Origin of the sequence: Flavobacterium xanthum, assembly GCF_900142695.1 — a bacterium.
GTDB lineage: Bacteria > Bacteroidota > Bacteroidia > Flavobacteriales > Flavobacteriaceae > Flavobacterium > Flavobacterium xanthum.
Window position 1 is genome coordinate 1 of sequence record NZ_FRBU01000014.1, and the last position, 57,671, is coordinate 57,671.

42 protein-coding genes, 1 other RNA gene and 2 pseudogenes (1 of these 45 running past the window's edge) are annotated in these 57,671 nt (G+C 34.4%); 20 read left to right on the top strand and 25 right to left on the bottom strand.

The window, feature by feature from the left end; genetic code table 11:
* Positions 1–257: pseudogene (locus BUC11_RS07600) on the bottom strand (tyrosine-type recombinase/integrase); the annotation flags it as partial.
* Positions 258–640: 383 nt separating this feature from the next.
* Here BUC11_RS07600 and BUC11_RS07605 point away from each other — a divergent pair.
* Positions 641–1,954, top strand: a complete 1,314-nt coding sequence (locus BUC11_RS07605) for an AAA family ATPase (protein ID WP_073353059.1) — start codon at positions 641–643, stop codon at positions 1,952–1,954.
* Positions 1,947–2,639 (top strand): RloB family protein, encoded by a 693-nt coding sequence (locus BUC11_RS07610; protein ID WP_073353060.1) that lies wholly within the window; start codon positions 1,947–1,949, stop codon positions 2,637–2,639. Before BUC11_RS07605 ends, BUC11_RS07610 begins: the two co-directional genes overlap by 8 nt.
* Positions 2,640–2,859: 220 nt before the next feature.
* Here the strand turns inward: BUC11_RS07610 and BUC11_RS07615 are convergent.
* Positions 2,860–3,351, bottom strand: a pseudogene (locus tag BUC11_RS07615) (IS91 family transposase); the annotation flags it as partial.
* Between the two features lie 191 nt (positions 3,352–3,542).
* On the opposite strand from BUC11_RS07615, the gene BUC11_RS07620 reads away from it, so the two are divergent.
* The 3 genes from BUC11_RS07620 (at position 3,543) to BUC11_RS07630 (ending at position 5,151) form a co-directional block, all read left to right on the top strand.
* Entirely contained in the window at positions 3,543–4,127 is a 585-nt protein-coding gene (locus BUC11_RS07620; RefSeq protein ID WP_139259440.1) for a fasciclin domain-containing protein, read from the top strand.
* Positions 4,128–4,479: 352 nt separating this feature from the next.
* Positions 4,480–4,842 carry a hypothetical protein gene (locus BUC11_RS07625; protein ID WP_073353061.1) on the top strand — a complete coding sequence of 121 codons (363 nt, stop codon included), beginning with the start codon at positions 4,480–4,482 and terminating at the stop codon, positions 4,840–4,842.
* A gap of 9 nt (positions 4,843–4,851) precedes the next feature.
* Positions 4,852–5,151, top strand: a complete 300-nt coding sequence (locus tag BUC11_RS07630) for a hypothetical protein (protein WP_139259441.1) — start codon at positions 4,852–4,854, stop codon at positions 5,149–5,151.
* A gap of 426 nt (positions 5,152–5,577) precedes the next feature.
* On the opposite strand, the gene BUC11_RS07635 is transcribed toward BUC11_RS07630, so the two are convergent.
* Genes BUC11_RS07635 through BUC11_RS07650 form a run of 4 tightly spaced genes read right to left on the bottom strand, consistent with a single transcriptional unit; the run spans position 5,578 to position 10,568 of the window.
* The gene (locus tag BUC11_RS07635) at positions 5,578–7,161 is read right to left on the bottom strand and encodes an MFS transporter (RefSeq protein WP_073353063.1); all 1,584 of its coding nucleotides are present in this window, start codon (positions 7,159–7,161) and stop codon (positions 5,578–5,580) included.
* 3 nt (positions 7,162–7,164) lie between these two features.
* Complete coding sequence (locus BUC11_RS07640) at positions 7,165–8,217, bottom strand: HlyD family secretion protein (RefSeq protein ID WP_073353064.1); 1,053 nt, start codon at positions 8,215–8,217, stop codon at positions 7,165–7,167.
* Between the two features lie 36 nt (positions 8,218–8,253).
* Positions 8,254–9,705, bottom strand: a complete 1,452-nt coding sequence (locus BUC11_RS07645; RefSeq protein ID WP_245793809.1) for a TolC family protein — start codon at positions 9,703–9,705, stop codon at positions 8,254–8,256.
* A 41-nt stretch (positions 9,706–9,746) separates the two neighbouring features.
* Positions 9,747–10,568, bottom strand: coding sequence for a helix-turn-helix domain-containing protein (locus BUC11_RS07650; protein WP_073353065.1), 822 nt, complete (start codon positions 10,566–10,568; stop codon positions 9,747–9,749).
* A 156-nt stretch (positions 10,569–10,724) separates the two neighbouring features.
* Here BUC11_RS07650 and BUC11_RS07655 point away from each other — a divergent pair, with 156 nt between their 5' ends.
* From BUC11_RS07655 to tamL, 7 genes are all read left to right on the top strand, one after another.
* Positions 10,725–12,224 (top strand): succinate CoA transferase, encoded by a 1,500-nt coding sequence (locus tag BUC11_RS07655; protein WP_073353066.1) that lies wholly within the window; start codon positions 10,725–10,727, stop codon positions 12,222–12,224.
* A gap of 349 nt (positions 12,225–12,573) precedes the next feature.
* Positions 12,574–13,011 (top strand): acyl-CoA thioesterase, encoded by a 438-nt coding sequence (locus BUC11_RS07660; RefSeq protein ID WP_073353067.1) that lies wholly within the window; start codon positions 12,574–12,576, stop codon positions 13,009–13,011.
* An 86-nt stretch (positions 13,012–13,097) separates the two neighbouring features.
* A complete protein-coding gene (locus BUC11_RS07665) occupies positions 13,098–13,676 on the top strand; it encodes a cytochrome b/b6 domain-containing protein (protein ID WP_073353068.1) in 579 nt (192 codons plus the stop codon).
* A gap of 102 nt (positions 13,677–13,778) precedes the next feature.
* Positions 13,779–14,588 carry an NIPSNAP family protein gene (locus tag BUC11_RS07670; RefSeq protein ID WP_073353069.1) on the top strand — a complete coding sequence of 270 codons (810 nt, stop codon included), beginning with the start codon at positions 13,779–13,781 and terminating at the stop codon, positions 14,586–14,588.
* Between the two features lie 450 nt (positions 14,589–15,038).
* Positions 15,039–16,721, top strand: coding sequence for a Na/Pi cotransporter family protein (locus BUC11_RS07675; RefSeq protein WP_073353070.1), 1,683 nt, complete (start codon positions 15,039–15,041; stop codon positions 16,719–16,721).
* A 166-nt stretch (positions 16,722–16,887) separates the two neighbouring features.
* The gene (locus BUC11_RS07680) at positions 16,888–21,891 is read left to right on the top strand and encodes a translocation/assembly module TamB domain-containing protein (RefSeq protein WP_073353120.1); all 5,004 of its coding nucleotides are present in this window, start codon (positions 16,888–16,890) and stop codon (positions 21,889–21,891) included.
* Positions 21,884–24,178 (top strand): translocation and assembly module lipoprotein TamL, encoded by a 2,295-nt coding sequence (gene tamL / locus BUC11_RS07685; RefSeq protein ID WP_073353071.1) that lies wholly within the window; start codon positions 21,884–21,886, stop codon positions 24,176–24,178. Before BUC11_RS07680 ends, tamL begins: the two co-directional genes overlap by 8 nt.
* Positions 24,179–24,357: 179 nt before the next feature.
* On the opposite strand, the gene BUC11_RS07690 is transcribed toward tamL, so the two are convergent.
* The 3 genes from BUC11_RS07690 to nagB form a co-directional block, all read right to left on the bottom strand.
* Positions 24,358–25,977, bottom strand: a complete 1,620-nt coding sequence (locus BUC11_RS07690; protein WP_073353072.1) for an ABC-F family ATP-binding cassette domain-containing protein — start codon at positions 25,975–25,977, stop codon at positions 24,358–24,360.
* Positions 25,978–26,154: 177 nt separating this feature from the next.
* Complete coding sequence (locus BUC11_RS07695; RefSeq protein WP_073353073.1) at positions 26,155–28,191, bottom strand: beta-N-acetylhexosaminidase; 2,037 nt, start codon at positions 28,189–28,191, stop codon at positions 26,155–26,157.
* A gap of 24 nt (positions 28,192–28,215) precedes the next feature.
* A complete protein-coding gene (nagB, locus tag BUC11_RS07700) occupies positions 28,216–30,153 on the bottom strand; it encodes a glucosamine-6-phosphate deaminase (protein ID WP_073353074.1) in 1,938 nt (645 codons plus the stop codon).
* A 353-nt stretch (positions 30,154–30,506) separates the two neighbouring features.
* Here nagB and BUC11_RS07705 point away from each other — a divergent pair, with 353 nt between their 5' ends.
* Positions 30,507–32,168, top strand: coding sequence for an MFS transporter (locus BUC11_RS07705; RefSeq protein ID WP_073353075.1), 1,662 nt, complete (start codon positions 30,507–30,509; stop codon positions 32,166–32,168).
* A 107-nt stretch (positions 32,169–32,275) separates the two neighbouring features.
* On the opposite strand, the gene fsa is transcribed toward BUC11_RS07705, so the two are convergent.
* The 3 genes from fsa to ffs form a co-directional block, all read right to left on the bottom strand.
* Positions 32,276–32,932, bottom strand: a complete 657-nt coding sequence (gene fsa / locus BUC11_RS07710; RefSeq protein WP_073353076.1) for a fructose-6-phosphate aldolase — start codon at positions 32,930–32,932, stop codon at positions 32,276–32,278.
* Positions 32,933–33,059: 127 nt separating this feature from the next.
* Positions 33,060–33,863, bottom strand: coding sequence for an SDR family oxidoreductase (locus tag BUC11_RS07715; protein WP_073353077.1), 804 nt, complete (start codon positions 33,861–33,863; stop codon positions 33,060–33,062).
* Between the two features lie 84 nt (positions 33,864–33,947).
* Positions 33,948–34,045: signal recognition particle sRNA small type (gene ffs, locus BUC11_RS07720), an RNA gene on the bottom strand.
* A gap of 87 nt (positions 34,046–34,132) precedes the next feature.
* Here ffs and BUC11_RS07725 point away from each other — a divergent pair.
* Both BUC11_RS07725 and hutI read left to right on the top strand, forming a co-directional pair.
* On the top strand, positions 34,133–35,206 hold the full coding sequence (locus tag BUC11_RS07725; RefSeq protein ID WP_073353078.1) for a glutaminyl-peptide cyclotransferase: 1,074 nt from the start codon (positions 34,133–34,135) through the stop codon (positions 35,204–35,206).
* 11 nt (positions 35,207–35,217) lie between these two features.
* A complete protein-coding gene (hutI, locus tag BUC11_RS07730; protein WP_073353079.1) occupies positions 35,218–36,456 on the top strand; it encodes an imidazolonepropionase in 1,239 nt (412 codons plus the stop codon).
* Positions 36,457–36,504: 48 nt separating this feature from the next.
* Here the strand turns inward: hutI and BUC11_RS07735 are convergent, their stop codons facing one another.
* Positions 36,505–37,389 carry a hypothetical protein gene (locus BUC11_RS07735; RefSeq protein ID WP_073353080.1) on the bottom strand — a complete coding sequence of 295 codons (885 nt, stop codon included), beginning with the start codon at positions 37,387–37,389 and terminating at the stop codon, positions 36,505–36,507.
* 104 nt (positions 37,390–37,493) lie between these two features.
* On the opposite strand from BUC11_RS07735, the gene BUC11_RS07740 reads away from it, so the two are divergent.
* From BUC11_RS07740 to BUC11_RS07750, 3 genes are all read left to right on the top strand, one after another.
* Positions 37,494–38,564: a formimidoylglutamase gene (locus BUC11_RS07740; protein WP_073353081.1), complete on the top strand. Its 1,071-nt coding sequence runs from the start codon at positions 37,494–37,496 to the stop codon at positions 38,562–38,564.
* A 99-nt stretch (positions 38,565–38,663) separates the two neighbouring features.
* The gene (locus tag BUC11_RS07745) at positions 38,664–39,917 is read left to right on the top strand and encodes a DEAD/DEAH box helicase (RefSeq protein WP_073353082.1); all 1,254 of its coding nucleotides are present in this window, start codon (positions 38,664–38,666) and stop codon (positions 39,915–39,917) included.
* A gap of 161 nt (positions 39,918–40,078) precedes the next feature.
* Positions 40,079–40,531: an Hsp20/alpha crystallin family protein gene (locus BUC11_RS07750; RefSeq protein ID WP_073353083.1), complete on the top strand. Its 453-nt coding sequence runs from the start codon at positions 40,079–40,081 to the stop codon at positions 40,529–40,531.
* 120 nt (positions 40,532–40,651) lie between these two features.
* On the opposite strand, the gene BUC11_RS07755 is transcribed toward BUC11_RS07750, so the two are convergent.
* The 3 genes from BUC11_RS07755 to aroC all read right to left on the bottom strand — a co-directional run bounded on the left by BUC11_RS07755 (position 40,652) and on the right by aroC (position 45,472).
* Positions 40,652–42,847 (bottom strand): response regulator, encoded by a 2,196-nt coding sequence (locus BUC11_RS07755; protein ID WP_073353084.1) that lies wholly within the window; start codon positions 42,845–42,847, stop codon positions 40,652–40,654.
* A 178-nt stretch (positions 42,848–43,025) separates the two neighbouring features.
* Positions 43,026–44,306 (bottom strand): dicarboxylate/amino acid:cation symporter, encoded by a 1,281-nt coding sequence (locus BUC11_RS07760; protein ID WP_073353085.1) that lies wholly within the window; start codon positions 44,304–44,306, stop codon positions 43,026–43,028.
* Positions 44,307–44,413: 107 nt separating this feature from the next.
* Positions 44,414–45,472 (bottom strand): chorismate synthase, encoded by a 1,059-nt coding sequence (gene aroC / locus BUC11_RS07765; RefSeq protein WP_073353086.1) that lies wholly within the window; start codon positions 45,470–45,472, stop codon positions 44,414–44,416.
* Between the two features lie 183 nt (positions 45,473–45,655).
* Here aroC and BUC11_RS07770 point away from each other — a divergent pair, with 183 nt between their 5' ends.
* Positions 45,656–46,462: a UDP-2,3-diacylglucosamine diphosphatase gene (locus BUC11_RS07770; protein ID WP_073353087.1), complete on the top strand. Its 807-nt coding sequence runs from the start codon at positions 45,656–45,658 to the stop codon at positions 46,460–46,462.
* A gap of 152 nt (positions 46,463–46,614) precedes the next feature.
* A complete protein-coding gene (locus BUC11_RS07775) occupies positions 46,615–47,127 on the top strand; it encodes a hypothetical protein (RefSeq protein ID WP_066078750.1) in 513 nt (170 codons plus the stop codon).
* A gap of 52 nt (positions 47,128–47,179) precedes the next feature.
* On the opposite strand, the gene BUC11_RS07780 is transcribed toward BUC11_RS07775, so the two are convergent.
* The 9 genes from BUC11_RS07780 to BUC11_RS07825 all read right to left on the bottom strand — a co-directional run.
* Complete coding sequence (locus BUC11_RS07780; RefSeq protein WP_073353121.1) at positions 47,180–47,608, bottom strand: protease complex subunit PrcB family protein; 429 nt, start codon at positions 47,606–47,608, stop codon at positions 47,180–47,182.
* Between the two features lie 78 nt (positions 47,609–47,686).
* Positions 47,687–48,820, bottom strand: coding sequence for an N-acetyl-alpha-D-glucosaminyl L-malate synthase BshA (bshA, locus tag BUC11_RS07785; protein WP_073353088.1), 1,134 nt, complete (start codon positions 48,818–48,820; stop codon positions 47,687–47,689).
* A gap of 77 nt (positions 48,821–48,897) precedes the next feature.
* Positions 48,898–50,961 (bottom strand): heavy metal translocating P-type ATPase, encoded by a 2,064-nt coding sequence (locus BUC11_RS07790; protein ID WP_073353089.1) that lies wholly within the window; start codon positions 50,959–50,961, stop codon positions 48,898–48,900.
* Positions 50,948–52,144: an MFS transporter gene (locus BUC11_RS07795; RefSeq protein WP_245793811.1), complete on the bottom strand. Its 1,197-nt coding sequence runs from the start codon at positions 52,142–52,144 to the stop codon at positions 50,948–50,950. Before BUC11_RS07795 ends, BUC11_RS07790 begins: the two co-directional genes overlap by 14 nt.
* A gap of 207 nt (positions 52,145–52,351) precedes the next feature.
* Complete coding sequence (locus BUC11_RS07805) at positions 52,352–55,348, bottom strand: serine hydrolase domain-containing protein (protein WP_073353091.1); 2,997 nt, start codon at positions 55,346–55,348, stop codon at positions 52,352–52,354.
* A gap of 13 nt (positions 55,349–55,361) precedes the next feature.
* On the bottom strand, positions 55,362–55,844 hold the full coding sequence (locus BUC11_RS07810) for an ABC transporter ATPase (protein WP_073353092.1): 483 nt from the start codon (positions 55,842–55,844) through the stop codon (positions 55,362–55,364).
* Between the two features lie 38 nt (positions 55,845–55,882).
* Positions 55,883–56,491 (bottom strand): hypothetical protein, encoded by a 609-nt coding sequence (locus tag BUC11_RS07815; RefSeq protein ID WP_139259442.1) that lies wholly within the window; start codon positions 56,489–56,491, stop codon positions 55,883–55,885.
* A gap of 2 nt (positions 56,492–56,493) precedes the next feature.
* On the bottom strand, positions 56,494–57,285 hold the full coding sequence (locus BUC11_RS07820) for a (Fe-S)-binding protein (protein WP_073353094.1): 792 nt from the start codon (positions 57,283–57,285) through the stop codon (positions 56,494–56,496).
* Between the two features lie 73 nt (positions 57,286–57,358).
* Positions 57,359–57,671, bottom strand: partial view of a 4Fe-4S dicluster domain-containing protein gene (locus BUC11_RS07825; RefSeq protein ID WP_073353095.1) — the 3' end only. 1,022 nt of this gene lie beyond the right edge of the window; 313 of the gene's 1,335 nt are visible here — the last part of the coding sequence; its start codon lies off the right edge, out of view; its stop codon occupies positions 57,359–57,361.

A 57,671-nucleotide genomic window follows, 5' to 3' on the forward strand; every position in this document is an offset into this window, starting at 1 on the left:
TTATCGTGTTTAATCGACGGTAAATGCAGAAATTCATAAGGCAAGCCCTCGGATTTAAGCAAAAACCGAAGCCCGTAAACACAATGTTTAAAATAGGTTTGTGAAGGTGTTTTAGAGCGTTTTTGAAGCATAAACAAGTATTCTTGTACTTGCTCAATGTCTAACTCCGTTGGGATTTTTCCAAAATGCAATGCCATAGCCGCAACATGCTGACCGTAGTTTCTACAGGTACTTTCACTTCTGCCCAGAACGGACATCGTTCGCTTAAAGCGATGAAATAAAACTGCAAAATCAGGAACCTCTGCAACTGCACGACTGATGATGGTAGTCGGTACAACTACTTCATCTTCTTTTTTTTGTCATCTTAATTTGTTTTATATATATTTACAAAGGACTAACATTTTCAGGCAAAACACTACCGTAGGTTTAGTTCAACAGCGGTTTCAAGAAATGGCGAGAAAAGTGCTAAATTGATGTATTTCTTTCGCAAGATATTATCTTAATGGAAAATATGCGGTTACGAAGTTCGCCACTTCTTGAAGCCGCGGAACGTTAGCAGTAATACTAAAAAAACGTTAATTCGCGGAAAAATCAATTCTTATTTATATATTTACATAATAATTACAAATTATCAAATAAGATGAAAATTCAAGAATTTAGTTTTGGTAACTTTAAGTCATTTAAAGAAATTCAGACTTTAAATTTATCAGCTGCAAAAATCAAATCTCACAATAAAGAAATTGATGTCAATAATGTTATTGATGAAAACTCTAATTTATTTTTAAAGACTAAAGCTATTTACGGCGCAAATGCTAGTGGTAAAAGCAATATTATTAAGGCATTAGCTACATTTATTAGAATTATTAAAACTTCAATTAAAGATGAAGATATTTTATATTTGGTTGATTCTTTCCGACTATCAACCAAAACAGAAAATGAACCAAGTTTTTTTCAATTAATTTTTTGGCATAATAATATTAAATATAGATATGGATTTGAAGTAGATGATGAAAAAATTTATTCTGAATGGCTTTATTCTACCCCAAAAAAAAGAGAACTTCCATTATTCATTAGAGAAGGAAAAAAAATCATTGAATTAGATAAAAAAAATTACAACGAAGGATATAAATTAGTCAGTCTATTTGAAGAAGAAACAGAGGAAAATGAGATTTTTAGGAATAATTCATTGTTTTTATCAACACTCGCTACTTTCGGCTTTGGAAAATTATCTAAAGATTTGATTAATGCAATCGGCTCAACAATTATAATCAGTGGATTAGGACATCAAGGAATGTTTAGATTTGCTGGGGACGCTATTACAAACAGTGAAAAGAAAAAATACATTGTAGATTTTTTGAAATATGGAGATGTAGGTATTGAAGACATTGATGCTTTGGATGTGCCTGAAATTGATTCGGAAGAAAGTGAAAATGAAGATGAAACTAAAAAGGAATTAACAAAACAGAAAAAGAGAAAACTATTAATCTCATTTAGAAAAAAATATGATGAAAATCTAAAGGCAGTCGAGAACGAGTCTTTCCCATTCAGTAGTAATGAATCAGAAGGGACTCAAAAATTATTTGAATTAAGTCCTTTTATTTATGAAGCACTGAAGAATAATAGACCAATAATTATTGACGAATTTGATGCTAGATTTCATCCATTATTAACAAAAAAAATTGTTGAATTATTCAATTCAACTTCCAATATTGGCTCACAACTAATTTTTACTACTCACGACACAAACTTATTGTCCAACGACTTATTAAGAAGAGATCAAATTGAGTTTGTGGAAAAAGACCAGTTTGGTGCGAGTCATTTATATTCTCTTGTTGAGTTTAAAGGAATTAGAAATAATGCCTCTTTTGAAAAGGATTATATTCAAGGTAAATATGGAGCAATTCCTTTTTTAGGGGATTTTGACAAATTAATTAATTCTGTTTCAAATGCCTAAAAAAACTAAAGCAATAAAAATAACTGACATTAAGTCTGAAAAACCTTGGCTTAAAAAAGCCAAAGCTTCTGTATATGAAATAGAAACTAGAGAAGTTAAAAAAACAATTTTAATTATCTGTGAAGGTCAAACAGAAAAATTATACTTCGAATCATTTCCTGTTTTAACACTTACAGTTGAAGCAATTGATTTGAAAGGAGAAAGTAAATTAAAGTTAATTGAATCAACTATAGAAATTGTAAAAAATAGTATTAAAATATACGATGAAGTTTGGTGCGTTTTCGACATGGATTTTAAAAGAGGTGAAAAAGAGTTTGCAGATTTTGATAATGCGATTACCAAAGGGAAAAATTGTGGTTATAAAATAGCTTATTCAAATGATGCTTTTGAATTGTGGTTCTATCTTCACTATCAATACAATGATAATAAAAATCATAGGAGCTTCTACTATTCATTCTTAAGTAAAGAATGGAATATCAACTATGAAAAAGATGGAAAAAAGTACAACTTTTGTAAATCAGTCTATGACAAATTAAACAACGATGATAAGGCATCACAAGAAAAAGCAATAGAAAGAGCTGAAACAATTTATCAAGCACAAGTTGACAAAAAATATCACGAGCAAAACCCAATAACTTTAGTCAGTGAATTGGTTAAGTTTCTAAATCAGAATAAAAGAAAGTAAGTACTACTGCTAACAGCTAGGGTTTCGTTGCGTTCGAAGAACGAACAATGAAGCCGCGGTTGAACTGAACCGATTACATGCCGTCAACTATGGGGTTATCGTAAAATTATTTGGAGGATTTCAAGAGGATTTGGAGTCCTCTTTTTTTTTGCCGTATTGTAAGAGCAATTTTTATAGTGATTTCATTCACATTTATCCATAAAATCCCTTACCCACAAAATTAGCTTTCATAGGAATTAGAACTGTGGCTACCGCCAAGATACCAAGCAGGCGGACCACGCTGGTCGAAAACCGCTATTCGGTGTAAATTACCCGTTTTGCAACACGGACATTTGGGCAAAAAAGGTTTCTTCTCTACTTTTTCTAGCACTTTTACTTTTAATTTCTCCTGCAAAAGCTTGAGCTTTTGACGTTTCCAAGCACTGCTCAAAAAACCGTAATGCCGTATTTTTACACCCGAGCCCAAAGGGCGAACTGACGAAGTAAAACGTTTGGGCAAAATATGCAATGCAAACCGTCGGATAAATTCGGAGTGCGTCAGTGTCATTTGTTTTTTGAACCCGTTTTGCCTGTAATCCTTGTACGCAAAAGTCACGTTTTGATGGTCAATACTTTGGATGCGGTTGTTGCTAATGGCTATTTTATGAGTATATCTTCCCAGATATTCCACCACTTATTTTGGACTTCCAAAAGGCTTTTTGGAAAAAACCACCTAAAAATAGGGAACTGGCAAGAACTCGCTCTGTCTGGCTATTGTCCACTTATATAAGCACAGCGGAAAAGCTAGGGCCGCAAAAAATTATTTTTTATAATTTGTTTAAAATGTTGTTAAAAAGAGTAAACAAACCATATTATTGTTTACCTTTGAGTATCTTAATTTAATTTAAACTTAAAATATTGACTATGAAATTAGTAAAAACAATTAGTGTATTTGTATTATTAGGAGTAATCACTACTTCTTGTGGAGAAAAAAAACAAGCAGAATCAACAGACATGACTGATTCAACAGCAGTAGCAATGGACACTACAGTTGTAGTGGAAACACCAAACATTGTAGGAGTAGCCTCTGGAAATGCAGATTTCTCAACACTTGTAGCAGCTGTAAAAGCAGCAGGTTTAGTTGAAACGTTAAGTAGTGAAGGTCCTTTCACTGTTTTTGCACCAAACAACGCTGCATTTGATAAACTTCCTGCAGGAACTGTAGATGGTTTATTGAAACCAGAAAGTCTTGATAAACTGAAAGCAGTTTTGACGTACCACGTAGTATCAGGTAAATTTGACGCTGCAACAGTAATTGACGCCATTAACAAAAACAACGGAAAATACACTGTTACCACCGTTCAAGGAGGTACAATCGTTTTAAGTTTGAAAGACGGTAAAGTAATGTTAACAGATGCCAATGGCGGAATGGCAACAGTTGTTCTTGCTGATGTAGCTGCTTCAAATGGAGTAATTCATGCAATCGATACTGTAGTGATGCCTAAATAAGGTTTAAAACTTTTATTTTATAAACCGTTGTACCAATACAGCGGTTTTTTTTTGCAAAATTACTACCAATTCCCTTTGCTATTTCTATAATAAACGACTTCTTAGGCTATCTTTGGACTTCCATATCCCAACATTTGAAAAAAAATATACTTAACTGTGCGGGTAATAATTGGCAAACCGCTGGCTTTCCCGTTATTACTTGCATCTACCCTATTTTAAAAACATTTCTTTTTTGAATAAAGAAAAATGCTACCTTCTATTTCAAACTAACAAATTGAAAAAAATAATGTAGATACCCATCATCAAAAATAGTATTTTAAGGAATGACACTATTTAATTTAAAACACTTACTATGAAATTATCTTCTTTTCTAATTCTTATTTCAGTATTGCTTTTGAATTGTCAAAACAAAGACAACCAAGCGCCAAAAGCACCAATTAAAAAAAAGGCAGACACTTTGCACATTGTTGAAGAAAGCAACCAAAAGACAACCGATAGTGTGACCGCTATACAAACGCAAAAGACTCACCAACTCATTCTAACGTCAAATGCATTACAAGCAATAAATAAAACGACGGGTTCCACATCGGAAATTCCTTTTGGCAAACCCTTTGATGAAATGAAAGAAATCGTGTCTAGAATTTTACAATCAAAACCAATATCCGAAGGAATTAATGCGGAATGTGGCGCTGGACCGCTAAAAATGGCATCTTGAAATAATGGATTGACGCTAGTGTTTCAGAAAAAAGGGGCACAATCAGTAGAATCAGAAAGCCGCTGGGAATTTGCGGGTTGGTATGTAAGCCTCAACCCACGAAATACAACAAAGAGTACTACCATGGCAGGAATCGGTATTGGATCTACGAGAGGCGAAATGGAAAGCGCTTATGTGATTATCGTGAAGAAATCCAGTTTGGGATATGAATTCTCAACGACTTCTGGCCTATATGGAATTTTTGACGGCATGGGAAAACAAGCAAAAATCACAACTATGTGGAGCGGCGTTAGTTGTAATTTTAGATAAGGTAAAAAAAAGTCGTCAAACTATTTCAGCTACAAAAATAAAATTCAGAAAAATCAGCTAAAGCACTAGGTTTAAATTGAAACTTTTCTTTTTTTGTTGATTTTCAGTGCTGTCGTTTAAAACAATCACATGGATTGATGCCCCAAATAAAATTTTTTTGACCAAACCATTCGCAGGCAAAGCCAGAGCTGCGGTAGAATTTAGATAAAAATTATAAGCTCCACATTAAAATCACCTCTTAAAATCAATACCTAAAATTGAGAATTAAATATAGAAAAGGGTACCAAAATTAATCCAGATAAATCGAAAGTTCCTGTTTTAGATTTGTAGTATAAAATATAACTATTGTATATAGCTTCCGTTTTGATTTTGTGCGATTAGCTATTTTTTTCTCTTCTAAAGTAAAAAAAGTGTAAAAATTCCATTTTAATTTCCCCATATCCTATTTTTGAAAATATCAACGGTTTGTTTTATATGTTGGTTTATAACCAAAAGGATGACGATAACTAACATGGCATACCCTACGACGGTAAAGATTTCCATATTAGACAATAAAACCGATTGTTTGGCCACGGAACTTGCGATTTTTTTTAACGCTAATTGACCCGCATTATCCTCCGTATGCCCTTTAGAAATAAAACTTTCAGTTGCTTGTGCAATACGCATTTGAGTTTCCGCACTTTCAGGTGTTACAGATTGTATTAACTTTGAATAATGAGTGTGTTGCAGATAAACACCTGCATTTTGAATAAATGCAAACCCCATCATACTTCCCCAAAAACGTCCCGCTACGCCTACAATTCCAGCAAACGGAGCAAAAGGAGTGGGTACCGCAGAGACAGTAAATAAGACTAACGGCACAAAAATAACTCCAACAGCCACTCCTTGTAAAACATAAGGAATTGCGATATCAGACAAGGTAGCATCGGGGACAAAAAGAAAAGTAAACCACAAATGAAAAACAGCAAAAAGTGAAAATCCTATTATAAATATAAAACGTATGCTCAGTGCCTTTGCTAAAAACAGTCCCGCTAAAAACATTCCTATTACATTCCCAAATACATTTAAATATTGCACATGCGCCACTCTTGAAGGTTCCCAATTCCAAATTACAAACATGGTACTGTGACAAATATTCAAAGTCGATCGGGCGATATAAAAAAATACCGAAAGGACTAATCCGGTTCGTAAATTAGCATAGCGAAATACATTGAGATCAAAGGTAGGTCGCTTGAGCATCATTTGTCGAAAAATAAATAAACCTCCCGTGATTAATGAAAGAACTAATGCTGAAATTATTTGGTGGGAATCGAACCAATATTTCTTTTCTCCATAAACAAAGAAAAATGCTCCTGATAAAATGGCCGTGAGTAAAAGAATAGAACTTGCCCAATCTACTTGATATAAAGGAATTTTTCTATGAAAACGATGTCCTTCAAAAGTTATCATAATTAAAGCCACACACATCACTTGAAATAATGCCGAACCATACGCCATATATTTCCAATCATAATTTTCCAGCAGCCACACCGCAATATTCATGATGAAAGGTGAGGCTAGCATCAACGCACCATAATTAACAGTAAAGCCAATAATCACTGCATTTTTAGATTTGAACCTTGAAATTAAGAAATGTCGCAGCGGCACCACAGGCAGGCCCATCAAAATACCTTCGGCTACTCTTAAGATGATAAACAGTGCGTAATTTTCAATGTAAGCCGTTAAAATAAAGGTTAATGCTGCCAAACTGTAAATGACTATAAAATACTTTTTAGTTGGAAAAAATTGAAATAGACGGGTTTCAATTAGAATCGTAGTCAAAAAAGTTCCATAAGTCACACACATCGAAAACTGTAAATCTTCAATTTCTACATCTAGAAAACTGGCTGAATACGTCAAATTAGAAGTGTAAACGCCTAGCAAAACCATCGAGTGTGTCAAACAGATAAACAAAATCGCGATGCTGGCCCAGTTGGGTACCCAGGATTTAAAAATGCTTTTATTTGACATTGGTTATTGGTGTTCTGCTACAACTATAACATTCATTCCTGCTCGAAGGAAAGCCGTTTGAGCGGCTGGTTCTTGTAGTCTGATTCTAACAGGAATACGTTGCTCGATTTTAATAAAATTTCCGGTGGCATTATCGGGCGGTAAAAGCGAGAAACGCGCGCCACTAGCGGGCGATATTGATTCAATAATTCCGATGAATTTTCGTCCGCTGATCGCATCAGCTTGTAGCGTTACCTCTTGACCCATAGACAAGTATTGTATTTGGGTTTCCTTAAAATTAGCCGTAATCCATTTTTCCTTACTCACAATAGAGACTAAAACTTGTCCTTCTTTTAGTAGTTGTCCGGGCTGAATCATTTTTTTTCCCACCAAGCCATCATAAGGAGCCGTAATCACTGTATAAGAGAGAAACAATGCAGCGTTATCCGCAACGGCCTGTTTAGCTGCAATTACGGTCTGAGCCGTTGGGATTTTAGCAGATGCTTCGGAAGTATTTAACGCTGCTGATTGAATGGTATTGACAATTTCTTGATACTGGGCTTGAGCCGATTGATAATCGGCTTTAACTTTTTCGACTTGTTGATTTGTGGTTGCTTCCTGTTTTAATAAAGATTGATAGCGGTTGTATTCCAGTTTTGTTTGCCAAACTTTACTTTTTGCAGCCTCGAGTTGCGATCGTCTTACCAGAATAGCATTAGAAGTGGTCGCAACATTTTTTTCTATCACATTGACATTGGCTTTAGCATTTTCGACCTCTGCCAAAGCACTATTTAAATGCGATTTATATTCCCTATTGTCTAGTATAATTATCGTGTCTCCCTGGTGTACAAACTGATTTTCATTGTATCGAACTTCCTGAACATAACCCGTTATTCGAGTCAAAATAGGTGTTACATATTGTTCTACCTGAGCATCATTTGTTTCTTCGTGATTTCTATTAAAAAAATAAAACCAAATCCCTAGAACAATTCCCATGACCACTAAAACAGTTGCAATCACTGTAATCAGTTTACTAAATGATTTGTGGGCTCTTGATGAATTTTCTATTTTTATCATATTCGCTGAGAACTAAAAATTATATAAAAACTTGAATTATTTTTTGGAAAGAATTCCCGCTGTATGAAGCAATTCGTATTGTTTCATCAACGCATCGATTCTGGTAGCTATTCTATTAAACTTGGCCTGAAGCAAGGCATTATCTGCATCCACCATTTCAGTAATTAAAACAAGTTGGTTGAGGTATTTTACTTTAACAATGCGATAATTCTCTTGGGCTAAATCCAATGCTTTCTTGGTAACCACCAATTGATCGCTTATTTCCTGATATTGGGTGTGCTGCCTAAATACTTTATCAGTCATCTCATTTTTAACTATTTCGGATTCATTTTGCTGCAATTCTAATTGTAAGTTAGCCACTTGAACCTGCACCTTATTTTTGTACAAAGCTGACAAATCATACGTAGCTTCCACACCAATTTGACCAATGGTATATAAAAAAGGCATGTCCAATCGAAACGCCATGTAATTAGGATACCGTAAATTGTAATTTCCAAAAAATCCAATTTTAGGCAGATACTTTGCTTTGACCATTTTTAGCTCTGTCTTTTTGACCGCTACTTCCCCACTCGCCATTTTCATTTCCTCATTTTGCATAGTCTTCTTAAAATAGAAATCATAATCCTCCATCGTGTCCCTATCAAATAGGCCTGTTGTATCTATTTCTATATTGGATTCCTCCGGCAATTGCAATACTGTTTTCAACTCTTGAAGTGCAATCGTGCAATTTTTATTGTTCGTCAAAGCAGTCAATTCCCGATCTGAAAGTTGCAATTCGGCACGCAAGACTTCATTTTTTGTCACTGTTCCAAACGCTTTAAATACTTTTACCTCTTTTAATCGCTCTTGTTCTTCTTTAATGCTTTCATCAATAATTTTTTGAAGTTCCATCATTTTGTAAATACCCAAAAAAGTAGCCACAACCTCTAAACGCACATCATTCTCTGCCTTCTCTACGTTGATTTCTGCAATTTCACTTTGTAGTTTTGATTTTTTTATCGCATTGTTGATGCCATTTGCCTCATAAATAGGCATTCGGAAGTTTGAAACGGCATCGTAAATCAAATTACCTGGCAGTGGCGCAATCGTCTCTTTTTGGCTAAAAAAACCACCACGATACTGCGTTAAATCTGACAATCGCGAATACATGGCATTAAAATGAACTTCAGGTAAACGAAGATTTTTAGCAGTTCTAATTTCTGTCTCCGTAATCTTTCTTTGGATTTGGGCTTTTCGAATGGTCCTGTTATTTTCGTTGGCAATTCGCATCGCTTCAGGTAAAGTGAGTGCAACGGATTGTTGGGCTTGTACTGCCATTGCGTATGGAAACAAGAGTAATGTTAACAATACACTTTTTAAAAAATTAATCTTAGGTTGCTCTGGTGTAACCTGCTTTTTAAGAAACATAATAAAGATAAAAGAATAGTACACAAAGGTCTTTAATTTTATTGATGCTGTAAAAACATCAAAAGTCAAATATGTATTCATATCGGACAAAATTAAAAACGAAGGTGATTCTGAACATGAGCTTATCCTTTTTTCAGTATTTCGACACCATTTAAATAATCAGAAGGGCGCTGTCCCAATATTTTGAAAAAAGTATTGCTGAACGTGGGAACACTGTTGTATCCAACAGTCCGCGCCACTTCGCTTATGGAAAGTTTTTTTTCAAGTAATAATTCTATTGCTTTCAAAATTCGTCGGATCGTAAAATATTGAATAAAAGACATACCCAAATCTTTCTGAAACAAACGGTATAACGATCGCTCGCTAAAACCAAAGCGACTGGCCAGGTCCGAAAACAAAATCGTATCTCCCCAGTTTTTTTCTAAATAGTCAATAATCTTTAGCAACCGCATGTCTTTTGGAGAGGGTAAGGACAAAGGCAATTTAGTCCGGCAAATTTCTGGTAAAATAGCTTTTATAGCATTGGCAATGATAAAATTTCGACTTCCTTTTTTCAGGTTTCCGTTCCATCGATTCGTGAAAAGCATCATTTGCAACAAAAGATCATTAACAGGATAAATTCCTTCTGTTTCATAAAAAGATTCTTCATCTTTTTCAATAGGAAAATACAAATTTCGCATCATCACTTTTTCAGAGCTGGGATGAATGCTGTGTGCTACACCACCTGGAATCCATATAAAATGGCGAGCTGGGAGGAAATAAGTTCTCGTTTCGGTGGTGACGTAGACAATACCACCTTCGGAATAGAGCATTTGAGCTTTATCATGCTTGTGAGTTGGAATCAATAATTCCCCCATTAAATCATGATGGCAATAAATACTTTTTTTATCGGTATCTACTTCTTTAATGTAATATTTCTCTGCGGAAACTGCTATTAAATTCATTGTGGCTTATCTGAATATGTTTTTGGCGTATTAGGATACAAAACCAATGCGTAATTGTATTAAAATTGTATGGCAAATAAATCAAATTAAAAATAATTGATTTAATCTTTATTAAAACATCAATTTTCCGTTAATTTTATTAGTAAAAAACCAATTATGCAATCGGATAGAATCAAATTTCAAAGTTACAAAGACAAAGTTATTACAGCGCAGGAAGCAGCTCTTTTTTTCAAGGACAAAATGACCGTTGGAACTAGTGGTTTTACCAAAGCTGGCGATAGTAAAGCTGTATTACCTGCTTTTGCAGAAAGAGCAAAATTTGAAAATATTGCAATCACTTTGATTACCGGTGCCTCTTTAGGACAAACTACCGACACTGATTTAGCCAATAATAATGCTTTGTATAAAAGAATGCCTTTCCAGTCCGATGCTGCTTTGCGAAAAAAAATAAACGATGGCGAAATACTTTATATTGACCAACATTTAAGTGAAACGGCTGAAATGTTAGAAAATAAACACCTGCCAAAAATTGATATTGCGGTAATTGAAGCCACTTATATTGATGAAAATGGAAATATTATTCCCACGACTTCTGTTGGTAACTCGCCTACATTTGCTCATTTAGCAGATAAAATTATAATTGAAATAAACACTTCTATTCCACTGGGATTCAAAGGAATTCATGATGTTTACATTTCTGAAAATTATCCAAACAGACAAATTCTTAATGTGACGGCTTCAAACGATAGAATTGGTCAGGAATATATTACCATTGATTCTAAAAAAGTAGTGGGAATTGTTTTTACAGAAATTCTAGACAGTCCGGCTCAGCCTACGGAAATAGATGTAAAAACTGCCGCTATTGCGGGGCATCTTTTAGGTTTTTTAGAAAATGAAATTACAGCAGGGCGCTTAACCAATTCGTTGATGCCACTTCAGGCTGGAATTGGAAAAGTAGCCAATGCTGTTATGTCTGGATTTGCGAAAAGTAGTTTTGAGAATTTAGTGATGTATTCCGAAGTTTTGCAAGACAGCACCTTTGAACTTATAGATAGCGGAAAAATGAATTTCGCTTCGGCTTCTTCTATTACTGTTTCAGAAAATTGTTATAAAAAAATACTGGCTAATTTTGATTTTTATAAAGATAAGATGCTACTTCGTCCGCAAACCATAAGCAATTCGGCTGAGGTCATCAGAAGATTAGGCGTTATTGCAATCAACACAGCGATAGAATTTGATATTTACGGCAATGTAAATTCAACGCACATTGCTGGAACCAAGATGATGAACGGCATTGGCGGGTCAGGTGATTTTGCTCGAAATGCCTATCTGAGTATTTTTGTAACCCAATCCTCCTCTAAAGAAGGAAATGCTGTTTCTCATGTTTTACCAATGGTTTCCCATGTAGATCATACGGAACATGATGTCGATGTTTTGATCACGGAGCAAGGAGTCGCTGATTTGAGAGGTCTGGCGCCAAGAGAACGCGCCAAAGTAATTATCGAAAATTGTGTTCATCCCGAGTACAAAGAAGAATTATCGGATTATTTTAATCGTTCCAAACTTCGCGGTGGTCACACACCACATCTTCTGGAAGAAGCTTTTAAATTTCATTTGCGATTCTTAGAAACTGGTTCCATGAAAAAAATGCTATAATCATTTATCATTAACCCAATTGAACCTTTCATGCTAATAGAAGATGCAGTGCCGAAAATTGCCTGTCGTTTTCCCTTAACAAAAATTCTTAAAGAAGACAAAGTATACTATTCGCTATTTAACCTTGCTGATTGCAATCCAAAAGACCGTTTATAATTATATTTTTTTAGAAGAAACAACAGTTTTACAGACTCCGTTTGATTTTAACGTTCTAATAAAGGGTAAAAGAATTGATTTAGTTGGTTTTCGTTCCACATATATTGCGTAGTTTTGACCATAGCACTTTGTCTTTCTGCTGCTCTATTTAAATGCAAAAGAGACCTAATAAAAAAACTTAAAAAAAACAATAATGACATCTTTTAGCAAAGAATTATCCTTTCGTTGGTCTGACTTAGACCCTAATTTTCATGTACGCCACAGTGCTTATTATGACTTTGGTGCACAACATCGTATTGAAATTCTAGAAGGTTTAGGCCTAACGATGAAAGTTTTACAAGCGCAGCATTTTGGTCCAATTCTATTTAGAGAAGAATGTATTTTTAGAAAAGAAATAAAACTTTCTGATAAAATCATAATGCGTACCAAAATTTCTAAAATGAAACCCGATGCTTCACGCTGGTCTATTGTGCATGAGTTCTTGAATGAAGAGGATAAACTTTGCGCCATAATAACTGTTGATGGGGCTTGGATGGATACAAAATTGCGAAAAATTGCTCAACCTACACCTGAAATTGCTATTGAAGCCATCAGTCTTTTTCCTAAAAGTGAAGATTTTATCAGTCTTTAATAAATTGAAGAATCCAATCCTATTTGTTTTATCATTTCTACTTAATTAAGGTTTAAAAAAGAGTAATCAACTAATTCTAAAAAATCATGAGAACAAGAAGCTACTCCGTCACTTATAGAATTATGCATTGGTCCATTGCAATTTGTTTCATGGCAATGCTTTTTACTATATTTTTAAGACTTACGTGGATGAACAAAAACAATGTCGCACTAATCATTCAAGATTATTTAGCGACTACAAATCAATCTTTATCACAAGACCAGCTCCTTACACTTGCCAAAAAAATAAGAAAACCTATGTGGGATTGGCATATTTATATTGGATACGCTTTGGTAGGTTTGTACAGCATCCGAATTTTGCTTCCGTTTTTTGGACAGATGAAGTTCTCTAATCCTTTTAGTCGTGGCCTTACGGTACAGGAAAAATTCCAATATTACATTTATGCCATTTTTTATGTCTGTGTAGCCATTTCTCTAACGACAGGTTTAATTATCGTTTTAGGTCCAAAAAATTTAAAAGAGCCAATGGAACAAATACACGTACTTTCGATTTACTATTTGTTGACCTTTATCGTTCTTCACTTAGGAGGTGTTTTCTTATCAGAGTTTACGACACAGAATGGATTAATTTCGAGAATGATCAGTGGGTCAAAAAAGGAAAAGTAAACTAGGATGGAGTAAAAATATTTGTTTCCCCATGCATCCGTTTCTTTTTATACTTTTATAATTATGTTATACATTAGCTACTAATCCATAAAAAAACCAATAATGAAATTATCAAAACTATTCCCAGCATTGCTATTGATTTTGATCTTTAGCAGTTTTAATTCATTATTTACGGATACAAAAAGCGCACTATCAAAAGCGTCAGCTGAGGAATATTACCAAATTAAAACGTATATTTTTAAAAACGAACAACAAGAACAAACTACTGACCTGTACTTAAAGGAGGCATATTTACCCGGTTTAAAAAAACTAGGAATTAAAGATATAGGTGTTTTTAAACCTATATCTAACCGCACGGATACGCTAAAAAAAATTATCGTGATAATCCCTTTTTCTACTTTAGAAGGATTTCTAACGCTAGACAAAAAACTAGCAAAAGACAAAAGGTACTTGCTTGCAGGTGCTCCCTATTTGAATGCAACGCACAAGCAGCCGCCTTACCTGAGAATAGAATCCGTTTTACTAAAAGCTTTTTCAGATCATCCGTTACTAAAAAAACCAATATTGAATAGCATAAGAAACAATCGTGTTTATGAATTAAGAAGTTACGAATCAGCAACTGAAACCATTTACGCCAACAAAGTAGACATGTTTAATGGTGGTGGAGAAATAAAACTGTTTGATAAACTCGGATTTAATGCTGTCTTTTATGGCGAAGTCATCTCCGGTGCCAAAATGCCTAACCTAATGTACCTGACTACTTTTGCCGATAAGGCGAGTCGCGAAGCACATTGGAACTTTTTTTCAGAAGCACCAGAATGGAAAGAAATGTCCTCCCTCCCAAAATATCAAAATAATGTATCGCACATGGATATCACGTTTATGTATCCTACTGACTATTCTGATTATTAATTCTAAAATACAAGTACTATCTGTGTTACTATGTTCATCATAATCTACCCAACACTTCTAGGAGACTGTGCCGTTTTTAAGGCACCATATTTTAAAATCACGGAAAACTAGCGCATAAATTCGATTGGTTCCACTAAACAACGATTGAATACAACCATCGTACTTTTTTTAAGAAGACCATCATAACAGCTCTCTTAAGTACCCCTTCAGCAAGAATAGCCGTAATTTGCTGGAACACTATTTAAGTAGGTGTTTACCTTAAACGTTATCTGTTGAAAAATAGCCTTTTTGAAACTCATTAGTAAAAATTAAAACTATTGTTTACATTCCTTTTATCACCAATTCAAAGTTAAATCGGCTCCATTATCCTTTTTAATCGCTATAAATAAGGATTAGATTGGTTCGTGTACCATCTTATAAATTTCAGTATCTTTAGTACCAATTTAAGCTATGGAAACTTTCAATACAATACTAAAACTGGGAGCTGGCGTGGGTTTATTCCTATTCGCTATTTACCTTGTTGAGGAATCCCTTAAGAAACTCTCTGGAAGAAGTTTCAAACTATTTTTGCAACGGATTACAAAAAACAATATTGGCGCTGTAGTGGGTGGTACCATTGTAACTGGTATTCTCCAGAGCAGTTCTATGGTTTCTTTAATGGTTTTAGCTTTTGTTGGCGCTGGTGTTTTTACAATGAAAAATGCGATGTCCATTATCTTGGGCGCAAATTTAGGAACAACAATTGCCAGTTGGTTAGTGGCCACACTCGGCTTTAAAACGAATATTGAAGTCATTGCTTATCCAGCCGTTTGCTTAGGCGGTTTTCTACTAATCCTATTAGGAAACCGAAAAAAAATAAAATACGTTTCTTATTTTCTTTTGGGATTTGGATTGATGTTCATCGGACTTTCCTTTATGAAATCAGCGATGGAATCACAAGTTCAGCACTTTGACTTTTCGCATTATGCTTCCATGCCATTACTTTTTTTTCTGATTATTGGTTTTTTAATTACACTGATTGTACAATCAAGCTCCGTGACCATGGCACTGACATTAAGTGCATTAAACGCTGGAGCAATTGGATTTCCTATGGCAGCTGCTATAGTTTTAGGCGGAGAAACTGGGACAATTATTAAAATATTAGTAAGTGCCATTGGTGGCAATGCTTCCAAAAAAAGGGTAGCTCTGGGCAATTTATTTTTCAATATTTTCATTACTGCCATTGCATTTATCTTATTAAAACCCATTTTATTACTAATTACTGATATCATAAAAATTAAAGATCCGTTGATTGGTTTGGTTACCTTTTCTAGTCTGATCAATTTATTAGCCATCGTGCTGTTTCTTCCAGTATTAGATTCATTTACTAAATTTTTAGAGCGTTTTTTCAAAAATACGGATGGCAATACTGCGGCTTTTATAGGCCATGCTTCCATTGAGGAACCGGAATCGGCACTGGATTTATTTCGTCTAGAAGCCAACTACTTTATACACAACTCAATACTTTTCAATCTGGAATTATTTAAAATCAACAACTTCGATTTTCACAAACAAAGTGATTTTACAGCAATTAATGAAAAACGGAACTATAATTCGAAAACAAGTGAAGAAAAATATGAGTTTCTGAAACAGCTCCAAGGTGAGTTACAGGCGTTCCATCTAAAATTAAGAGCAAAGTTGAACAGTGAACAAAGTTCAGAACTCAACCAATTAATATCAGCCGTACGAAGTGCTATGCATGCCGTCAAAAGTGTAAAAGATATTGATAGTAATATTACAAATCTGAGCCACTCTTCAAAAGATATCAAATACCAGTTTTTTATGCACAACAAAAAAGAAACTGAAAGCCTCTATTTAAAATTAAATGGACTCTTATTCAAAGAAAAACAGTCTAGTTTTGACGAACTTGTATCTTTATTTAATAGCATTCAAAAAAACTACACCTCGGCGCTTAATACCTTTTACACAGATGTGCAACTTACTACAATTGAAAGTATCGATATAACGACAGTCATTAATTTTAATAGGGAACTTTTTACCGCCAACAAAGCGATTTTAATGGCTGTGAAAGACCTTTTATTGGAGGAGAAAGTAGCGGAACATTTTAATGAAATTCCCATTTATAAGACCTAAAGAACATTTATTTCAATGTAAATAGACTCGATAATTTTACAACTTTATTCGTAAACTATATAAGCTTTTTAACAATCAATTTTTGACCTTTATAGGCTATTGCGTTTGGGATTGAAATTGCAATTCTGATTTAAATTTGCTATTTTTAGCCAAAAATTTACCTCGTTTGAAAAAATATTTAAAGAAAAGTTTAAAAATTTTCCTTTGGATAATAGGATCTGTAATTCTATTATTCTTAGCAGTGGTTATTGTCATTCAAATCCCCTCTGTTCAAAATTATGCTAAAAGCAAAGCGGTAGCCTACCTGGAAGGAAAAATAAAAACCAAAGTGACCATTGACCGATTAGAAATTGGTCTGCCTAAAAAAGTGATTTTGGAAGGCGTTTATTTTCAAGATCAAAAAAAAGACACTCTTTTTGCTGGAGAAAAGTTGGCTGTTGACATTAGTTTATTTCAATTAATGAACAATAAAGTCGAAATTAATTCTGTTCACTTAATAGGTATTTCTGCTAATTTAAGCAGAGATTCTAAGGCTATTTTTAATTTTGATTACATTATCAAAGCATTTGCTTCACCAGAAAAGCAAAAAAGTGATTCGCCACCCATGCAATTTTCTGTCGAAGAAATCAAGCTGGATCGCGTTCAATTTAAATACAAGGATGTCACCACAAACACAACGATTTATGCTAATCTAAATCATTTTGAAACAAGAATCAAAACCTTCGATCTGGACAAAATGAGCTTTGAAATTCCAAAAGCTAAAATCAATGGTTTGAAATTCAAACTAAAACAAGGCATAGCGCAACCCTCCATTTCCACAGCAGAAGCTATGATAAGAAATGAACCAGAATCCATTTTAAATTTAAAACTTGGAGAAATTGATTTAGCCAAAATAGATTTTGATTATAAAAATGAAGTCACAAAATTAGCTACTACTTTTTATTTGAAAAAGCTTCTTGCTAAAATTGACAAAATGGATCTCAATAATAAATTTTCTATTATTGAAAGTCTCAATCTTACCGGCGTAGAAGGTGCACTAACTCTTGGTAAATCAGATAAAGTAAATACTACTCAAGAATCTAATGATACACCATCTACGAATTGGCAAGTCAAAGTAAATGCAACAGAGTTCAAACGAATTAATTTTCGCTACGATAACAACAATGTTGCAGCAGTACAAAAAGGAATCGATTACAACCATTTAAATCTTACCAATTTAAACTTGCAAGTGGATGCGTTGAATTACAATCCGGAAAACATTTCTGGAACGGCTAATTCCCTTTCCATTAAGGACAAAAGTGGCTTAAACATTCAATCTTTTACTGCTGACTTTTTCTACGGAAAAAAGAATGCTTTCTTTAAAAAATTATATTTAAAAACACCGCAAACAGAATTAAAAGATGAAATCCGAATTGGCTATCCATCCCTTGCATCTTTAGCCAAAAATCCTGGGGAATTAGGATTAATAGCTAATTTTAAGAAAAGTAAAGTTGGAGTCAAAGACATTTTACTTTTTGCCCCTACTTTAAACAATACAAATCCATTTAGCAGTAATCCCAATGCTATTTTGCTAATCAATGGAACCGTAAAAGGGAAAATAAAAAACATGCAATTCCCATCCATTGCTATTAGCGGCATTGGAAATACAAAAGTAGCAGCCAGCGGAAGCATTGTTGGTTTGCCAGATATCAACAAAACGTATTTTGACCTGAACGTAAAAGATTTACAATCGGGTGCCACAGATTTTGTTGGCTTTTTACCTAAAGGAACAATTACAAATTCTATTCAGCTCCCATCACAATTCAGCGCTAAAGGAACTTTTAAAGGAACGATTGCCGATTTTAATACCAACATGAATTTGATTAGTAGCTTTGGTAATGCAAAAATCAAAGGAACATTCGATCAAACTAGGAAAAATTATGAGAAATATAATGTCCAAGCTGAACTGACTAATTTTGATTTAGGTAAGTTTATCAAAAATGATTCCATTGGAAAAGTAACTTTAAAGACCAACATTAAGGGAACCGGTTTTGATCCAAAAACAGCAGTAGCCTCCTTAAACGGAAGTATTCAAAAAGCATACTACAATAAATATACTTACAAAAATATAAATGTAAAAGGAGCTATTGCCAAAGGAAACTTTAATGCAATTGCTTCCGCTAAAGATCCTAATCTGACTTTTGATGTCGTGAGTAGCGGTAGTCTTAGAGACAAATATCCTTCTGGAAAATTAAAATTAAATGTGGATATTGCAGATTTGGAAAAGTTAAATTTACATGCAGGACCATTAAAAATAAGAGGTATTGTTGATGCTGACATTCAATCGGCAAATTTAGATTACCTAAATGGAACAATCAATGCACACAGCATTTCGGTTATCAATGCCAAAGATCAATTTGTTATCGATTCTATTACAGTGGTAGCCACATCAACAACTGAGAAAAACACATTATCCATAAAAGCTCCTTTTTTAGATGCTGAGGTTAATGGAAAATATAAGGGTTCGAAAATTGTTGATGCCGTATCCAATTCTGTTGCAAAATATTATGATAGCAGCCCGAATTCAAGAAAAATAGCAGTTGAAAACCAACAATTTGCTTTTGCAATTAATATAAAAGATAGCCCGATTATAATAAAAATGATTCCTGATTTGAAAAGTCTAGAACCCATTACTGTAACCGGAAAATACAATTCTGTAAATGATTCTATTGTTTTGAATGGTAGTATTCCAAAGCTAATTTACGCAGAAAACACGATTACAAATGCCGTTTTAAAAATCGATACACAAGACAAAGCGCTGGTGTACAACTTTGTTATAGACGACATCCAAAACAAACAAATTCAGTTGCCACACACCAGTATTAACGGTAAAGTGGAAAACAATCGCGTGGATTACACCTTGCAATTAAAAGATGCTAAGGACGTGGAACGGTATTTAATTTCGGGAACATTAAAGAGCATAAACGGAAATAACGAGATAAATCTGGAACCAACTAATTTGTTACTGAACTACGAATCATGGAATATAGCAGAAGACAATTTGGTGCGTTTTGGCAAAAAAGGAATTTATGTAGGTGAATTTGAGTTGAGTAAAGAGGAAAGTAAGCTTCGGATTGAATCCGAATCGACTACCCAAAATGCTCCAATAGCAATTGCTTTTAACGATTTTGACATTAAAACTATCACGAGTTTTGTTGAGAAAAAAGATTTACAACTTAGCGGTAAGATCAATGGAAATGCATTGGTAAAAAATATAAATACCACCCCTCTTTTTACCTCAGACTTAAACATTGAAAATTTTACTTTCAAAAAAGATACTGTTGGCAACATAAGCATCAAAGTCAATAATAGCATTGCAAACCAATATGATGCCCTAATTGCAATCACAGGGCAAGGAAATCAAGTTGCTCTAGAAGGATTTTACAAAACGGATCAGAGTAGTTTTGATATGAATCTGGCTATCGAAAAACTAAATTTGAAAAGTATTCAAGGCTTCACTTTGGATAACATAACCGAAAGCACTGGTTTTTTGAACGGGAATTTCAAAATTACAGGAAATACCTCCCAACCAAAAGTTGTTGGGGAATTACAATTTAATGCTATCGGTTTCAAAGCGACACAACTTAATGCACAATTCAAATCTATAAATGATAAAATAATCTTTACCAACGATGCTATTATTTTTAATAATTTTATTATCAAGGATGAGCTGGAAAATGACTTAGCCATCAACGGTAAAATTAATAGTACCAATTTTAGGAATTTTGGTTTTGATTTAACCGTTGATGCCGAAAATTTTAAAGCCGTTAATTCCAAAGCTAAGGACAATGATCTGTATTATGGTGAATTGTATTTAGACAACCATTTAGAAGTATCTGGGAATTTTGAAAATCCTATTGTAGAGGGCAATATCAAAATAAATAAAGACACTAAATTTACTGTTGTATTGCCACAATCAGATCCATCAATAGCCGATAGAGAAGGTATTGTAGAATTTATAGACCAAGATAAACCTCAACTAGTTGAAACCATTGCTTTAGATGAACTGAACAGTGAAATGGATATAAAGGGAATCAACGCCTCAGTGAATATTGAAATAGATAAAGATGCTGAATTATCGCTGGTTATCGATAAAGCCAATGGGGATTTCCTTAAATTAAAAGGAGAAGCACAGTTGAACGGTGGAATTGATCCCTCAGGAAAAACAACACTAACCGGCAGATACGAGCTATCTGAAGGAAGTTACGAAATGAATTTTAACGCAATCAAAAGAAAATTCGACATAAAAAAAGGAAGTTATATTCTCTGGACTGGAGAACCTACAATGGCCGATATAAATATCACGGCAATTTATAAAACAGAAGCTGCTCCAATCGATTTAATCAACGATCAACTAGGATCGGTTACTGCCGAGATAAGAAATACGTATAAGCAAAAAATTCCTTTTGAAACCAATCTTAAAATGACAGGGGAATTAATGAAACCAACTATTTCCTTTGACATTATTCTGCCGGAAGGGAATAACAGTGTTTCAACAGAAATTATTAATTCGACACAGGCTAAATTGACGCAATTACGTCAGCAACCTGATGAAATGAACAAACAGGTTTTTGCCTTACTCCTGCTGAATCGCTTTATAGGTGAAAATCCATTTGCAAGTGAAACTGGAGGAACCAATGTTTCAACCATAGCCAGAGAAAGTGCTAGTAAAATTTTGTCACAGCAACTCAATAACTTGGCGAGTAATCTAATTGAAGGCGTCGAACTTAATTTTGATCTAAATACTTCGAATGATTATACCACTGGGCAGCAGCAAAACAAGACTGATTTGAATGTTGGAATATCTAAGAAATTATTAAATGACCGTTTAAAAGTAACTGTTGGAAGCAGTTTTGGCATTGAAGGACCGCAACAAGTCAACCAGAATGCAAATAATATTGCAGGAGATGTTTCGCTAGATTATCAACTCTCAAAAGATGGAAGGTATAAAATAAGAGTGTACCGTGTGAACAAGTATCAAGTAGCACTTCAAGGTGAAGTAGTTGAAACTGGCATCGCCTTTGTTATCACTTTGGACTATAATAAATTTAAAGAGTTATTTGCAAAAAATGAAGCAAAAAAAGCGACTATAAAAGCAAAACAAGAATCAAAAAATAAGTCAGATGAATAAGAGCTCTTTACTATATTTTCTATTATTAGCCGTGCTCGCTTCATCGTGCAGCAACACTCGGTTTTTACCTGAAGGAGAATTGTTGTACACTGGCGCAAAAGTAAAAGTGGAAGGAAAGCAAACTACTAAAAAGGAAAACAAAGTATTAAAAAGCCAGTTAAAGGCTATTGTTAGGCCCAAACCCAACAGTGTTTTTTTAGGATTGCGACCTAAATTGTACCTGTACAATTTGGCTGGAAAGCCAAAGAAAGAAAAAGGATGGCGCTATTGGTTGAGGAACAAAGTGGGCGAAGCTCCTGTTTTATACAGCCAAGTAGATTTAGAATACAACAAAAGTGTTTTGCAAAATTTCTCTGAAAACAGTGGGTATTTCAATGCTAAAACAGCGGCAGATTCCACACGAAAAGGCAAAAAAGTAAGTGCAGAATATCTTGTAAACCCTGCAAAACAATACAAAATCAAAGAAGTAAAATTTCCGCTAGATTCTTCAGTAATCGCAAAAGAAATAAGAAATACCAGACGCCGAAGTCTATTAAAAAAAGAGGAAGGATACAGCCTTGAGCGGATAAAAGAGGAAAGGGTTCGTATTGATGCCAGACTAAAAGAAAAAGGTTATTTTTACTTCAACCCCGATTATCTGAAAGTTCAAGTTGATAGTACTGTCGCTGATCATCAGGTTGATCTTATCGTAAAAATTAAGGACGAAGCACCTAAACTAGCAGAAACTCCCTATAGAATTAATAAAATTATCGTCTATCCTAATTACACAATTGGCAATGATAGTTTAAAAATTGATAGGGACTCTACCCAAAAATACAACGATCTCACCATCATAGATCCTGAAAATTTATTCAAACCCCGAATTTTTGATCGGGCTTTGTATTTCAAAAAAAATGATTTGTACAACCGAACTGATCATAATTTATCGTTGAATCGCTTAGTGAATTTAGGAACATTCAAATTTGTAAAAAACCAGTTCAGAGTTTCAGATACTATTGGCAATTACTTAGATGTCTACTACTATCTAACTCCCTTACCCAAGAAATCCCTGCGACTAGAACTATTAGCTAAAACCAATTCAGCAAATTACACGGGAACGGAACTGAGTTTAAACTGGAGCAACCGAAATACCTTCAGAGGTGCAGAATTATTGACCATTTCTGCTTTTGGCGGGGTTGAAGTACAAGTTTCTGGACAAAATAATGGCTTTAATGTATACCGTTTTGGAACGGAGGCGAATTTGGTTTGGCCAAGATTAGTAGCTCCTTTTAAGCTTAATTCTCCCAGTGGTTTTGTACCAAAAACGAAAGCAACATTAGGGTATGAATTCCAAAACAGAACCAAATTGTATTCTTTACAAACCTTCAAAGGATCTTTCGGCTATTTGTGGAAAGAAAATGAACGAAAAGAACATTTGTTTAATATTACGGAGATTACCTACGCCAGTCCGCAAAACGTTACTCCCTTGTACCAAGAGCAAATTTTGGCAAATGAATCGTTAGGAAAAGTGATTGAAAAACAATTAATCTTTGGGCCAACCTACTCTTATACGTACACCAACACCTTGCAAAAAAGGAAGAAAAACACCTTCTATTACAAAGGCACAATCGATTTAGCTGGAAATGTAGCTGGATTAGTTACAGGAGCAAATAGTAAAAAAGGGGATACAATTAAAATTTTTGATGTTCCTTTTAGCCAGTTTGTAAAAATAGAAAATGATTTTAGACATTATTATAAACTAGGACCTGATTCCCAACTGGCCAGCCGAATCATTTTAGGCGCAGGGTTTGCCTATGGAAATTCAGGAGAAATGCCTTTTATAAAACAATTTTTTATAGGCGGAACGAATAGTTTACGAGCTTTTAGAGCCCGTTCCATTGGACCTGGAAGCTTTGATGGCGCCTCGGCAAATACCAGTACTTTTTTACCCGATCAATCTGGTGATTTAAAATTGGAATTTAATACGGAGTACCGAGCCAAAATTTACGGATTAGTAAAAGGTGCTTTATTTTTAGATGCGGGAAACATTTGGTTATTGAATGAAAATTCAGAGAAACCAGGAGCCAAATTTTCGAAAAAATTTATGAATGAAATAGCCGTTGGAGCTGGAGCTGGGTTGCGTTTTGATTTTTCATTTCTAATTCTTCGAACAGATCTTGCCTTCCCACTGCGAAAACCCTATTTAGCTGACGGCGACCGTTGGGTTTTGGATAAAATTGATTTTGGAAGTGGTCCATGGCGCAGAGAAAATTTAGTATTTAATTTGGCTATTGGATATCCATTTTAGTATTAATACAAAGGAAATAGTTGAAACTATATACCACTATCAATAGATTTTGTTTAGCTTTTTTAAAACATAGCAACTGCAACAGTAAACACAAATGACTAGGAATACATGACTTTAGTATTAAAAAAAAATCTCCCACAGTTGTGGGAGATTTTCATTTTATAACGATGTAACTGCTTTTAAACGGTGTACATTTTAGCTCTTAATTCCTGTACTTTTTCATCATCTAAGTAATCGTCAAAAGTCATGTAACGATCAATTGCTCCATTAGGCGTTAATTCAATCACACGATTTGCAACCGTTTGAGAAAATTCATGATCATGTGTGGTGAAGATAACGGATCCTTTAAAGTTTTTTAATGAATTATTAAAAGCCGTAATCGATTCTAGATCCAGGTGATTCGTAGGCTCATCCAGCATCAAAACATTAGCTCGCTCCATCATCATTCGAGACAACATGCAACGTACTTTTTCTCCTCCAGATAATACTCTACATGTTTTCAAAGCTTCTTCTCCTGAGAAAATCATTTTTCCAAGAAAACTACGAATGTTTACCTCATCCCGTTCCTCTTCAGTTTTTACCCACTGACGCAACCAGTCTACAAGTGTGTAATCACTCTCAAAAAACGAATGGTTTTCTACCGGCAAATACGCTTGGTTTGTTGTAACTCCCCAATCATACGTTCCTGAATCTGCCTTTTTATTTCCGTTTAATATTTCATAAAATGCTGTTGTTGCACGTGAATCTTTAGAGAAAAGAACGATTTTATCGCCTTTGGCCATATTTAAATCTACTCCTTTAAACAAAATTTCTCCTTCAATAGTAGCGCTTAAATTTTGCACATTCAAAATTTGATCTCCTGCTTCACGCTCTTGATCAAAAATAATTGCTGGATAACGGCGACTTGATGGCTTTATCTCCGAAATATTCAACTTACTAATCATTTTTTTACGAGAGGTAGCTTGTTTGGATTTGGCTACATTCGCACTAAAACGACGAATAAATTCTTCTAACTCTTGTTTCTTTTCTTCAGCTTTCTTATTTTGCTGTGCACGCTGTTTAGCAGCTAATTGACTGGATTCATACCAGAATGTATAGTTTCCTGAATAATGATTTATTTTGCTGAAATCTATATCCGAAATATGCGTACAAACAGAATCTAAAAAGTGTCTGTCGTGAGAAACTACGATAACTGTATTTTCATAGTTGGCCAAGAAATTTTCTAACCAAGCAATAGTTTCAAAATCCAAATCATTGGTCGGCTCATCCATAATAAGCAAATCTGGATTTCCAAATAAGGCTTGTGCCAAAAGGACACGAACCTTTATTTTTCCTTCCAAATCTCCCATTAAAGTGTAATGATGCTCTTCAGTGATTCCAAGATTGGACAACATGGAAGCCGCATCAGAATCCGCATTCCAACCATTCATTTCTTCAAATTGTACTTGTAACTCCCCTATTCTGTCTGCATTTGAATCGTTGTAATCTAAATACAAAGCATCCATTTCTTTTTTGATCGCATAAAGGGTTTTATTCCCCATCATAACGGTCTCCAATACGGTGCTTTCGTCAAACATATTGTGGTTTTGGTTTAAAACCGACATACGTTTACCTGGTTCCAAATGAATATTTCCCGAAGTTGGGTCCATTTCACCTGCAATTATTTTAAGAAAAGTAGATTTTCCAGCGCCATTGGCTCCGATAACTCCATAAATATTGCCGTGTGTGAAGGTCGTATTTACTTCGTCAAACAAAATTCGTTTGCCAAACTGAACTGATAAATTATTTACTGTTAACATGAATGTTTATTTTATAAAATTTTTGCAAAAATACGAAAAAAATACCGATTTACTGAATTCCAAAAATACATTTTGAGCAGTAAAATTTACGCTCGTTTGTAGTAATTTAAAAAAAATTCCTGTTCGTCGCGACGAACAGGAATTCAAATATCTTATTTCAGAAAGCCTGCGTTAACTTTATTTTATTTCTACTAATTTTTTCAGACTCGTGTAAACAGCTAATTCGACATCGGCGGGACTTCTGATATTGCATTTTTCTAATAAATCCTTCATTAAAGTTGGATTTACTTTCTGTTTTTTATCCATTTCAAGTAAAAGCTGCTCTGCTAAATCACTCAAAATTTGAGACAAAGGCAAAAGGGGCTGTACAAGAGGAGCATTGGTACTTAAAGCAATTAAATCATTATTCATCACAACCCATTTCTTAAAAAAGTTAGTCACAGCTCTACTATTAGCAACGGTTTTATTGTCTAGATAGGTATTGACTGTTTCGTTAAAATCCAAAGCCTGAGCCGCATCGGCATTACAAGCATCCGCAAATAAGGTTAATGGAGAATGCATTCGGTATTTCTTTCCGCCACCGTTGCGTTTGTAATTTTTCAGTGGTTCACATAGGTTCGAAAAATCATTCAATGCTCGTGTATCTTGATTGTTGCTGATGTTTCTCAAAATTACTTCTTTGTTTCTAATATGCGTAATTCCGAGTTCTTCTAATCGAAAAGAGATAGTTTTCAACCTTTTGCGCAAGCTTTTCATATCAGTCACTTCTGCATTTGACCATAATCGCTCAGCTATTGCGGCGGTTCTTGGCCAAATTCTCGAATCTATATTTAAAGGTGTTACGAGTTCGCTCCACATCGCTGCTTCGCCTCCTAAAACTCTAGCTTTTTCTTCTGGACTAAGAATGATTTTTTTAGGTAAGGGATCATTCAAATAATGACTTTCTAAACCCAGCATCAAATCAATGTAATACCCATTAGACAAAACGGTATTGTAACCACTCTTTGCGGCTTTGATCAAAGCTCCACCAGCTTCTTGACCTTCATTTGTCCCTCTCCAAGCATGTATTATCGCATCTTTAGACATGTTTTCAGTCATTATTTCTTCCCAACCCATTAATTTCTTGTTGTGTTTCTTCAACATTGGAATCAGCTTCATGTTGAAATACGTTTGCAAATCGTGGTTGTTCATTAAATTATTATCACGCTTGAATTTTTGAATAGCGGGGTTGGCATTCCATTCTTTCCCATTGTTTTCGTCACCACCAATATGAAAATAACTACCCGGAAACAGTGGACATACTTCATCAAAAATCGAGCTTAAAATTTCATACGTTTTTGGATTTGTTGGGTCTAAAGTTGCATTGAAAATTCCTGAATTTCTTTGTACTTCGTACCTAATTTTGCCTTCGCCTACTTTACTTCCTATTTCTGGATACGCAGTCAACAATGCCGAAGCATGTCCAGGAACATCAATTTCGGGAATAACCAAAATCCCTCTTTCACCAGCATATTGTACAATGTTTTTGATTTCTTCCTGAGTATAAAAATTACCATCTGAGGCCAATTCTGTTAATTTTGGATGATTTTTCAATTGAATTCTCCAACCTTGATCATCGGCTAAATGCCAATGAAAAACATTCATTTTCATCGAAGCCATAGCGTCAAGATTTCTTTTAATAACATCAACCGGCTGGAAATGTCGTGCCGCATCAATCATCAAGCCTCTCCAAGTAAAACGTGGTGAATCTGATATTTCAACAACTGGAAAATAATACGAAGTACTGTTATTTTGAAGCAATTGCAATAAAGTTTCCAAGCCATGCAAAGCCCCTAAATCATTACTAGCATTAATAATTATTTTATTGGAAGTAACGGTCAACTGATAACTTTCATCTTCGTTAATTTCAATTCTTCCCTTGCGAAGACAATTAATTTGTAATTCGGCTTCTAGTTTTTCGTTGATCTTCGTTAAAAAGGCTTGCTCCAGAAACAATCCCGTTCTGCCATCTAATCTTCGCAGGAAATTAGTAGCGCCAATGAAAATCCGTGGATTAGGGTTTCTCGTGATATTTATCTTAAAATTTTTGCTTAAAGCAAAAGTACCAGTGCCCAAATTTATGTTTTGAGGCCAAGGCATGAGGTTTAATTGTTCTTCCTTTATCTGAGCATTCGAGATAAAATGTGCCATTAACAAAATTAAAAAGTACTTCATAACTAATAGGTATTCAAAAAAAATTTAATAATCAAAACGTTTAAAAGCCTCGATAGCCTCATATTCAGCTAAGCCTAAATCATCATACAATTTTGCTGTATGCTTATTGCGTTCTTCGGCGCGCACCCAAAATTCTCTAGAATCATTGCCTTGAAACATCACCCGATCTTTTTGGGATTGATGGTACAAAATAGCGTGTCTTTTCAGCATAACTTCCTCAGGACTTAGCGGAACAGCCATATCTATTTCATGAATTTCCCACTCATGCCAAGCGCCCCGATACAGCCATAACCAACAATCGTTCATAAAAGGTTGAACTTTCAAAGCGGCCATTGCAGCAAAAATTGCGTTAAGGCAAACTTCATGTGTTCCGTGCGGATCGGCAAGGTCACCCGCAGCAAAAACCTGATGCGGTTTTATTTTTTCGATAATTGCTTTCACAATTGCGATATCCTCAATACTTATTGGATTCTTTTTTATTAGTCCTGTCTCGTAAAAAGGCATATCTAGAAAATGAATATTCGACTCTTTCAAGCCTATGTATCGCACTGCAGCATGGGATTCACGCCGTCTTATAAGTCCTTTTAGTCTGCGAACTTCTAAACAATCCATTTGGTTTTCTGACTTGTTATTCAAGAAATCAATTACGGATTCAAAATTAATTTTAGACTCATCACTACCCACAAAGTCTTTGCCTACTTCCGCATATTTTAAAGCCTCTTCGTCAGTAACTGCTATGTTTCCTGAAGTTTGATATACTACATGAATATCATGTCCTTGCTTTATGAGTTTTGAAAAAGTACCTCCCATGGAAATCACATCATCATCAGGATGCGGACTGAATAGAATGATTCGCTTTATAGCTGGATTTGCTCTCTCGGGTCTTTTTGAATCGTCTTTATTAGGCTTTCCTCCAGGCCATCCGGTTATGGTATGTTGCAAAACGTTGAACATAGTAATATTTAAATCGTATGCGGATCCTTCTAAAGCAAGCAAATCAGACATGCCGTTATTGTTGTAGTCTCTATCAGTCAGTTTTAATATGGATCGATTGGTTTTTAAACACAACCAAACAATCGCTTTACATTTAAGTTCTACGGTCCAATTGCAGTCTTGAACGAGCCACGGCGTTTTAAAACGGGTTAGCTCTGAAGCCGCTGATTGATCCAAAACAAAAGTAGTATTAGTATGGTTTTGTAAAAAAGTCGCTGGAATTTCTGAGCTTATCTCGCCTTGCGTTGTTCTATTAATAATATCGGCTTTATTTTGGCCCCAAGCCATCAAAACAATTCTTTTAGATTTAAGAATAGTTGAAACACCCATGGTAATGGCTCTTTTTGGGACGTTTTCGATTCCATTAAAATCAGATGAAGCATCCACTTTTGTTATATGATCTAAAGTTATTATTCGGGTACCCGAATTTATATGAGAACCAGGTTCGTTAAAGCCCACATGACCCGTGCGACCAATTCCTAACAACTGAAAATCAAGTCCACCAGCATTTTTTATTTCATTTTCATAGGCGATACAATAGTCTTTCAGTGCATCGATTGGCACTATACCGTCTGGAATATTAATATTTTCAGGTTTAATATCGATATGAATGAACAAATGCTCGTGCATAAAATAATGATAACTATGATGATTCTCCTTCTTCAAAGCATAGTATTCATCCAAATTAAAAGTAACGACATTGCTAAAACTAAGGTTCTCTTCGCGATGCATACGAACCAATTCTTCATAAACCTTAATGGGAGATGAACCTGTAGCCAAGCCAAGCACACAAATTTTATTTTGAGACCGTTTAGAAGCAATCAATTGAGCGATTTCCTGCGCAACTAGTATTGATGCTTCTGAAGCAGTATTGAAAATTTCAATATGAATTTTTTCAAATCGTGTTTCTTCAAATTTTCCGGCACTTTCATAACTAATATCTCTTTTTATTTCTGGAGCAATTTTCATATCCTGTTTTTAAAACTGATTTATAAAGATAGCTTATTTTAAAATAGCTAGTAAAAATCAATCCAAAACAAATGAATAACCAACTTGTCGGCCTAAAATTTTATTAAATAACAAAAATAAGACTCTTTTTTCACCAATTAAAAATAGATCGAACCTCTTATCCAAATCCTCTCTGTTTCAGAATGAGCAAAAAGTTTGAAAAAAAAGCAGGTATTTTAAACAAAAATTGGTTATTCAATAATTCTAACAATATTTAGTCTAAATTATTTTTTTTTAATTTACTTAACAAATATATTTACGGTCTTACAGCGATAAAAAGTATTTTTTCAATAATCATTAACCACTTTATACTTATGAATTCAGAACAAACAAAGTCCAATAATTCCGCGCTTTATACGCTTATAACCGTATTTTTCTTTTGGGGTTTTATTGGAGCTTCAAACGGAATATTTATTCCATTTTGCAAAGCTAAATTTGGATTAGATCAATTTCAAAGTCAACTGATTGATTTTGCTTTTTATGGCGCTTATTACATTGGTGCTTTATTGCTTTTTATTTTTAGTAGTATTGCTAAAAAAGACATTCTAAACGGTTGGGGATTCAAAAAAGGAATTATTTATGGCTTGTTGGTCAGCACATTTGGGGCTGTACTTATGATAATTGCAGTTACACAAGGAAGTTATTTGTTCATACTTGGCGCTTTATTTATTGTTGCACTTGGTTTTTCATTACAACAAACATCGGCACAACCTTTTGCAGCATCTCTGGGTGAGCCACATTCTGCTTCAAGCCGACTAAATCTTGCTGGAGGTATCAACTCGTTAGGAACCACAATAGGCCCGATCGTAGTTTCTATTGCTCTATTTGGTGTTATTGCAGGTGTAAATATTGAAGAATATGCTCAAAAACCAGATTCATTGGATTCCATGAGAATTCTTTATGTTTTTGTAGGAGGACTATTTTTATTGGCAGCTGCCTTATTTCAATTTTCTAAAAAATTGCCATCTGGAAAAAGTGATCCTACTTTTGAAACGGCGAATAAAGCAATGAAAACCTTAATTGCCATCACTGTAATATTGGTTGCCATTTTTGCTTACATCTTTTCTCGTTATGAAGAGCCTGAATTTATCACTCGTTTTATAGAGAACAAAGAAAAAGATTACTTAGGATTAGCGTTAACGGTTTCAACACTTTTAGTAGTAGTAATTGGTTTATTGTTTGCCAATACAACCGCTCAAAAAAATCCTGAAGGATGGGGAGCTATGAAATACCCCCAATTAGTATTGGGAATGCTAGCCCTTTTTGCTTACGTTGGTGTCGAAGTTACGATAGGGAGTAATCTAGGTGAATTGCTAGTTACTGCTGATTTTGGTTCAATTTCAGGTCCAGCTTTAGCACCCTACATGTCTATGTATTGGGGAAGTTTAATGATTGGGCGTTGGGCAGGAGCCATTACGGTTTTTAACCCATCATCACAATTAAAGAAAATTTTACTTATCGTAGTTCCTTATGTTGCATTTGGAGTAGTTTTAGCGGCAAACGCTATTTCTGGACAAGATGTAACCCCTTTATACGCGTATGCTTTTGTAATTTTGTTCCAAATCGCTGGTTTCTTTTTAGGAAAAGACCAACCGTCAAGAACCTTAATGATTTTTGGTATAATGGGAATGACAGCCATGCTTATTGGATTATTTACTACCGGAACAATTGCAATTTTTGCTTTTATGAGCGGTGGTTTATTCTTAAGTATCATGTGGCCGTCTATCTTCTCTTTAGCCATTGCAGGTTTAGGAAAATACACATCACAAGGTTCTGCCTTTTTGGTGATGATGATTTTAGGTGGTGGAATTATCCCGCCATTACAAGGAAAATTAGCGGATATCATCGGAATTCATACGTCTTACTTTATTCCTGTTTTATGTTTCGCTTTCATCGCATTCTACGGATGGAAAGTAATTGGAATTTTAGAAAAACAAGGAATCGGAAAAGAAATAGAAGTGGGTGGAGCACACTAATTTCAACACAAACTAACCAAAACCAAACCAACAAAAAATCCCATTCGCCGCGGCGAATGGGATTTTTTTATTTAACTGAGACTAAAAACTGCTCACTGAAAACTTTTTTATTTATTTCCTTTTTCGAAATCAGCTACAAACTGCGCCAATCCAATATCAGTCAAAGGGTGTTTCAACAATCCGTAAATAGCTGAAAGTGGTCCAGTCATCACATCAGCACCAATTTTTGCACAGTTTACAATATGCATGGTGTGACGTACTGAAGCCGCAAGAATTTGAGTTTCATAACCGTAATTATCATAAATTAATCTGATTTCTTCAATCAAAGCCAAACCATCTGTAGATACATCATCCAAACGACCGATGAACGGAGAAACGTAAGTAGCTCCCGCTTTTGCAGCTAATAAAGCCTGTCCAGCAGAGAATACTAACGTTACATTCGTTTTAATTCCTTTGTCCGAAAAGTATTTAGCCGCCATCACTCCTTCTTTAGTCATAGGCAATTTCACAACGATTTGCTCGTGTAAATCCGCTAATTCTTCGCCTTCTTTAATCATTCCGTCGTAATCCAAAGCATTAACTTCGGCACTTACATCACCATCAACTAGGTTACAAATGTCAACATAATGCTTCAAAATGCTGTTTTTACCTGTAATTCCCTCTTTAGCCATCAACGAAGGATTGGTTGTAACGCCATCCAAAACGCCTAATGCCTGTGCTTCCTTAATCTGAGCTAAATTAGCCGTGTCAATAAAAAATTTCATAGTATTTATATATTTAATTGTGTGTGTTTTTTATTTGTGCGTGACCACAAGGGTCAGGCTTTTCGCTGTATCCTCGCTAAAAAGCGAGGGATGCCGCTACAATCCTTCACGCAAATACGGTGCAAAATTACAATTTATAATGGTTCATCAGCATTTTTTCATATACTTTATCAGGCAAAATTCTCTTCAAAACAATGGAGATTTTTTGCATAAAAGCACCCACTTTGTAGTGAATTTTAGGTTCCGGAGTTTGGATAATCTGATAGACCGCTTCGGCCATTTCATTTGGATTACTGCCACTATCCACATGTTCATCCATTGTTTTCAACGTATTTCCGTACGGAGTTTCGTAAGCTGAACCTTTTATAACCGGAGCATGAAAACGTCCCGCAGCAATATTTGTTGCAAAATCACCTGGCGCTACATTTGTTATATGGATTCCAAGAGATTTAACTTCCATTCGCAAGGCTTCAGTTATGAGTTCAAGTGCGCCTTTTGAAGCGGAATAAATACTTCGATAGGGCAAACCCATATAACCTGCAATGGACGTCACGTTAATAATTAATCCTGATTTTTGAGTACGCATTTGTGGCAATACGGATTTCATTACTTCGATTGGACCAAAAAGATTAGTCTCAAAATTATTTTTAATCTCTTGCATTGGAATTTCTTCCAATGGCCCTGTTATCCCTACACCCGCATTATTGATCACTACATCTAATCTTCCAGCAGTCGCAATCACTTTGGCAACAGCCGCATGAATCGAGTCTGCATCCCTAACATCCAAAGCCACTAAAGGAAAAACCGAATTCAAGATTCGCTCCGGATTCCTGCTGGTTCCATACACAACAAAACCTTTATGATGTAAAAACTCCCCAATAGATTTCCCTATTCCCGAAGAACCTCCTGTAATTAGAACTACTTTATTCATGTTTCTTGCTGTTTGTGATACGAAAGGTCCAAAAATAAAAAAATCCTCCCGAAGGAAGACTACTTATTATTTTGAATTTAAAAAAAATGGCAAGCGACCTACATCGCATCGCTCAACCGCTTACCCTTGCTATGTTCCCATCCTGGGGGAGTCTGCAGGAGCTGATCGTGTAGGACTTGCCGGTGCAAATATACAATCTTTTTATATTTTTGCAAGAGCTTTATTCATTAAAAATATCGTTGTATATTGGGGTATTCAAAATCCAAACTATGAGAAATTATAACTTCCTATCTATCATTTTATTAGGAATCACTTTAGCCAATTGTAACCAGATAAAAAAAGGCGAAAATACTTCATTCACCTTTGATAATTCAAAATTTAAGGAACAATACAAGCCACAAGAAGCGCTTTCTTTGGAAATTTTGAACCTAAAAGAACAAACAGTAGACAGCATTATTTATTTTGTAAATGATAAAAAAATAGCTTCTAAAAAGGGCTTGGACAAAGTAACTTTTGAATTAAAAGACCAAAAACTAGGTTATCAAAACCTAAAAGCATTGGTGTATTTTGGAGGACAAAATTCAGAAGCTACCGCTAGAGTAGAATTAGTTTCTGACATCCAACCCAAATTATTAAATTATACAATTGTAAATACTTATCCCCACGACATTGAAGCCTACACACAAGGTTTAGAATTTTATCGAGATACCCTTTATGAAGGAACAGGAAACGGCTCAGGTCCATCTGGAAAAAGAGGGGTCTCTAGCTTACGAAAAACCAATTATAAAACGGGCGAAGTTTATAAAAAAGTAACATTAGCAGATCAATATTTTGGCGAGGGAATTACAATTCTGAAAAATAAAATATACCAATTGACATGGCAAAATAATGAAGGGTACGTGTACAACGCAGATACTTTCAAAAAAGAAAAGACTTTTACCTATTTTAAGCCAATGGAAGGTTGGGGATTAACAAACGATGGAGAAAACTTGTATCAATCTGATGGTTCTGAAAAAATTTGGATTATCGATCCAACTACTTTTAAAGAAAGAGACTTTATCAATATTTACTCCTTTGAATCAAAAATAAAATCTATAAACGAACTCGAATGGATTGACGGCAAAATTTATGGGAATGTGTACCAAAAAGATGCGATTGCTGTTATCAATCCAAAAAATGGTGCTGTAGAAGCAATTATCAATCTTGCGGATTTAAAGAAAAAAATAACTCAGTTACCGGATACGGATGTCCTAAACGGAATTGCCTATAATCCAAAGACAAAAACTATTTTTGTAACAGGAAAGAACTGGGATAAAATGTTTGAAATTAAAGTTTCAGAGTAATTTTTCTTCAAATGACTACATTAATTACCAATATCAGAGAATTACTTCAAGTACGAGAAACTTCGATCGCTAAAGTTTCCGGTGCAGAAATGGCGATTCTGCCCACGATCAAAAATGCCTTTTTAGTAATTAAGGACGACTTAATTGCTGATTTTGGTTCGATGGATCAAGTACCGAAAATTCACCCGGACAAAACAATTGATGCCACCGGAAAGATAGTTTTACCATCTTGGTGCGACAGTCATACACATATTGTGTATGCCGGCAACCGAGAGCAGGAATTTGTAGACCGAATCAATGGGTTGACGTACGAGGAAATCGCTAATCGTGGCGGTGGAATATTAAATTCCGCTAGAAAACTCAATGAAACTTCAGAAAGCGAACTGTACGACCAGTCCAAATTTCGACTGGAAGAAGTGATGCGTTTAGGAACCGGAGCAGTAGAAATCAAATCGGGATATGGCTTAACTGTTGAAGGAGAGTTGAAAATGCTGCGCGTCATTCAACGCTTGGCTCAAAATTATCCTATTACGATAAAAGCAACTTTTCTTGGTGCTCATGCTTTCCCCTCAGAATTTAAAGAAAACCATCAAGGTTATATCGATCTTATCATCAACGAAATGCTGCCTGCAATAGCCAAAGAAAAGTTAGCGGATTTCATCGATGTTTTTTGTGAAACTGGTTACTTTACTGTTGCCGAAACGCAAGAAATCATAAAAGCTGGAATTTCATTTGGCTTAAAGCCAAAGATTCATGTCAATCAGTTCAACTCTATTGGCGGAATTCAAGTTGGAGTGCGAGAGGAAGCACTTTCTGTAGATCATCTAGAAGTAATGACTGTCAATGATATTGAATCTTTAAAAAATACAACTACAATGCCAGTGGCGCTGCCTTCATGTTCCTATTTTTTGAGTATTCCGTATGCTCCAGCACGAGAAATGATTGCAGCTGGACTTCCTTTAGCGCTAGCAACGGATTATAATCCGGGTTCTACTCCATCGGGAAATATGAATTTTGTAGTGGCTACGGCCTGTATAAAAATGAAAATGACGCCTGAAGAAGCCATTAATGCCGCCACAATAAATGGAGCTTATGCCATGGGAATTTCTGAAACCCATGGAAGTATCACTATTGGCAAAAAAGCAAATCTAATTATCACGAAACCCATTCCCTCCTATTATCAACTGCCTTATGCTTTTGGCAGTAATTTAATTGACACCGTATTCATAGAAGGAAAAATAGTTGCATAAAAAAAGAGGAACATTACGTTCCTCTTTTAAATAATTTTCTATAAATGATTATCTTAAGATAAAACTTGTTTTAGAAACTAATACATCTCTATCAAAAATATTGATAAAATACGTTCCTTTAGCAAAATCTTTTCCTCTTAAATCTTCAGAAACTTGAATTGTTTTATTTTCATATTTCACATTAGTTAAAAAACTATAGGTTAATGTGTTTTCTCCAAAGTTCTCTGTTTTCTTGTCCCCTAAAACATTGTTTTTACTATCAATTACTTGAACGTAATATGTTTTTTCACCAGATTTAGCAATAGCATTTTCAGCAATTGTAAAATTAACTCTCAAAACATCAGCTCTACTTGCTTTGTCCGTTTCAATTTGTTTACCAGAACTACGTAATTTAAAAGCCGATCCTCTTGTGTTCAAAACTGTTAGTTTCGAACCTATTTCTACCGCTTTAGCTAATTCTTCGTTTTGCCCAACCAACGCTTCATTGTATTTTTTAGACTCTCCTAGTACAACAACAGTACTATCACGTTGCACTGTAAGTGTCGTGTTAGCCTTTTTTAGGTTGTCGTTCTCCGCCATTAGAACTTTCATATTCCCTTGCAAAGCATTGAATTGACTTCTATATTTTGACAAAGAAGCCACATCCCCTTTTGATTTACTTAGGTCTGACATTAAGTTAACCACTTTATCTCTTTCTAAAATTAACTCATCAGACATTGAAGTGTTTTCTGAAATAGCAGCATCGTAAGTCGATTTTAGTTCCTGTAGATCTTTCATTACCGTTTCTTTTTCGGTCAATGTAGCTTTCAATTCTGTTTTAACTGTATCTGCATCAGAGGTCATTTTGAATATGTAGATTAAACTACCTACTAATAAAATAGCCAATACTGCTACTACCGCTTTAAGACTTGAACTGCTTTTTTGATTTTCCATCTCGCTTTAATTTTTTAATTTATTTACAAATTTAACATTATATAACCACCTGATAACGTAAGTTAACACAATTATATTATTTTTGAATAAAAATTATTTTTTTAATGGACAAAATTATCCCGTTTACCATCAAAGATCTTGCAAAAATAACCAACCACAGAAGTGGCGAAATAAAATTTGGAGAGAAAATGTTAACCATTCCAAAAGATGCAGATCCCACTGATTTTTTAAAAAAATGTGAGGCTAAATATGTGCTCTTTGGAATTCCCGAAGATATAGGCATAAGAGCTAATTATGGCAGACCTGGAGCAGCTTCCGCATGGGATAGTGCGATAAAAAGCATTGCAAACATTCAGCACAATCGTTTTTGTAAAGGCAGTCAACTTGTGGTTCTAGGTCAGCTAGATGTGAGTGAACTCATGAAAAATGTAGAATCACTAGACTTTAATGATATTGATGACCGTTCTAAATTGAGTCAGCTCGTTGATAAAATTGACAAAGATGTTTCGCACATTATTTTTAATTTGGTAAAATTAGGCAAAACACCAATTGTTATAGGCGGCGGACACAATAATTCTTATGGAAATATAAAGGGAACGGCACTCGCCAAAGGCAAACCTATAAATGCAATTAATTTTGATGCCCATTCTGATTTTAGAATTCTAGAAGGACGGCACAGCGGTAATGGATTTTCGTATGCGTATGAAGAAGGTTTTTTAAAAAAATATTTTATTTTTGGGTTGCATGAAAACTACACTTCCAAAAGTGTTTTGGATATTATCAAAAAAATCGAAGATCGGGTGCGCTATGCCACGTATGACAGTATCAGCATTAGAAGAGAAAAGGAATTTGATAAAGAAATGGCACACGCGCTAGAGTTCGTAAATGACGATTTCTTTGGAATTGAAATAGATCTCGATGCCATTCCAAATATTGCTTGTAGTGCAATGACCATGAGCGGTTTTTCAGTAGAACAACTTCGACAGTTTATTTCGTTTTTTGGCAAAAATAAAAATGCATCCTATTTGCATATTTGCGAAGGCGCTCCAGATTTAGGAGAAGAAAAAAACAATCACCTTATTGGCAAATTGATAGGATATCTAATTACTGATTTCATTAAATCCAACACAATCTCTCCGGTTCAAATTCCAACTTCATTAACTAAAATACTCTAAAGTAGTGCCTGACGGACCTACAAGCACCCATCAAAAATATTAATACTATCTTTGCAAGACTATCTATGTACCTAATACAAGATAATTAATATCAAAAATATGTTATTCGAAGATTTACCACTCTCAAAAAGTATACAAAGAGCCGTATTTGAACAAGGCTATTTAGAGGCAACTCCAATACAAGAACAAGCAATTCCAATCGTTTTATCTGGAAGAGACATGATTGGTTGTGCTCAAACTGGAACTGGAAAAACTGCTGCTTTTGCTATTCCAATTATTCATCAACTTCATAGAATCGTAGGTTCGTCTAAAAAAGCAAGCCCAATCCGTGCCTTAGTTATCACCCCAACTAGAGAATTAGCCGTTCAAATTGGACAAAATTTTGACCAATATGGCAAATACACCAACTTAGTCCAACTTACCATTTTTGGAGGAGTTTCCCAAGTACCACAAGTAGAAATGCTTAAAAAAGGAATAGACATCCTGATTGCTACGCCAGGACGTTTACTAGATTTGGTAAAGCAAGGGTTCATAGATTTAGACCATTTACATACACTAGTTCTTGATGAAGCTGATCAAATGCTGGATATGGGATTTGTAAATGATGTCAAAAAAATTGTAAAGTTGACGCCTAACAACAGACAAACACTTTTATTCTCTGCAACAATGCCAATTGCAATAAGAGAGTTGGCGGAGATGTTTTTAAAAGACCCAGCAACAGTTACCGTTTCGCCTGTTTCATCAACTGCGGAAAATGTAGAACAACGCGTCTATTTTGTTGAAAAAGGAGAAAAGAGAAATTTATTATATCATTTAATAAAAAACGAAAATTTATCTAATGTTTTAGTTTTTTCAAGAACAAAACATGGAGCTGACAATGTTGTCAAAGCCTTGCGAAAACATGATATTGCTGCCGAAGCTATTCATGGAGATAAGTCTCAAAATGCAAGACAACGTGTTCTTGATGGTTTCAAAAATAAAGAAATCAAAGTTTTAGTTGCTACTGACATTGCCGCCAGAGGAATTGATATTGACCAATTACCATTTGTCATCAATTTTGATTTACCAAATATTCCTGAAACGTATGTACATAGAATTGGTAGAACTGGCCGCGCTGGAAATGAAGGTGTTGCCATTTCTTTTTGTGGTAAAGATGAGCATCAATATTGGAAAGACATTCAAAAATTAATTAAAGTAGATGTAAAAATAGTAAGTGACCATCCTTATGGTTGGCATTCTGGAAGTCCAGAGACTGCCCCTGCATCAAAACAAGGCAACTCTAATCGAAGCGGTGGAGCCCATAAATCAAGAAAATCAGACGCTAGCAAGCAAAACAAAAAAAGGTGGTATTAACACCGTTTTCAACTGTCAGAAATACCTTTTTAACTTTAGTTAAAATACGTAAATAAACGTCAACTATTTGTTTTTCAACGTTTTGTATTTATTATTTTGGATTAGAATAAATTATATCAGTACATTTGATTTAAGATATTAAAACAATTAAATACAAAATTATGGAAACTTTAGTTAAAAGAAACGGCTTTTTCCCATCAGTAAATACTTTATTTGATGACATCTTTTCAAAAGATGTATTCGATTGGACTGATAAAAATTTCTCCTCCAATGGATCAAATTTACCCTCGGTAAATTTGAAAGAAACAGAAAATAAATTAGAAGTGGAATTAGCAGCTCCCGGATTAAAAAAAGAAGATTTTAAAATTGAAATTGACAACAACATGCTAATGATTTCTTCTGAAAAGAAAGTAGAAAAAGAAGAAACTCGAAAAAAAGATAATTATGTTAGAAAAGAGTTTAATTATCAGTCGTTCTATAGATCGTTCTCTTTGCCCGAATATGTAGACGAAAGTAAAGTCGAAGCCACTTATAAAGATGGGATTCTACATGTTGAGATTGCCAAAAAACCGGGGATCACGAAAAAAAAGCATCAAACAATTACAATAAAATAAAGAGGATTTTCACTTCGAGCCTCTATAACTTTATAATCGTTAAACCTTAAAGCTGTTAAAATAGTTTAGGGTTTAGCGATTTTATGTTAGATGTAAATTGACAAAGTGATTTCTTAAGTTTTAATTAGTGGCTATCAAAATAGCTATAATTTTAAACAATTTGGCAGAATCAAATGGTTTAATAATGATGTCATTAATTCCCGCAGAAAGCGCCTCTTCTGTAATTTCAGATTTATCAAATGCGGTTAGTGCAACAATTGGAGTTACTATTCCTTTTAAACGAATTTTTCTAGTAGTTTCAAAACCATTTATCAATGGCATATTGATATCCATTAGTATAATATCAAAAAATTCTTTGTCCAAAATTTCTAGTGCTGCATAGCCATTATCAACAACACTGCACTTGTAGTTATTCTTTTCGATGGTCTTTTTAGTGACCAATTGATTAATGTGATTGTCCTCAACTACTAGGACATTTATCGTTTGTGGTGCCGTGATATCGACTTGAATATTATTGATGAGTTCAATTGTCTTCGCTGGATTATATTCAAAAGGAATCACAAATTTAAAAACTGTTCCCTGATCTAGGGCACTTTGAAGTGAAATTGTACTATTAAATAGACCCAATAATTGTTTTACTATAGAAAGACCAAGACCAGTTCCTTGATAATCAGTTTCTTTTCTTCCCACTTGAACAAATTTTTCAAAAATCTTTTCCTGATCCTCAGCCGCTATTCCTATGCCGTTATCTTCAATCTTAAACGCTATAAAATAAGATTTACCTTCTATTTTTTCTAATTTAACATGAATGGTTACTTTACCATTTCTAGTGAATTTCAATGCATTACTGACTAAATTCATAATGATTTGAGAAAGCCTTAATTTATCACCAATTAGATATTCCGGAATTGCAGCATCAATTTTAACTGCTATACTATTGTTGTTATTTTTAGCCAAAAATGAAAGTGAATTTTTGACCATATTAATTTCATCAGATATATTAAAAGTCAAATTTTCCAAAACAATTCTATTATCTTCAATCTTGTTAATTTGTAGAATATCGTTCACTAATGATAGTAAATATCTGGCGGAAAATTTAAGCGAACTCAAATGTGGACTGTTGGCTAATTCTTTGTGTTCGTCTAGCAACATATTTGTAATTCCTACTACTCCATATAAAGGGGTTCGCAATTCATGACTGATCGTTGAAACAAATTGTGACTTTAAAACAGAGGCTTCCTCTGCTTTTTCTTTCGCAATAATTAATGCTTCATTGGTCTTAGAAAGTGCCGCATTGGATTTTTTTCTGAAATTATTATTTTTGAATAAAGTATAAAGCAGCAATAGTAGCACCAAGGAAATTACCATAAATAGCACTACAATAGTTTTAGATTTTTCCATTATTTGAAGTTGAGCCTCCTTTTCAATTTCAAATTTATCAATTTCTCTTTTATACTCTTCTAATTGGATGTTTATTCCCGCTACATTAGCTTTATCCAGTTTTTCTGTGTTGTAGAGTTCTTCTGTAATTTCATTGTATTTCGAAAGGTTAACATAAGCCGCCTTGTAATCCCCTTTCTTCCATAAAAACTTCGAAAATTCTAAATGTGCAAAGGATAAATCTGACTTTTGACTCGATTGATTTCCATCCTTAATGGCATTTAAAAAAAAAGAAGTCGCTTTTTCATTGTTGCCCTGATGCGCATAGTACATTCCATTGAGCATATTTACGGCTGCAACATTTGATTTATTACCAAATTTTTCATTATGCGTATTGATAAATTCTAAATTTGGATATCCCTTTTCGAAATGGCCAACGTCAAAATAAGCCCAAGCAATATTAAGTTTAGTCATAAATATTTGACTACTGTCTGCTATTTTTTGACTGTATTTAAGCGTCTTTTCGTAGTAATTAATCCCTTTCAGATATTGCTTTTTTTCAAAACAATAGATGTTACCTAAGTTATTATTAATTTTATTTTTTAAAGTATCATTTGTGGATTTAGTAGCATAAAGCATGGCCTTGTTATAGAAAAAGATAGCTTTGTCAAATTCAGCGATTTCGGCATAATTTGCAGCAATCGTACTGTAAGAAATAGTTGTAGCGAAAAAATCATTAGCTTTAATTGATTTGTGCAGTGCTATTTTAGAAATCTCTAAGGATTTTTCGAAATTGGCCTCTTTTAAATAACGGGAAGCTTGATTCGTTAATTTTGTAATTTCATTATTGGAAAATGTCTTTGTCTGCGCTACTACACTATCGTTAAAAAAATTTATAATAAAGAGTGCGAACAAAACAATACGTATCTGATACATAACCAATTGAGTTTTATCAAATATACATTTTATTAATAAAAATAAATATAAAAACACTTCTTTTTACTTAAAATGAATAGTATAATTTTGAAATACGGAATTACTTTAGAATTTTTTAAATAAAAAAAACCTATTCTCCTCAGGGAATAGGTTTAGTATGTATTACTTCGTCAAGTTATTACTCAATAACAGCCGTTTCTGTTTCAGTATCACCTTCCCATTTTCCTACAACTGATGTTGCTAATGCGTTTCCTAAAACATTGGTTGCACTACGAAACATATCGCAAAAATGATCAATAGGTAGAATCAAAGCAATTCCTTCGATAGGTATGTCGAACATGCCACAGGTTGCGGCAACGACTACTAAGCTGGCTCTTGGAACTCCTGCAATCCCTTTACTGGTTAGCATCAAAACTAAAAGCATTGTCATTTGTGTTCCCAAATCTAAATCAATACCGTACGCTTGAGCAATAAATATACTGGCAAAAGTCATGTACATCATACTTCCGTCCAAGTTAAAAGAATAACCCAGGGGCAACATAAAAGAAACAATTCTGTCTTTGACGCCAAAGCGTTCTAACTCTTCCGTTAATTTTGGAAAAACAGCTTCGCTGCTAGTAGTTCCAAAAGCAATGATTAATGGACTAACTATTCTTTTCAGTAAAACGGTCATTCTACTTTTTAGAAAAATATAACCGACAATTATTAATACCACCCAAAGGGAGGAAATTCCAATTAAAAAGGAACCGAAAAACTTGAAATAAGTAATTGCTAATTCCTGAAAATCACGTACAGCAAAAACTCCTGCTATAGCTCCAAATACTCCAATTGGTGCAAACTTCATTACATAGTTAACCATTTTAAGGACAATATGAGATGTTTTCTCTAAAGCATTTGTAACTGGCTTTACATAATCTCCTAATGAAGCAGCTGCTAGACCAAAGAAAATGGAGAAAATTACAATTTGTAAAATTTCATTAGTAGCCAAGGCCTCAAAGATACTTTTGGGTACAATATGTTCAATAAAATTTTCAAAAGATATATTTTGTGTTTTAGCAGTTACTTCTGAAGCAGAGGCTAAATCGATACTTGGTAAATTAAGTCCAACTCCTGGTTTAAGGGTATTGACAAAAAACATACCTAACAACAAGGAAACAAACGAGGCGGTAAAAAACCAACCCATCGCCTTACCACCAATCCTTCCTACTGCTTTAATGTCTCCAAGCTTAGCAATTCCCACAACCAAAGTCGTAAAAACTAAAGGAGAAATAATCATTTGAACTAAACGAATAAAGATGGTTGCTAAGATGTTTATTTTTTTACTAAAGGCTTTTGCATCTTCTGGTGAAATCCAATTGTGTATGACAATACCCAAAATAGCACCTAAGACCATAGCTATTAATATTTGTCCTGTTAATCCTGCAAAAAAAGAAGGCTTCTTCGTTGTAATTGTATTCATTAAAAGTAGGTGTTAGTTTTAAATTAGCCCTTGTTGTAGTATTCTTTCTTACTTAAATCTTAGTAATAAAGGTTATTTCAAAATAGGGAAAAAGCTAAAAATTAGTATTAATATGTTTTGTTTATCAAATAAAAATCAGCTAGAACAATGGCAGCCATTGCCTCAACAATAGGAACAGCTCTTGGAACAACACAAGGATCATGACGTCCCTTTCCTGTCATCTCAGTAATATTCCCTTTATTGTCTAGCGATTCCTGTTTTTGCATGATTGTTGCCACAGGCTTAAAAGCTACACGAAAGTAGATATCCATCCCATTGCTGATACCACCTTGAATCCCCCCGGAAAGATTAGTCTTAGTGGATCCATCAGGATTATATAAATCGTTGTGTTCACTGCCCTTCATTTTAGCACCACAGAAGCCGCTTCCAAACTCGAATCCTTTTACTGCATTTATAGAGAGCATGGCTTTACCGAGTTCAGCATGGAGTTTGTCAAAAACTGGTTCTCCGAGTCCGATGGGTACATTTTGAATTACACACGTTACGGTTCCGCCTACTGTATCTCCTTGTTTCCTAATATCGCGAATATACTCTTCCATCACTACTGCCATTTCTGGATCAGGACACCGAACAGGATTATTCTCTGTCATTGAAAAGTCTAAATCTTGGTAAGGTTTTTCTAAAAAAATAGGACCTACAGAAGAAACGTAAGCATTAATTTTAATTTGCGGTAACATTTGTTTGGCAATTGCACCAGCAACTACTCTACTAGCAGTTTCACGCGCTGAACTACGTCCTCCACCACGGTAATCACGAACTCCATACTTTTGATCGTATACATAGTCAGCATGACTAGGCCTGTAATTGTCTTTGATGTGGGAATAATCATCAGATTTCTGATTGGTGTTGGGAATGATAAAACCTATTGGAGTTCCAGTAGATTTACCTTCAAAAATTCCAGAGAGGAATTGAACATCGTCTGGCTCTTTACGTTGCGTAACTATTGCCGATTGACCGGGCTTTCTTCTAGACATTTCGAATTGAATGGCTTCCAAATCTATTGTTATTCCCGGAGGACAACCGTCAATTATTCCGCCTAAAGCTTCACCATGAGATTCTCCAAAAGTTGTTATTCTAAATAGTGTTCCGTAGCTATTTCCTGCCATTATAATTAGTTTTGAACAAAAGTACCATTTTAGATTAAGGTTCAAAAGTTTAAAGTTTAAAGTTTTAAGAAACAATTCACATTTATTATTATAAAATTAATATTGTATTAGATTTCTTAACCTTTATTTCTATTTCATTTGCTAATAATTCGATTATTTTGGTAAACCTAAAATCCAAATGCCTTGAAAAAAAGAAAAGTAGAACTAGTGGTCCTTTCCGATGTACATTTGGGAACTTTTGGCAGCCATGCCGATGCACTTTACAATTATTTAGCAACCATTAAACCTAAAATTTTAGTACTAAATGGTGATATTATTGATATTTGGCAATTTAGAAAATCTTATTTTCCTCAGGCACATCTAAAAGTCATACAAAAAATAATCAGTTTTGCTTCAAAAGGAACTAAAGTCTATTATATAACTGGTAATCATGACGAAATGCTTCGAAAATTTAGTGACATGAGTATGGGTAATTTTGAATTACGTGACAAATTAGTATTGGATCTAGATGGCAAAAAAGCCTGGATCTTTCACGGTGATGTTTTTGATGCCTCGGTACAACATTCCAAATGGATTGCTAAATTGGGTGGCTTGGGCTACGACTATCTCATTCTTTTAAATCGTTTTGTTAATTGGTGTTTATTGAAAATAGGAAAAGAGCCCTACTCTTTTTCAAAGAAAATAAAGGCTAGTGTAAAGAAAGCGGTCAAACACATCTCTGATTTTGAGGAAACAGCTACCGATTTAGCAATCGAAAACAAATATGACTACGTAGTTTGCGGTCACATTCACGAACCTAAAATAATCAAAAAGGAAAATAAAAACGGCACTACACTTTACTTAAATTCAGGGGATTGGGTTGAAAACTTAACGGCATTAGAATACAATAAAAAACGCTGGAAATTATTTCATTATTCAGAAATGAATTATGTAGCAGAAGAAAATCTTTTTGAAATGGAAGACATATTAAGTTATCAAACATTTGTATAAGCCCAATTTCCAAAACAGAACATCAAACTGTATTGCTCTTTTTAAGCCAATTCCATTTATCAATAATGTGGTAATTATATAACTTTTCTATATAATTTTATAATCAATATCGTGAACTTAAGAGCTACATTTGTACCTATAAAAATTTACTTATGAAAAAAATTATTTTATCAGCAATAATGTTAATGGGATTAGCATTTACCGCACAAGCGCAGGATATTTCAAAAAATGCTATAGGTTTACGTTTTGGAAGCAACGGTGGATTTGGAACTGAAATTTCATACCAAAGAGGTTTATCTGATAACAACAGACTTGAATTAGATTTAGGTTGGAGAAGCAGAAAAGATTACAACAATGATAACTATGATGACAATGCTATCAAACTTACAGGTTTATACCAATGGGTATGGAATATTGAAGGTGGTTTCAACTGGTACGCAGGTATTGGTGGAGGTGTAGGAAGCTACAACAGAGACTATTATGATAACAGAGACTATAACAATGACGTTTTCGCATTTGCTGCTGGAGATATCGGTCTTGAATACAACTTTGATTTCCCATTATTAGTGTCTATCGATTTCAGACCTGAATTTGGTGGAAATGGAGGATACTACAAAAATAATTATGGTTCTGATGTAGCTTTAGCGCTTAGATATCAGTTCTAATATTAGTAGTTTTTTTATAAAAGGGGCTGTTCAAATTGAACAGCCCCTTTTTTTATTTAAATATAATTTCTTTTTTAGAATTTATTTTAACCACACAAAAAGGAGTAGTTACTGATTGTGTAACCATACTGCCTGTTTTAGGATTTGTTTCTTTAACAGTTACCACAATATTTTTATCGGTTTCCGTTACAGTCTCAATTCCTATAGCATATCCGCCCGTAGCCTTCTCGCCCATATTCAAAATAATAAAATTAGAGTTCTGAACCTCATTCGCACTAATCTTATGTTTTAAACTTTCATCATTTTGCAGCATTTTAATTTCATTTGGCTCAGAAAGTATCTCAAAAAAACGAATGCTTGCTCCACCATTTGTTTGCTGAGTCAAGACTTCGTATAATTTAGTTGCATCAGCACTTTTAACAGCTGTTGTACCGCAAGCAGCGAGCGTTAGGACAAACAGTGACAAAATTGTTTTTTTCATTATTCTTTTTTTACGGTTGAATCCAATATGTTTCTTAAAGCCCATGAACTATTACAGTCCCAACTAAATCAGTATATTTTATAAATATTTATTGATTGCTTTTTGATATAGGGCTTCGTACAGTGGTAAAATATTTTTAATATCAAATTGTTTTGCAACAGACAATGCATTTTCTTTAAAGGTTTGAAGAGTAGCATCCTCTTTTAAAATTTTTAAGGCATTTTGAGCCATCTCTTCTATATTTCCTACGTCACTTAAATAACCAGAAACACCTTCAAAATTAACTTCTGGCAAACCACCCGAATTACTTGAAATAACTGGAACCCTGCACGCCATAGCTTCAAGAGCGGCCAAACCAAAACTTTCTGTTTCTGAAGGAAGTAAAAACAAATCCGTCAGGCATAAAATTTTATCAATTTCATTGCTGTTTCCAAAGAAAATAACCTTGTCCAATATCCCTAATTCCTGGCATAAATATTCTGCCTTTTCCTTTTCAGGACCATCCCCTACCATCATTAACTTAGCTGGAATCTCTTTTTGAATATTATAAAAAATCTTAATCACATCAGGAATTCGTTTAACTTTTCTGAAATTACTGATATGAGTTATAATGCGCTCATCTTTCTTTGCCATAACGGAACGTTGACACGGAATACTGGGATCGTTTGTATTTTTGTCTAATTCTATAAAATTTGGAATAACCTCAATTTCATTTTTAATATTGAATAACTTAAGGGTATCATCTTTTAAACTTTGGGACACCGAAGTAACAAAATCTGATTTATTAATACTGAAAGTAACCGCTGGTTTATAAAACGGATGATTCCCTACTAAAGTAATATCAGTTCCATGCAAAGTCGTCACCATTGGGATATTTATTCCCTCATCTTTCAACATTTGTTTAGCCATATAACCGGCATAAGCATGCGGAATGGCATAATGTACATGAAGTAATTCGATTTTATAGAGTTTAACCATGTCCACTAATTTGCTTGAAAGAGCCAATTCATAGGGTTGATAATGGAATAAAGGATATTCAGGAACATTTACTTCATGGTAATAAACATTTGGGCTCAAAAGGGCTAAGCGTACAGGTTGACTGTACGTTATAAAATGAATTTCGTGGCCACGACGAGCCAATTCTAGTCCTAATTCTGTGGCGACAACACCACTACCTCCAAAGGTCGGATAACAAACTATTGCAATTTTCATGTATGTAATTTAATGAAACGAATTTAATAAAAATAGCAATGTGTTTTATGGAAATTTAAGTTAAATACTATCGGTAATTAAAACTTCATGCGCTGAATGCGTATGGCATTCAAAATTGCCAACAGGGCCACACCTACATCTGCAAAAACAGCCTCCCACATGGAGGCTAATCCACCTGCACCCAGAATCAACACGATTAATTTGACAGAAAAAGCCAACGTAATATTTTGCCAAACGATTTGCTTGGTTTTTCTTCCAATGTTGATTGCTGTGACAATTTTTGTCGGTTGGTCATTTTGAATCACTATATCAGCCGTTTCAATAGTAGCATCACTTCCCAGGCCGCCCATTGCGATTCCTACATCTGCAAGGGCAATAACTGGAGCATCATTTACTCCATCACCAACAAAAGCGACTTTAACCTGCTGCTGCAATAGTGCTTCTACTTTTTTCACTTTATCTTCTGGCAATAAACCTCCAAAAGCATCTTCAATATTCAATTCTTTGGCCACAGCAGTGACTACAACTTGATTATCGCCAGAGAGCACCATCGTTTTAATCTTAATTTTGTGTAAACCTTCGATAGCTGTTTTAGCATCCTCTTTAATCTCATCGGCTATAAGGAAATAACCGGCATATTTTTGGTTGATGGCTACAGCAATTGTCGTAAAAGGAATTCGATCCAATTCGGTATCATAATCAATTTTTAAATTTTTCAACAGCTTAGGACTGCCAATAGCTATTTCATTTCCATCAACAATACCTTTTAATCCAAGACCTGGAATTTCAGTTACTTCACTTACATTAGTATGAATGCTGTTTTCATTATTATTATTATTATTATTATTATTATTATTATTATTATTATGGGCAAATTCAATTATTGCGGAACCTACGGGGTGTGTACTTTTACCTTCAATAGCTGCAGTATAACGAACTAAATCAGTTTCATAAATTCCAACGGCAACTACTTTTTGAACTTTAAAAACACCTTTGGTCAAAGTCCCTGTTTTATCCATAACTACCACTTGAATGCCAGCCATCGTATCCAGAAAGGTAGCTCCTTTAAATAAAATTCCATTTTTACTTGCGGCCCCAATTCCGCCGAAATAACCTAAAGGAATAGAGATAACAAGTGCACACGGACAAGAAATAACCAAGAAAATCAAGGCTCGATACAACCAATCTGCAAAAATATAATCCGCTACAAATAGGATGGGCGTCAAACAAATGGCTATAGCAAGATAGACGACAATTGGCGTATATATTTTGGCAAACTTCCTGATAAATAATTCGGTTGATGCTTTTCTGGCAGTAGCCTCTTGAACCATTTCTAAAATTTTAGATAATTTACTATCCTTAAAATTGGTTGTTACCAATACAAGAGCAATGGAATTGAGATTAATCATTCCCGCAAGAATGACATCCCCTTTCAACTTAAAATCGGGTTTGCTTTCTCCAGTTAATGCGGCAGTATTAAAAGTAGCATTTGGGGAAAGTAATTTCCCATCTAGGGCCAATTTCTCTCCCGCTTTTAATTCTACTATTTCGCCAATAGCCACTTCAGATGCTTTTTTTAAAATCACTTTCTGTCCTTCTATAACACTAGCAAAATCGGGCCTTTGATCCAATAATGATTTGATATTAGATTTAGCTTTTTTTACCGCCAGCATTTGAAACAGTTCCCCTATTGCATAGAACAACATTACGGTAACTCCTTCTGCATATTGGCCAATTCCAAAAGCACCAACTGTAGCAATGCTCATTAGAAAAAATTCGGAAAAAACAGCTCCTTTTCTAATACTATCAAAAGCCTCTTTTAAAACAGGAAAACCTACAGGAAGGTAGGCAACGACATACCAAACAATCCGAATCCATCCCAAAAACCACGATTGAGAAAAAAAGTGATCTAGCGACAAAGCCAACAGTAAAAGCACAAAACTGATGATTGCAGGCAAAAAAAGCGTAAATAAACTTCCTGTTGAACTACCATGATCATGATCTTGCTCCGAATGATGCTCAGCATCACTATCTAACGTGCAACATCCGACACCTTCAATTGTGTTTTTAGAACTTGCTTTTTGTTTGGAGACAGCGCAAACCTCTTTATTGTGCACTACCTCTTTTTTAGATTTTTTCATTTTTAATAATTTTGTCTTTCAGAAAAAAAGAAAAGTAAATAACAACTAAAACGGTAGCAATCCCTGTAGTTAAAAATGTAGCTTGGGCTCCAAACCGGTACCAAATTAATCCAGCAAGCGAACTTGCTATCAAAGCACCTATACTTTGAAATCCAGAGTATGTTCCAATGGCCGTAGCAGTATCTTTAGTATCACAAATGGTGCTAATCCATGCTTTTGATATTCCCTCAGTTGCTGCAGCATAAATACCATATAAAAAAAAGAACAACGCAATCAAATAAATGTTTGCACTAAAAGCCATTCCAAAATAAACGATGGCAAATAAAGAAAGTCCAACTATAAACATCTTCTTTAAACCTATTTTGTCCGCTAAAATTCCAATAGGTAATGCTACAGTCGCATAAACTAAATTATAAAAGATATAAATTCCAATTACGTAGGAATCATTTAATCCTGCTTGTTTTGCCTTTAATAATAAAAAGATATCAGAACTATTAAAAACCGCAAATGCCAATAAGCCTACTACTACTTTTCTATATTCGCGTGGACTTGAATGCCAATAACTCAGAAAGGAGAAAAACGAGAATCCTTTTTTTTCAGTGGGGAGATTCTTTGATTTATCTTTTAGCAACAAAGAAACCAAAACCGCAATGACACCAGGAAGAAATGCAAAATAAAAAAGTGTTTGATACTGTTGCGGATAATAATAAAGATAGGTTAAGGCAATCAACGGTCCTAAAACAGCACCAAAGGTATCCATTGCCCTATGAAAACCAAAAACTTTTCCTTTGGTCTCCGGTGTAGCCTCCTCCGATAAAATAGCATCTCTTGCTCCTGTGCGAATTCCTTTTCCAAAACGATCAATCGATCTTGCAAAAAAGATCCAAAGTGGAAAAACAAATACTGCCATCATTGGTTTTGAAATGGCACTCAAAGCATAACCAACTTGCACAAAGGGAACTCTTTTGCCTGAACGATCCGATAACTTGCCAAAATACCCTTTGCTTAATCCTGCCAATGCCTCGGCAAATCCCTCCAAAACCCCTATTAATACGATGGAGAAACCTATTGTTTTAAGATAAATGGGCATTATAGGATAGAGCATTTCACTAGCAGCGTCTGTAAACAAACTGACTAAAGAAAGTATCCAAACAGATTTTGAAATGTTTTTTACTATTTTCACTTGGAACTATTTTGCTTTTGATAATGTAGTCACCAATACAATTAGAAAGGCTCTTTGGGAGTACTATCAAATATACAATAAATCAGTGTTTCATTCTAAAATAGAATTTTTAATACAACGAGCAGTATCAATTTTTATAATGGTATCGCAACTAAAACTATTTTAAGAAATCCTATTTAGACAAGAAATTTTTACTAAAACAATAATTTAATTCTTGATAGCTTCATAAATTATTTTTTGGATATCTTCTCTTATGTTTGCTTTAGATAATCTATTCTCATTAGCAATTGGATACGTTCTATTCGATAAAAACACATAAACAATTTGCGTTTCAGGATCTGCCCAAGCCATCGTTCCAGTATAACCAGTATGTCCAAAACTAGTCATCGAAGCGCACCCACAAGTTGGACCTTCAATTCCCAGCTGAGGCTTATCAAAACCTACCCCTCTTCTATTCCCCACAGCACAAAAATAACAAGTATTGAAATCTTCAAATGTCTTTTCGGAAAAATAGCGTTGATTGCCATAACTTCCTTTTTGCAGGTACAGTTCCATTATTTTAGCCACATCCATAGCATTCGAAAAAATCCCAGCATGCCCTGAAACTCCTCCTTCTAGTGCAGCGGACAAATCATTTACATAACCTTGCAACAGTTGACGACGAAAATAAGTATCTGTTTCTGTTGGAGGAATTCTGTTTTTATCAAATTTAGTTAAAGGATTAAAACTAGAATTGTTCATCCCTAGGGAGCGATAGAAATTCTCTTGAATCAAAACATCTAATGTTTTACCGGTAGTTTTCTCTAAATAATCTTTTAAAATCATAAAAGTCAGATCACTGTATTTGTATTCTTTTTTTGATAAAATTTTACTTTTAACGATCATTTCCATTATTGTATCGCTAAAATCATTTCTTATAAAAAGACTGTCCCCCAATTGCTTCGAAAACTGATCTTCAGACTTTTTCCTAAAATAGATCTCCGAAGGCAATTTTGATTTATCCATTGTAGCCTTGTAAAATGGAATTCCAGCGGGTAAACCTGCATAGTGAGATAATAAATCCTTGAAATTAATATTTTGTTTGTTGGAGTCTTTAAAAATAGGAGACATAGCTCCTAATGTTGTTTCTAAATTTATTTTTTGCTGATCGTATTGTAGCATCACATTAGGCAATGTAGCTAAAATTTTTGTCAAAGAAGCGACATCATAAATATCAGAATTTTGAACCTTAATTGTTTTATCATACGTATGATACCCAAATGATTTTTGGTAAATAACCTTCCCATTTCTGGCCACTAGCACCTGAATTCCAGGAGTCATTTTAGCATTAATTGCTTTAGCAGCAATACCATCAATTTTTGTTAAAATTTCAGAATCCATACCCACATTTTCAGCCGAAGTAAATCCCAATCGATTTAATTTATCAGTAGATAGGCCATCATTTACTTTAAAACTAGTGTTTATAGAAACAGGTAATTTCCCTTTTGCTTCAATCGCACCAAAAATTAGTTCGGCCGAAACTACCTGAGCAATAGCACTATTTTGATACGAAACCACCAACCCTTCTATATTTTGATAATTGGTAATGGGCAAGAGCGCGTAGGGTTTACCAAAAATATCAAGAATCACATTATTGTTCTGGGCTAAAAATGCAATCTTTGCTATCTCATCTGCTCTCATATCATCATTTCTAAAAGCTACATCTGATTTATGATAACCAATGATGACGGTGGTAAAGGAAGCTAATTTAGCTTGTAAACTATCTAGATTAGCATCTGCTATTACAGTAACTTCTGCATATTTTTTAAGGGTAGCAACAAACGCATCATTATTGTCATCTCCAATTTTTACGTAAGCAATTTTTTGTAGGTCCAAATTCTTAATGGGTAAAACGGCTGCTGTATTTTTTAGTACCGTAATAGCATTCTCATATAATTGATAGTGCAAGGCCTCATTTTCAACTGAATTTAACTCCTTGTACAAATTATCCGTTTCAATCGCTTTGTACGAGTTGAGTTCTGCTTTATATTTGAATTTTAATATTTTCTTTACAGAAAAAGCCAATCGTTCCGCAGTAAATAAATTAAGTGAATAAGCAAGTGTAAATTTTTCGATTGCAGCAGGAACATTCTCTGGAAATAGCAACACGTCATTCCCGGCCATAAAAGCTTCGAAATTGATTTCACTGGGTAACTTAAAATCACTCACACTTTTCATATTTAAAGCATCAGTAAAAATAAGTCCTTTGAAACCCAATTCATTTTGCAGAATATTAGTAACTACATTGTAAGAAATAGAAGAGGGATAATTAGTTCTACTCTCTAAACTAGGAACGTTTAAATGCGCCACCATAACCGAAGAAAGTCCTTCATGAAACATTTTTTTATAAGGATAAAACTCTACATCTTGTAACCTTTCTTTTGAGGAATTTATAGTGGGCAATCCCTTGTGAGAATCCATTGCAGTATCGCCATGTCCTGGAAAATGTTTTCCCGTTGAATAAACGCCCTGACTTTGGACCCCTTTCATTAAGGCAATCGCATGTTCCGTCACTTTGAACTTATCTTCCCCAAACGAACGAAAACCAATAATAGGATTTTTTGGATTTGAATTAATATCTAAAACAGGAGCAAAATTAAAATGCAGTCCCATCCGTTTACTTTGCTGTCCTAATTGGACGCCCAGCTTTTCTATTAATTTCATGTCTTGAATGGCTCCAAGTGTCATGTTCCAAGGATAAGTATAAGTTGAATCCAGTCGCATTCCCAAACCCCATTCGGCATCGCTACCAATAAATAAAGGGACCTTTGATTTTGATTGAAACCGATTGGACAATTTTGCTTGGCGAACTGGCCCTCCTTGAAAGAATATTAAACCTCCTATTTTGTAATCTATAATTAGTTGGTCAATACTTTTAATGTGGGCTGAATCTTTATTAGAATAAGCAGCAACCATAAATAGTTGACCAAATTTTTCCTCTAAAGTCATGGAATTGTAGACACTATCTACCCATTTATTTCCTTCTGGTTGTAAATCGAATAGTATTGGAGTATTCGTTATAGCCAAACTATCAAGATTTTGAACTTTGACAGGAACGTTGGTTAAAATTACTTTATTTTTATTAATTTTTGTACCAACACAACTTGCAGCAACAAAAAGAAATAAGACATAAGTAAAAAGAATTTTGATGCTTATTTTTTTCATTGGAATGTTTTGTTTAAAAAAAGCGACTGTGCCAGCTATCAATGGCAGCAACTTCCCACGATTCATTAAATTCTTCTATATTGTTAACCAAATTATTGAAAACGATAGTATTCTCTGTAACGGCTTTATCTTTGACCATTTTCTTGAAGTCGATTAGAGGCTTATGGGCAATATGTTCTCCTAATTTAAAAGTGACATTCATTTTATCTAATAAATCCACTGAATATTTTTGTTCTAAACTTTGGATAAATTCTACAGAGGAATCGATAGAACATCCTGTTGCAGCTTGAACGTCCTGATTTACGGCTATAATAATAAATCGATTGTATTTTAATTGGTAAGAAGACTCTAAACTAGTGCCATGCGCAGCCCAACCTTCAAGAAAGGATTGTAAAGCTGTTTCTATTTCAGAAAATTCAGCATCTGAAAATTTTCTATTCGATTGGTAGATCCAGATTTTAGACTCTTCGGGTAAATTTTCAAATGGAATGTACATAATGGTATTTATTTGCTAGATTTTTAAAAATCAAAACGTTATATTTTTTCTAGATTAGTTATAATTTTAAAATATCTAAATTCTTTGTTTTGTGGATCAAAGAGTTCAATTTCAGTATAACTCACCTTTATTTTATCTTTTTTATTGATCTCCTTATTCGTTAATAAAGAGGCTGTTTCAAAGTAATCTAATAAAAGAAAACTAAAATTTCTTCCATTTTTATCTTTTACCTGAATAGACATGAACTGTTCCGATTTTATTTCGATCACTTCCCCTTCAACAAAATAGCTTTCTTTTTCTGCGTCATTGGAATCATCATCTTCAATAGATCTTCTGCCCATTTCCATTATAATTTCTGGACAACTCACCATCATTTTCATTGCTACTTTCTCTCCTAAGCCACGCATTCCCTCTTCATCATCAAAACTGATTTTATCTTTCGGATCAAATTCTGACGCATGAACAGAATAACTTTGAATCATGCATAGTCCAACTTGGGTTTGCATCTCTTTTTTATTCATCTCTGAATAATTTATTTTTTTAGCTTCTAAACAAGCGCAAGTTTCTTTTCCAATCACATCATAGACGTCTTGAGCATATGAAAAAGAAGAACAAAGAACCAACATTATAAAATATAATTTCCTCATTGTTACAAATCCTGCGCATTAGCAATCAGTTCTGCAATATCCATAACTTTTACTTCGCCTTCCTTTTCTTTATTTTTAATTCCATCAGTCATCATGGTATTACAAAAAGGACAACCAGCAGCAATAATTTCTGGTTTTGTTTCTAAAGCATCTTCTGTTCTTTCAATGTTAACCTCTTTATTTCCGGGTTCAGCATCTTTAAACATTTGAGCACCACCTGCGCCACAACACAGTCCGTTAGCTTTAGAGCGCTTCATTTCCACTAATTCAGCATCCAATTTAAGGACCAATTCCCTTGGAGCTTCATAAACATTATTGGCTCTCCCTAAATAGCAAGGATCATGAAATGTAATACGTTTCCCTTTGAATTGTCCTCCCTCAATTGTTAGTCTTCCATCATCTAACAATGATTTTAAAAACTCAGTGTGATGCACTACTTCATATTTTCCACCTAATTCAGGGTATTCGTTTTTAAGAGTATTAAAACAATGAGGACAAGCGGTAACAATTTTTTTTGCTTCATAAGCATTTAAAACCTCGATATTCATCATGGCTTGCATTTGGAATAAAAATTCATTCCCAGCTCGTTTAGCAGGATCTCCAGTACAGCTTTCTTCAGTACCTAAGACTGCAAAAGGAACATTGGCCCGATTCAAAATACGAACAAATGCCTTTGTTATTTTTTTTGCTCTATCATCAAAACTTCCTGCACATCCTACCCAAAACAAAACTTCTGGTTGTTTCCCTTGAGCTAACATTTCGGCCATTGTTGGCACTATTAAATTCTCTGACATAACTTTTATTTTTTTTTCAAACGGTCAAAAAACACCTATTTGTAAGTATTGTTAAATTCTGCTTAGTACAAAATTAATTTTCGTTTTTCCAATTCAATCTATCTTGCTGATTGTATTGCCATGGTGCTCCATTATTTTCAATATTGGTCATCATTGCATTGACAGGCATTGGAGCTGCGCTTTGTTCCATTACTAGATAGCGTCTCATATCCATAATAATTGAAAGTGGACTGATATTTACGGGACATTCTTCCACGCAAGCATTACATGATGTGCATGCCCATAGCTCTTCTGCTGTGATATAATCGTTTAATAAGGTTTTGTTATCAGGAATAAAAATACCCTTATTGGCATCTATATTTCTTCCTACTTCCTCCATTCTATCT

Excerpts from the sequence above, each read along its gene's own strand:
- BUC11_RS07715 (WP_073353077.1), bottom strand. The coding sequence starts at position 33,863 with ATGAATAAAGTAGTTCTAATTACAGGAGGTTCTTCGGGAATAGGGAAA.
- BUC11_RS07790 (WP_073353089.1), bottom strand. The coding sequence starts at position 50,961 with ATGAAAAAATCTAAAAAAGAGGTAGTGCACAATAAAGAGGTTTGCGCT.
- BUC11_RS07660 (WP_073353067.1), top strand. The coding sequence starts at position 12,574 with ATGACATCTTTTAGCAAAGAATTATCCTTTCGTTGGTCTGACTTAGAC.
- BUC11_RS07695 (WP_073353073.1), bottom strand. The coding sequence starts at position 28,191 with ATGAAGTACTTTTTAATTTTGTTAATGGCACATTTTATCTCGAATGCT.
- BUC11_RS07650 (WP_073353065.1), bottom strand. The coding sequence starts at position 10,568 with ATGAATTTAATAGCAGTTTCCGCAGAGAAATATTACATTAAAGAAGTA.
- BUC11_RS07620 (WP_139259440.1), top strand. The coding sequence starts at position 3,543 with ATGAAATTAGTAAAAACAATTAGTGTATTTGTATTATTAGGAGTAATC.
- BUC11_RS07655 (WP_073353066.1), top strand. The coding sequence starts at position 10,725 with ATGCAATCGGATAGAATCAAATTTCAAAGTTACAAAGACAAAGTTATT.
- BUC11_RS07820 (WP_073353094.1), bottom strand. The coding sequence starts at position 57,285 with ATGTCAGAGAATTTAATAGTGCCAACAATGGCCGAAATGTTAGCTCAA.
- BUC11_RS07690 (WP_073353072.1), bottom strand. The coding sequence starts at position 25,977 with ATGTTAACAGTAAATAATTTATCAGTTCAGTTTGGCAAACGAATTTTG.
- fsa (WP_073353076.1), bottom strand. The coding sequence starts at position 32,932 with ATGAAATTTTTTATTGACACGGCTAATTTAGCTCAGATTAAGGAAGCA.
- BUC11_RS07635 (WP_073353063.1), bottom strand. The coding sequence starts at position 7,161 with ATGTCAAATAAAAGCATTTTTAAATCCTGGGTACCCAACTGGGCCAGC.
- BUC11_RS07640 (WP_073353064.1), bottom strand. The coding sequence starts at position 8,217 with ATGATAAAAATAGAAAATTCATCAAGAGCCCACAAATCATTTAGTAAA.
- BUC11_RS07810 (WP_073353092.1), bottom strand. The coding sequence starts at position 55,844 with ATGTACATTCCATTTGAAAATTTACCCGAAGAGTCTAAAATCTGGATC.
- BUC11_RS07745 (WP_073353082.1), top strand. The coding sequence starts at position 38,664 with ATGTTATTCGAAGATTTACCACTCTCAAAAAGTATACAAAGAGCCGTA.
- BUC11_RS07605 (WP_073353059.1), top strand. The coding sequence starts at position 641 with ATGAAAATTCAAGAATTTAGTTTTGGTAACTTTAAGTCATTTAAAGAA.
- BUC11_RS07645 (WP_245793809.1), bottom strand. The coding sequence starts at position 9,705 with ATGAATACATATTTGACTTTTGATGTTTTTACAGCATCAATAAAATTA.
- BUC11_RS07735 (WP_073353080.1), bottom strand. The coding sequence starts at position 37,389 with ATGGAAAATCAAAAAAGCAGTTCAAGTCTTAAAGCGGTAGTAGCAGTA.
- BUC11_RS07725 (WP_073353078.1), top strand. The coding sequence starts at position 34,133 with ATGAGAAATTATAACTTCCTATCTATCATTTTATTAGGAATCACTTTA.
- BUC11_RS07740 (WP_073353081.1), top strand. The coding sequence starts at position 37,494 with ATGGACAAAATTATCCCGTTTACCATCAAAGATCTTGCAAAAATAACC.
- BUC11_RS07815 (WP_139259442.1), bottom strand. The coding sequence starts at position 56,491 with ATGAGGAAATTATATTTTATAATGTTGGTTCTTTGTTCTTCTTTTTCA.
- aroC (WP_073353086.1), bottom strand. The coding sequence starts at position 45,472 with ATGGCAGGAAATAGCTACGGAACACTATTTAGAATAACAACTTTTGGA.
- BUC11_RS07625 (WP_073353061.1), top strand. The coding sequence starts at position 4,480 with ATGAAATTATCTTCTTTTCTAATTCTTATTTCAGTATTGCTTTTGAAT.
- BUC11_RS07705 (WP_073353075.1), top strand. The coding sequence starts at position 30,507 with ATGAATTCAGAACAAACAAAGTCCAATAATTCCGCGCTTTATACGCTT.
- nagB (WP_073353074.1), bottom strand. The coding sequence starts at position 30,153 with ATGAAAATTGCTCCAGAAATAAAAAGAGATATTAGTTATGAAAGTGCC.
- BUC11_RS07670 (WP_073353069.1), top strand. The coding sequence starts at position 13,779 with ATGAAATTATCAAAACTATTCCCAGCATTGCTATTGATTTTGATCTTT.
- BUC11_RS07750 (WP_073353083.1), top strand. The coding sequence starts at position 40,079 with ATGGAAACTTTAGTTAAAAGAAACGGCTTTTTCCCATCAGTAAATACT.
- BUC11_RS07780 (WP_073353121.1), bottom strand. The coding sequence starts at position 47,608 with ATGAAAAAAACAATTTTGTCACTGTTTGTCCTAACGCTCGCTGCTTGC.
- bshA (WP_073353088.1), bottom strand. The coding sequence starts at position 48,820 with ATGAAAATTGCAATAGTTTGTTATCCGACCTTTGGAGGTAGTGGTGTT.
- hutI (WP_073353079.1), top strand. The coding sequence starts at position 35,218 with ATGACTACATTAATTACCAATATCAGAGAATTACTTCAAGTACGAGAA.
- BUC11_RS07675 (WP_073353070.1), top strand. The coding sequence starts at position 15,039 with ATGGAAACTTTCAATACAATACTAAAACTGGGAGCTGGCGTGGGTTTA.
- BUC11_RS07755 (WP_073353084.1), bottom strand. The coding sequence starts at position 42,847 with ATGTATCAGATACGTATTGTTTTGTTCGCACTCTTTATTATAAATTTT.
- tamL (WP_073353071.1), top strand. The coding sequence starts at position 21,884 with ATGAATAAGAGCTCTTTACTATATTTTCTATTATTAGCCGTGCTCGCT.
- BUC11_RS07665 (WP_073353068.1), top strand. The coding sequence starts at position 13,098 with ATGAGAACAAGAAGCTACTCCGTCACTTATAGAATTATGCATTGGTCC.
- BUC11_RS07610 (WP_073353060.1), top strand. The coding sequence starts at position 1,947 with ATGCCTAAAAAAACTAAAGCAATAAAAATAACTGACATTAAGTCTGAA.
- BUC11_RS07805 (WP_073353091.1), bottom strand. The coding sequence starts at position 55,348 with ATGAAAAAAATAAGCATCAAAATTCTTTTTACTTATGTCTTATTTCTT.
- BUC11_RS07760 (WP_073353085.1), bottom strand. The coding sequence starts at position 44,306 with ATGAATACAATTACAACGAAGAAGCCTTCTTTTTTTGCAGGATTAACA.
- BUC11_RS07775 (WP_066078750.1), top strand. The coding sequence starts at position 46,615 with ATGAAAAAAATTATTTTATCAGCAATAATGTTAATGGGATTAGCATTT.